General features: G+C 71.5%; 37 protein-coding genes and 1 riboswitch. Of the genes, 15 read left to right on the plus strand and 22 right to left on the minus strand.

The annotated features are described in order from the left end of the window. Positions 1–88 precede the first annotated feature (88 nt). Both ABIA32_RS32385 and ABIA32_RS32390 read right to left on the minus strand, forming a co-directional pair. A complete protein-coding gene (locus ABIA32_RS32385; protein ID WP_370103263.1) occupies positions 89–700 on the minus strand; it encodes a hypothetical protein in 612 nt (203 codons plus the stop codon). A gap of 350 nt (positions 701–1,050) precedes the next feature. After that, positions 1,051–3,507 (minus strand): polysaccharide lyase 8 family protein, encoded by a 2,457-nt coding sequence (locus ABIA32_RS32390; RefSeq protein ID WP_370103265.1) that lies wholly within the window; start codon positions 3,505–3,507, stop codon positions 1,051–1,053. A gap of 188 nt (positions 3,508–3,695) precedes the next feature. On the opposite strand from ABIA32_RS32390, the gene ABIA32_RS32395 reads away from it, so the two are divergent. Then, positions 3,696–4,475, plus strand: a complete 780-nt coding sequence (locus ABIA32_RS32395) for an IclR family transcriptional regulator (protein WP_370103267.1) — start codon at positions 3,696–3,698, stop codon at positions 4,473–4,475. Between the two features lie 154 nt (positions 4,476–4,629). On the opposite strand, the gene ABIA32_RS32400 is transcribed toward ABIA32_RS32395, so the two are convergent. Both ABIA32_RS32400 and ABIA32_RS32405 read right to left on the minus strand, forming a co-directional pair. Then, complete coding sequence (locus tag ABIA32_RS32400) at positions 4,630–5,790, minus strand: hypothetical protein (RefSeq protein WP_370103269.1); 1,161 nt, start codon at positions 5,788–5,790, stop codon at positions 4,630–4,632. Beyond that, a complete protein-coding gene (locus ABIA32_RS32405) occupies positions 5,787–6,743 on the minus strand; it encodes a 5-dehydro-4-deoxyglucarate dehydratase (protein ID WP_370103271.1) in 957 nt (318 codons plus the stop codon). Before ABIA32_RS32405 ends, ABIA32_RS32400 begins: the two co-directional genes overlap by 4 nt. A gap of 166 nt (positions 6,744–6,909) precedes the next feature. Between ABIA32_RS32405 and ABIA32_RS32410 the strand changes: the two genes are divergently transcribed. After that, positions 6,910–7,731: an NAD-dependent epimerase/dehydratase family protein gene (locus ABIA32_RS32410; RefSeq protein WP_370103273.1), complete on the plus strand. Its 822-nt coding sequence runs from the start codon at positions 6,910–6,912 to the stop codon at positions 7,729–7,731. Between the two features lie 46 nt (positions 7,732–7,777). Here the strand turns inward: ABIA32_RS32410 and ABIA32_RS32415 are convergent, their stop codons facing one another. Genes ABIA32_RS32415 through ABIA32_RS32425 form a run of 3 tightly spaced genes read right to left on the minus strand, consistent with a single transcriptional unit; the run spans position 7,778 to position 11,696 of the window. Beyond that, entirely contained in the window at positions 7,778–9,403 is a 1,626-nt protein-coding gene (locus ABIA32_RS32415; RefSeq protein WP_370103275.1) for an IlvD/Edd family dehydratase, read from the minus strand. After that, positions 9,400–10,320, minus strand: a complete 921-nt coding sequence (locus ABIA32_RS32420; RefSeq protein ID WP_370103277.1) for a dihydrodipicolinate synthase family protein — start codon at positions 10,318–10,320, stop codon at positions 9,400–9,402. Before ABIA32_RS32420 ends, ABIA32_RS32415 begins: the two co-directional genes overlap by 4 nt. Further along, a complete protein-coding gene (locus ABIA32_RS32425) occupies positions 10,317–11,696 on the minus strand; it encodes a sugar porter family MFS transporter (protein ID WP_370103279.1) in 1,380 nt (459 codons plus the stop codon). Before ABIA32_RS32425 ends, ABIA32_RS32420 begins: the two co-directional genes overlap by 4 nt. 352 nt (positions 11,697–12,048) lie before the next feature. On the opposite strand from ABIA32_RS32425, the gene ABIA32_RS32430 reads away from it, so the two are divergent. The 3 genes from ABIA32_RS32430 (at position 12,049) to ABIA32_RS32440 (ending at position 14,623) form a co-directional block, all read left to right on the plus strand. Next, entirely contained in the window at positions 12,049–13,455 is a 1,407-nt protein-coding gene (locus ABIA32_RS32430) for a discoidin domain-containing protein (protein ID WP_370103281.1), read from the plus strand. Positions 13,456–13,575: 120 nt separating this feature from the next. Next, complete coding sequence (locus tag ABIA32_RS32435; protein ID WP_370103283.1) at positions 13,576–14,088, plus strand: hypothetical protein; 513 nt, start codon at positions 13,576–13,578, stop codon at positions 14,086–14,088. 244 nt (positions 14,089–14,332) lie between these two features. Then, complete coding sequence (locus tag ABIA32_RS32440) at positions 14,333–14,623, plus strand: hypothetical protein (protein ID WP_370103285.1); 291 nt, start codon at positions 14,333–14,335, stop codon at positions 14,621–14,623. Positions 14,624–14,643: 20 nt separating this feature from the next. Here the strand turns inward: ABIA32_RS32440 and ABIA32_RS32445 are convergent, their stop codons facing one another. Continuing rightward, positions 14,644–15,075, minus strand: a complete 432-nt coding sequence (locus ABIA32_RS32445; RefSeq protein WP_370103287.1) for an SRPBCC domain-containing protein — start codon at positions 15,073–15,075, stop codon at positions 14,644–14,646. Then, positions 15,072–15,419, minus strand: coding sequence for an ArsR/SmtB family transcription factor (locus tag ABIA32_RS32450; protein WP_370103289.1), 348 nt, complete (start codon positions 15,417–15,419; stop codon positions 15,072–15,074). Before ABIA32_RS32450 ends, ABIA32_RS32445 begins: the two co-directional genes overlap by 4 nt. 65 nt (positions 15,420–15,484) lie before the next feature. Here ABIA32_RS32450 and ABIA32_RS32455 point away from each other — a divergent pair, with 65 nt between their 5' ends. Further along, on the plus strand, positions 15,485–16,237 hold the full coding sequence (locus ABIA32_RS32455) for an SDR family oxidoreductase (RefSeq protein ID WP_370103290.1): 753 nt from the start codon (positions 15,485–15,487) through the stop codon (positions 16,235–16,237). 38 nt (positions 16,238–16,275) lie between these two features. Here ABIA32_RS32455 and ABIA32_RS32460 read toward each other — a convergent pair whose 3' ends face one another. Continuing rightward, positions 16,276–16,887 carry an isoprenylcysteine carboxylmethyltransferase family protein gene (locus ABIA32_RS32460; RefSeq protein WP_370103292.1) on the minus strand — a complete coding sequence of 204 codons (612 nt, stop codon included), beginning with the start codon at positions 16,885–16,887 and terminating at the stop codon, positions 16,276–16,278. A gap of 250 nt (positions 16,888–17,137) precedes the next feature. After that, a riboswitch (cyclic di-AMP (ydaO/yuaA leader) is annotated at positions 17,138–17,287 on the plus strand. Between the two features lie 10 nt (positions 17,288–17,297). Between ABIA32_RS32460 and ABIA32_RS32465 the strand changes: the two genes are divergently transcribed. After that, positions 17,298–18,338, plus strand: coding sequence for an NlpC/P60 family protein (locus tag ABIA32_RS32465; protein ID WP_370103294.1), 1,041 nt, complete (start codon positions 17,298–17,300; stop codon positions 18,336–18,338). A gap of 201 nt (positions 18,339–18,539) precedes the next feature. Here ABIA32_RS32465 and ABIA32_RS32470 read toward each other — a convergent pair whose 3' ends face one another. After that, positions 18,540–19,289, minus strand: a complete 750-nt coding sequence (locus tag ABIA32_RS32470; RefSeq protein WP_370103296.1) for a protein phosphatase 2C domain-containing protein — start codon at positions 19,287–19,289, stop codon at positions 18,540–18,542. A 117-nt stretch (positions 19,290–19,406) separates the two neighbouring features. On the opposite strand from ABIA32_RS32470, the gene ABIA32_RS32475 reads away from it, so the two are divergent. Beyond that, complete coding sequence (locus ABIA32_RS32475) at positions 19,407–19,820, plus strand: hypothetical protein (protein ID WP_370103298.1); 414 nt, start codon at positions 19,407–19,409, stop codon at positions 19,818–19,820. Between the two features lie 55 nt (positions 19,821–19,875). On the opposite strand, the gene ABIA32_RS32480 is transcribed toward ABIA32_RS32475, so the two are convergent. The 3 genes from ABIA32_RS32480 to ABIA32_RS32490 form a co-directional block, all read right to left on the minus strand. Continuing rightward, positions 19,876–21,003 (minus strand): hypothetical protein, encoded by a 1,128-nt coding sequence (locus tag ABIA32_RS32480; RefSeq protein WP_370103300.1) that lies wholly within the window; start codon positions 21,001–21,003, stop codon positions 19,876–19,878. 170 nt (positions 21,004–21,173) lie between these two features. Beyond that, a complete protein-coding gene (locus tag ABIA32_RS32485; protein ID WP_370103302.1) occupies positions 21,174–25,010 on the minus strand; it encodes a polysaccharide lyase in 3,837 nt (1,278 codons plus the stop codon). Between the two features lie 390 nt (positions 25,011–25,400). After that, positions 25,401–26,069 (minus strand): DUF6215 domain-containing protein, encoded by a 669-nt coding sequence (locus ABIA32_RS32490; RefSeq protein ID WP_370103304.1) that lies wholly within the window; start codon positions 26,067–26,069, stop codon positions 25,401–25,403. A 350-nt stretch (positions 26,070–26,419) separates the two neighbouring features. Between ABIA32_RS32490 and ABIA32_RS32495 the strand changes: the two genes are divergently transcribed. The 4 genes from ABIA32_RS32495 (at position 26,420) to ABIA32_RS32510 (ending at position 32,772) form a co-directional block, all read left to right on the plus strand. Continuing rightward, positions 26,420–26,776, plus strand: coding sequence for a VOC family protein (locus ABIA32_RS32495; RefSeq protein WP_370103306.1), 357 nt, complete (start codon positions 26,420–26,422; stop codon positions 26,774–26,776). A 136-nt stretch (positions 26,777–26,912) separates the two neighbouring features. Then, positions 26,913–29,315 carry an ATP-binding cassette domain-containing protein gene (locus ABIA32_RS32500; RefSeq protein WP_370103308.1) on the plus strand — a complete coding sequence of 801 codons (2,403 nt, stop codon included), beginning with the start codon at positions 26,913–26,915 and terminating at the stop codon, positions 29,313–29,315. A 74-nt stretch (positions 29,316–29,389) separates the two neighbouring features. Continuing rightward, complete coding sequence (locus ABIA32_RS32505; RefSeq protein ID WP_370103310.1) at positions 29,390–31,195, plus strand: ROK family protein; 1,806 nt, start codon at positions 29,390–29,392, stop codon at positions 31,193–31,195. Between the two features lie 44 nt (positions 31,196–31,239). Further along, positions 31,240–32,772: a UDP-N-acetylglucosamine 1-carboxyvinyltransferase gene (locus ABIA32_RS32510; RefSeq protein WP_370103312.1), complete on the plus strand. Its 1,533-nt coding sequence runs from the start codon at positions 31,240–31,242 to the stop codon at positions 32,770–32,772. Positions 32,773–32,841: 69 nt separating this feature from the next. On the opposite strand, the gene ABIA32_RS32515 is transcribed toward ABIA32_RS32510, so the two are convergent. Further along, on the minus strand, positions 32,842–33,549 hold the full coding sequence (locus ABIA32_RS32515; protein ID WP_370103314.1) for an alpha/beta fold hydrolase: 708 nt from the start codon (positions 33,547–33,549) through the stop codon (positions 32,842–32,844). 153 nt (positions 33,550–33,702) lie between these two features. Between ABIA32_RS32515 and ABIA32_RS32520 the strand changes: the two genes are divergently transcribed. Then, entirely contained in the window at positions 33,703–34,569 is an 867-nt protein-coding gene (locus ABIA32_RS32520; RefSeq protein WP_370103315.1) for an MOSC domain-containing protein, read from the plus strand. Positions 34,570–34,594: 25 nt separating this feature from the next. On the opposite strand, the gene ABIA32_RS32525 is transcribed toward ABIA32_RS32520, so the two are convergent. Continuing rightward, complete coding sequence (locus ABIA32_RS32525) at positions 34,595–35,245, minus strand: LysE family translocator (protein ID WP_370103317.1); 651 nt, start codon at positions 35,243–35,245, stop codon at positions 34,595–34,597. A gap of 76 nt (positions 35,246–35,321) precedes the next feature. On the opposite strand from ABIA32_RS32525, the gene ABIA32_RS32530 reads away from it, so the two are divergent. Then, positions 35,322–36,674: a PLP-dependent aminotransferase family protein gene (locus ABIA32_RS32530; protein WP_370103319.1), complete on the plus strand. Its 1,353-nt coding sequence runs from the start codon at positions 35,322–35,324 to the stop codon at positions 36,672–36,674. Positions 36,675–36,801: 127 nt separating this feature from the next. Here ABIA32_RS32530 and ABIA32_RS32535 read toward each other — a convergent pair whose 3' ends face one another. From ABIA32_RS32535 to ABIA32_RS32545, 3 genes are all read right to left on the minus strand, one after another. Continuing rightward, positions 36,802–37,938 (minus strand): cation:proton antiporter, encoded by a 1,137-nt coding sequence (locus ABIA32_RS32535; RefSeq protein WP_370103321.1) that lies wholly within the window; start codon positions 37,936–37,938, stop codon positions 36,802–36,804. Positions 37,939–38,005: 67 nt separating this feature from the next. Then, positions 38,006–38,401, minus strand: a complete 396-nt coding sequence (locus tag ABIA32_RS32540) for a Zn-ribbon domain-containing OB-fold protein (protein WP_370103322.1) — start codon at positions 38,399–38,401, stop codon at positions 38,006–38,008. A gap of 127 nt (positions 38,402–38,528) precedes the next feature. Next, positions 38,529–39,251 (minus strand): TetR family transcriptional regulator, encoded by a 723-nt coding sequence (locus ABIA32_RS32545; RefSeq protein WP_370103324.1) that lies wholly within the window; start codon positions 39,249–39,251, stop codon positions 38,529–38,531. Between the two features lie 102 nt (positions 39,252–39,353). On the opposite strand from ABIA32_RS32545, the gene ABIA32_RS32550 reads away from it, so the two are divergent. Then, complete coding sequence (locus ABIA32_RS32550) at positions 39,354–40,505, plus strand: acyl-CoA dehydrogenase (RefSeq protein WP_370103326.1); 1,152 nt, start codon at positions 39,354–39,356, stop codon at positions 40,503–40,505. A 116-nt stretch (positions 40,506–40,621) separates the two neighbouring features. On the opposite strand, the gene ABIA32_RS32555 is transcribed toward ABIA32_RS32550, so the two are convergent. The 3 genes from ABIA32_RS32555 to ABIA32_RS32565 all read right to left on the minus strand — a co-directional run bounded on the left by ABIA32_RS32555 (position 40,622) and on the right by ABIA32_RS32565 (position 45,355). Next, the gene (locus tag ABIA32_RS32555) at positions 40,622–41,302 is read right to left on the minus strand and encodes a response regulator (protein ID WP_370103328.1); all 681 of its coding nucleotides are present in this window, start codon (positions 41,300–41,302) and stop codon (positions 40,622–40,624) included. Beyond that, entirely contained in the window at positions 41,299–42,525 is a 1,227-nt protein-coding gene (locus ABIA32_RS32560) for a sensor histidine kinase (RefSeq protein WP_370103330.1), read from the minus strand. The genes ABIA32_RS32555 and ABIA32_RS32560 overlap by 4 nt, the downstream gene beginning before the upstream one ends. Before the next feature lie 100 nt (positions 42,526–42,625). Beyond that, positions 42,626–45,355: an MMPL family transporter gene (locus ABIA32_RS32565; RefSeq protein ID WP_370103332.1), complete on the minus strand. Its 2,730-nt coding sequence runs from the start codon at positions 45,353–45,355 to the stop codon at positions 42,626–42,628. Positions 45,356–45,436: the final 81 nt, after the last annotated feature.

Raw genomic sequence — 45,436 nt, forward strand, 5'->3', positions numbered from 1 at the left:
AAGTCGACTGGCACTTCACCACCGACGACGCACGCGTGAAACTACGCCACCTCTACCCAGTACAGCGAACTTAAGCCGCGACAAACTACTAGTCACAGTTCTTGATCCAGTCGCGGTGGCCGTCGGTTGGCACGGGGGCAAGGGTCATCCGCAGGGTGGTCACCCCGTTCGGCCTCATGACCTCCGCATCCAGGGCCCCGGCGGCCAGCCAGGGAGCGACGTAGGAGTACAGGGCGAAGTGCGCGCCGCCGGGCGTGCTGACCTCGCCCACCTTCGTCAGCGCAATGCGGACACCGGCGCAGGTGAAGCTGCGTGGCTCCTCGCCGGCGGCGACGAGCACGGTGAGCCACTGGTCCACCGAGGCAGGACCGAACACCGTCCTCAGGGTCGGCTTCGATCCGGTCGGCAGTAGGCCTGGGGAGCACATCGAACCTAGGAGGTTCCCGAGCAAGTACTCCTCCTCGCAGATGTCCTGAGTGGTCGTCTGCCAGAGGAGAACAGCCTCGTGGCGGTGCCGGTAGACGAGGGTCAACCCGCCCACCGGGGTGTGTCCGTTGGTGACGGCGTCCTGGACGACCTCCCGCTCGATGTCAGCCAGCGGATCGGCCGATGCGGAAGCGCCCCGCTCCTGGCCGACGGCCGTGGCGACGGGTGCCGGATGGCGCGTACTCGTGCACGCCCCCAGGCACGCCACCGCCACCCCGGCTACCGCGAACAGGCCGAGTCTCTCCCCAAAAGATCGCCGTTTCAAAGCTCCCCCGTCGGCGTCAAGCGAGCGCGGGCCGCGGGCCTTGGCTCGGATCCGGAACGGATCGGACGTCGGCCGACCAGATGTACGGCTCCCCGCCCCCGCACTCTGGGCTTACCCAGATGCTTCAAAGTCCAACAATCCGAGGCGAAGAGTCAGGCCGGGGAGGATCGCGGGTTCTCATCAATGGCCCGAAGCAGTTCACGCCCCGCCTCCTCGGTGAGCGTGCCTTCCCGGTATACAACTCAGCTGCAGCACTCCCAACTCGCGGAGACGCTCGCGCTCTTCGGTGCCGCCAGGCGCTAGCCGCGCCGGAGGCGGATGGTGCGGGCGGTGCCGGGGAGGCCCTGGGTGAGGTCGAAGGTGATCTGCGGGGTGCCGGAGCTGAGGTCGATGGAGACGCCGGGGTCGTCGCTCAGGCCGTGGCGGTAGCCGGTCGCGCCGTCCAGGGTCAGGGTGAGGGAGGTCTGCGTGCAGGTCGGGTCGCTGGCGGCCAGGGTGAGCCGGTCGCCGTGGCGGCGCAGCAGGACGGAGGCGGGGCCGCTCGCGGTCACGCCCGGTCGGCCGGCGTCGCCAGGGGGCAGGCTGCCGGCGGCGAAGAGGTTGGCGGCCGTGAGGTCGGCTTCCGAGGAGTGGATCGCCTGGAGCGCAGGGGTGTTGGCGAGCACGGTCACGTCAGGGCTGGCCGCGCGGCGGGCGGTCTGGCGGGCGTCGGCGCCGGGCAGCAGGACGTAGGCGTAGGCGGCGTTCACGGGGTCGACGCCGTGGTCGAGCCAGAGCGTCAGGTAGGTGTTGGTGTAGGGGGTGGTCGTGCCGCCAGTGCTGGGGCCGCTGTCGATCGCGGCCCAGCTGCCGGTGCGTGACTCGCGCACGGCGCGCAGCGTGGTGCCGCTCGTGGATTCCAGGAGCAGGTAGCCGCCGACGCCTTCCAGCTGGGCCCAGCCGTCGGCGGGGAAGGCCGCGGTCCAGCCAGGAGTGGCCGGTTGAGCGGTGCCGTTGACGGTCAGTCCGTTCGTTCCGGTGGCGTGCAGATTGCGGTTCTCGATCGTGGTCTCGACGGTGTGGCCGGACCTTCCGGTGATGTCCGCGCCCAGCGCCACCACGCAGTCGTCCAGGCAGAACCAGGACTTCTTCGCCCGCAGCGGCGAGCCGAAGGGCACGAGGTCGAGGCCGACCGCGCCCCAGCGCCCCTCCAACCGCGCACCGCCGGACCAGGTGGCGGACGGCAGTGTGCCGGTGCCGGCGCTGAGGGCCAGCGGGAGGGTGTCGGCGGTGACGCCCGGAAGCCGGGTGCAGTCGACGGTGGGCCAGTAGGCGTCGGTGTAGTGGCCGTTGTCGTCGTTGTAGAGGTACGTCGCGCCGTCTCCGGTGTGCCAGCCGCGCTGGTTCTCGCCGTTGATCGCCTCCAGCCGCGCGATGCGGCTGCTGGACAGCCCCACCGTCCACGCCCAGCCCTCGCCCCGGTGCACGACGCGCTCGACGGAGGGTTGCTGAATGTGGCCCGGGCCCTGCGCGGCGGGCCGGACCAGCGGGTCCGACAGGACGGACTTCACCAGCGCCATCCGGGCCGGGGTGGCCGTGGCGGCGATCGGGGCGAAGGTCTCGCGGGTGATCCAGCCCTTGGCCAGCGCCTTCCAGCGCTTCTGCTGATCGCGCGAGCCGGCCGGGATCAGCCGCAGGATCGCCTCGGTGATGGCGTGCCCCGCGTCGTGGTCGGTCTCGCCCTGCCGGGACAGGAAGCGGCCGCGCACCACGTCCATCACCAGCCCGTCCTGCATGAACGGCGCGTAGGTCAGGTCGACCGCGTCGAGGATCACCGCGAAGCCCGGGTCGGTGATCGGCCACGGTGAGCCGATCAGCAGCAGCGAGAGCTGGCTGAGGTCGTTGAGCAGCACGTACGCGTAGTGGCCGTTGTAGGGGATGGTGGCGTGCTGGATGTAGCCGCCGTCGCGGTAGAAGCCGTCGGAGGTGGTGACGTAGGGGAAGATGTCGGAGAGCTTGTCGCGGCCGAGCGTCACCAGCGCCGGGTCCTTGGCCAGGATGCCGCGCAGGATGGTGATCTGACATTTGTCGGCGCGGTTCGCCCCGGTGGTGACGACGCTGCCCTGCTGCTGGAGGGTCGGGTCGGGGACGAAGTGGGCGACTGTGCCCACGTAAGCGGCGAGATCGGCCGCCGGCAACTGGCCGCCGAGGACGGCGCAGGCGTTGAGCATGGCCTGCGGCGAGGCGATCTCCCAGTGGTACCAGTTGCCGACCTGGGTGGCGGCCGGGTTGTAGTAGCGCGTGTGCAGCAGCGCCAGCGCCGCGACCAGCCGCGCGGCGACGGCGGCGTCCTGGTGGTGGGTCGAGCCGGGGGTGGCCCAGGCGATGGCGGTGTCGCGGATGCGGTAGTAGCTGAGGCTGGCGTTCTCGACGTGGGTGAGCGGCAGGTCGGTGTAGACGGAGGCGGGCGCGGCGGAGTTGTCGTAGAGCGCGATCGCGGCGTCCGCCGCGGTGTCGACGGTGGCGATGGCGGCGGCGTAGTCCGGGTCGGCGGGGTCGACGGCGCTTCCGCCGGTGAGGATGTCGGACCAGACGCCGCGCAGCTGGTCGAAGACGTCGGGTGCGGCGGCGGCGTTGGCTGCGGCGGTGGTCGCGGCGCGTGCGGTCCCCGCCGCGAGGCCGCCGCTGAGCAGTGCGGCTCCGGTCACGGCCGCGCCGGCCGCCAGCAGGTCCCGGCGGCGCAGGGAAGCGAGGGGGAGGGGCGGAGTGACGTCCATGGCTGCGTCCTTCACATGACGGCGGCGGGCGGGGAGCGGTGCACGCACACATGACACGACCGTCGACGGCTCGCAGTCAAGAGCTTGGACAAGGTTCATGGATGTAAACGCTTGAAGCCCGCCCTCTGGCCCCGGACAGCGGGCTATATTGAACGCAGTCCAAGCCTGTGAACTGGAAGGGTCGCCCGATGGCGCTGCCGAGCCCTGCCGCATCCGCCGGAGCGAACGTCAAGTCCGCCGTCCGCACGGTCGAACTACTGGAGTACTTCGCCGGCCGCCCCGGACTGCACAGCCTCGCCGAGGTGCAGGAGTCGCTCGGCTACCCCAAGAGCAGCCTCTACATGCTGCTGCGCACGCTGGTCGAACTCGGCTGGATCGAGACGGACGTGACGGGCACCCGCTACGGGATCGGCATGCGCGCACTGCTGGTCGGCACCTCGTACATCGACGGGGACGAGGTCGCCGCCACCACCCGCCCGATCCTGGACCGGCTGGCCGACGAGACCACCGAGACCATCCACCTGGCCCGCCTCGACGGCACCGACGTCGTCTACCTGGCCACCCGCGCCTCCCAGCACTACCTGAGGCCTTTCACCCGCGTCGGCCGCCGGCTGCCCGCGTACGCGACCTCGCTGGGCAAGGCGCTGCTCGCGACCTACTCCGACGCGGAGGTGGAGCGCCTTCTGCCGGAGCGGCTGGAGCCGCTGACCGAGCACACCCATCCCACCCGGGCGGCGCTGATCGAGGACCTGCACGCGATCCGCGAGCGCGGCTACGCGATGGACCGCGAGGAGAACACCCTCGGCCTGTGCTGCTTCGCGGTCGACATCCCCTACCGGACCCCGGCTCGGGACGCGGTCAGCTGCTCTGTGCCGGTGGCCCGGCTCACCCCTGGCCGGGAGCAGATGATCCGCGACGCGCTCTTCGCTGCGCGCGAGCGCATGGCGCTGGCGACGCGCCACCTGTAATGCCGTGGCCGGCAAGCCCACGGCCATCGGCCGGGAGGTGCCCCTTGCAAAGTGTCGCGCCGGGCGCCGCAACACGGTGAAGCTGCCCGGGTCATGGCACTGGCCGCCGGACGAGGGCGTGCGCGCCCTGACGGCAGGTGCGTGAATCAACCGTTCACATGGCCGCGACCGCGCCGCGGATCGCGGCCAGATCGGCCGCGGAGGCCAGACCGCCGTGGTAGAAACGGAGTTCGGTGGCTCCGGCGGCGACGAGGTCGGCGCACCAGGCTGTCAGGTCGGGCAGGTCCGCGCCCAGGCCCGCGACGGCGGGGACGCCGGCCACCACGCGGCGGCCCGCGTCCGCGTAGGCGCGGACGGCGTCGAGGGCGCCTGCCGACCGGGGGCGGAAGGGCAGGACCGGGCCGTCGGCTGTGCGGTACAGGTCGGTCGGGGTGACGCCGGGGTTGGGGCCGGTGGCGAGCGGGTCGGGCTGGGTGTGGAGCAGGACGGGGAGGTCCGGGCGTTCCGACCGCACGGCGGCCAGCACGTGCTCGCGGAGCCGTGCGGCCGTCGTGGTCCGCATCCGGGCGACCGCGGCGTGCGCCTCGGGGTTCAACTGTGCATCCTCGGCCGAGCCGGCGAACACCTCGTCGAGCGTCGTGCACACCACGGCTCGTAGCCGCGCCGGGTCGACGCCCGCAGCGCGGTAGGCGTCGGCGCAGTGGTGGCAGAAGCAGAGGGAGAAGAGCAGCTTCGCCTGCGGACTGAGGCGGACTCCCGCCGACTTGTCGTGGGCGTGCAGGTGGTCGAAGCCGTACCAGCCGCAGGACTCCAACTCGAGTCCGGCCGACCCCGGTTGGGAGGCGACCTCGGCGGCCAGCGCGGCGCAGTAGCGCTGCACGTCCGGATTGGCCACGCAGAGCGCCCAGGGGTAGGCGTCGCCGTACGCGTTGACGACGGCGACCTCCGGGTGCAGCGTGCCGAGGCGTTGGTTGTGGGCGAGGACGGCCCAGGCGTAGACCTCGAGACCGGCTTCGTTCAGTGCCGCAGCCGCTGGGCCGAAGGAGTCCGGTGCCCAGGGGGCCGGCGCCGGGCGGAGGACGCGGCCGGGCCCGGTCCAGCGGGCCGGGTCCGGGCGGTAGTGGACGGCCGAGTGTGCGGCGGTGACCACCTTGTGGCGGGGGTGATGCGGTGTCAGGGCTCGGACGGTGTGGTACGCGGCGGCCAGGGTGACCCGCTGCGCGCCGAGTGCGACCATGCGGGCCGCGCAGTCCGGGTCGCCGACGACGTCCCAGGGGTAGAGGTTGACGCCGACCGTGGCCTCTGGCCGGATCATCCGAGTGCTTCCCTGGCCCGCGCGACCAGGTCCAGCAGGGTGCGCAGGTGGGCCGGATCCGGCTCGGTCAGCGGGGCACGGACACCGCCGACGGGGTGGCCGACGGCCCGGGTCGCGGCCTTGACCAGCGAGACGGCGTAGCCGGGACGCAGCCGGCGCAGCTCCACGTAGGGGCGGAAGAAGACGTCGGTGAGGGTGGCGAGGGTGGCGCTGTCGCCCTTCTCGAGGGCGCGGTGGAAGGCGAGCGCCAGATCGGGCGCGAAGCAGAAGACAGCGGAGGAGTAGAGCGGCACGCCGATCGCCCGATAGGCCTGCTGGGTCGTCTCGGCGGTGGGCATGCCGTTGAAGAAGAGGAAGTCGTCGGCGTCCGCGCCGCGCACCGCACTGACGATGCGCAGCATCAGGTCGAGATCGCCCCGGCCGTCCTTGAAGCCGACGATGCGGGGGTGGGCGGCGAGCCGGGCGACCGTGTCGGGGGTGAAGACGACCTGGTCGCGCTGATACAGGATCACGTCCAGGCCGGTTGCCGAGGCAAGCTCGGTGTAGTGGCGCAGCAGGCCGTCCTGGCCGCCGTCCGTGCTGTACGGGGGGAGCGCCAACAGGCCGTCAGCGCCCGCTCGTTCGGCTGCCCGTGCGTACTCGGCAGCCAGGGCGGTGCCGTAGCCGGTGCCGCCGATGACCGGCACCCGTCCGGCGACGGCCGCGACGGCGACGCGCAGGCACTGCTCGTACTCGGCCGGGGCCAGCGCGGGGAACTCGCCGGTGCCGCACGCGGCGAAGACGGCGGCCGGGCCGTCCGCGAGGCGGGCCTCGAGGTGAGCCTGGTAGCCGGACGGATCGAAGGCGCCGCCGGCGTCGAAAGCGGTCACCGGGAAGAAGAGCAGGCCGTCGAGCCGGTCGGCGAGAGGCGGGGAGGCGGGAGGGGTCACGGGCGTTCCCTTCAGGGGACACATACGTAGACGAGGTGCACGAGCGTGAACGCGGGAAGCCTAGGCTCGCCCGGCGACGGTGGTCAAGGCTTCCTCGTTCGTGTATATGAACAGCAATCTGTCTTGTGAACGCCGCGATCTTCTGTGACCATGAGCGAAACCGCCCCGCGAGACGGACGAGGGAGACGCCGTGTCCCGCATACTGATCACCGGCGCGGCAGGCGCCGTCGGCACGCTGATCCGGCCCCGGCTGGCCCGCGCCGACCGTACGCTGCGCCTGCTCGACATCGCGCCGCTGGAACCGATGGAGCTTCAGCAGGAGATCGGCACAGTGGAGTTGATCCAGGCGTCGGTCACCGACCTGGCCGCGATGGAGCAGGCCTGCGCCGGCGTCGACGCGGTGATCCATCTCGGCGGGCACTCGCTGGAGGCACCCTGGCGGGACATCCTCGACGTCAACGTCCACGGCACCTACACCGTCTTCGAGGCCGCCCGCCGGGCCGGGGTGTCACGCGTCGTCTTCGCCTCCTCCAACCACGCCGTCGGCTTCCGCGCCCCCGACGAGTACCCGCTCACCGCCGCGACCCCGCCACTGCCGGACACCTACTACGGCGTCTCCAAGGTCGCGGGCGAAGCGCTCGGCGCGCTCTACCACCACCGCTACGGACTCGACGTGATCTGCATCCGGATCATGACCTGCTTCGCCGAGCCGCCCAACCCGCGCGCCCTGTCGACCTGGCTCTCGCCGGACGACTGCGCGCGCCTGCTGGAGGCTTGCCTCGCCGTACCGAGCCCCGGCTACCGGATCGTCTACGGCGTCTCGCCCAACACCCGGGGCGGCTGGGTCTCCCTCGACGAGGCCCGCGCGCTGGGGTACGAGCCCGTCGACGATGCGGAGAAGTACGCGGCCGCCGTCCTCGCCGCGCACGGCGAGCCGCCCGCCGACGATCCCGTCTTCGCCTACCTGGGCGGCCAGTTCACCTTTCCCGAGCTCGACGCCGACCGGCTCTGAGGCGGTCCCCTGGGGCCGGCGCGGCCACCTGGGTGAGCGGTGCAGCTCACTGCGGATCCGGGTCGGGGTCGCGGCCGGGGCGGGCAAGTTCGGCGTCGCCCACCTCCAGTCGCAGCGCCCGGCCCGGCACGTCGAGCGTGATCGGATCGCCGCTGCGGACGAGCGCCAACGGGCCGCCCGCATGCGCCTCCGGAGCGACGTGGAGCACGCAGGTGCCGTAACTCGTGCCGCTCATCCGCGCGTCCGAGATCCGGACCACGTCCCGGACCCCGCGCTCCAGCAGATACGCGGGGATCGGCAGCATGCCGTACTCGGGCATGCCGGGACCGCCGAGCGGACCCGCCCCGCGCAGCACCAGCACGCTGTCCTCGGTGACGGCCAGCGCCGGGTCGTCGATCCGCTGCTGCAGCTCCTGGTAGGAGTCGAAGACCACGGCGCGCCCGGTGTGGGTCAGCAGACGCGGATCGGCGGCCAGGTGCTTGATCACCGCGCCGTTCGGAGCCAGGTTGCCCCGCAGCACGGCCAGCCCGCCCTCGGCGGCAACCGGGTCGTCCGGGCTGCGGATCACCTTCGGGTCGTGCACCACCGCGCCCTCGTAGGAGGCGGAGAACGGCAGGCCGGTGACGGTGATCCGGTCCGGATGCAGCGCCCCCGGCACCCGAACCAACTGCGCGAGCAGCGCCGGGAGGCCGCCCGCGTAGTAGAAGTCCTCCATCAGGTGCTCGCCGACGGGCCGGACGTCCGCGAGGACCGGGACCCGCGCGCCGATCGCGTCGAAGTCCTCCAGCGTCAGCCGGACCCCTACGCGTCCGGCCATCGCGACCAGGTGGATCGCGGCGTTCGTCGAGCCGCCGAGCGCGAGCACGACGGCGACCGCGTCCTCGAAGGCCTCACGCGTCAGCACCCGCTGCGGCGTCAGCCCCTCGCGGACGAGGGCCACCGCCCGCGCACCGGAGGCTGAAGCCATCCTCCGGTGCGCGGAGTCGACGGCGGGGATCGCCGAGGCGCCGGGCAGTGTCATGCCCAACGCTTCGGCGGCCGAGGTCATGGTGGAGGCGGTGCCCATCGTCATGCAGTGGCCCGGGGAGCGGGCCAGTCCGCACTCCACCTCGGCCAACTCGCAAGCGCCGATCCGACCGGCCCGGTGCTCGTCCCAATACGCCCACAGATCCGTGCCGCTGCCGAGCGGCTGCCCCCGGTAGTTGCCGCGCAGCATCGGCCCGGACGGCACCACGATCGCCGGCAGGCCGGCGCTCGCCGCGCCCATCAGCAGCGCCGGGACCGTCTTGTCGCAGCCGCCCATCAGCACCGCGCCGTCCACCGGATAGGAGCGGAGCAGCTCCTCGGCCTCCATGGCGAGCAGGTTCCGGTAGAGCATCGGGGTCGGCTTCTGGAAGGTCTCCGACATCGTCGCGACCGGGAACTCCAGCGGGAAGCCCCCCGCCTGCCACACGCCGCGCTTGACCTCTTCGGCGCGCTCGCGCAGGTGCATGTGGCAGGGGTTGATGTCCGACCAGGGGTTGAGGATCGCGATGACCGGCTTGCCCAGGTGTTCCTCGGGCAGGTAGCCGAGCTGCCGCATCCGGGAGCGATGGCCGAACGCGCGCAGCTTGCCCCCGGTCGCGCCCTCCCCGAACCACCCGGCGCTGCGCAGCTGCGGCGTGTCGCTCAAAGGAGTCCCTCCTTGCGCCAGCGGTCCAGAATCTCGCCGATCCGCTCCCGCAACGCCGAGGGCAGGACGCGGGACGGCGGACGGACCGTCCGCTCGGCCAGGCCGAGTTGGGCCAGCGCCTCCTTGACGACGGCCACGTTGTCCGCCGACTCGTCCGCCGCGCGCAGGTCCTCGAACGGGCGCGCCAGCTCCCACAGCGTCATCGCGCGGGGATGGTCCCCGGCCCGCAGCGACGCCAGCAGAGCGAGCGAGAGCCTGGGGGCCACGTTGACCAGACCGGAGGTGAAGCCGCACGCGCCCATGGCCCAGAAGCCCGGCGCGGACAGCTCGGCAGGCCCGGCGAGCCAGGCGAAGCGGTCCAGCCCGGCGTCCCGCGCCACCCGGCCGAAGCCGACCGGATCCGCCACCGCGTACTTCACGCCGGTCACGTTCGGGCAGGCGTCCGCGAGTGCCGCGATGTCCGCGCCGCGGAGGCGCGGATCGCGGATGTAGAGGACGACGTCGAGCTCAGGCACCGCCTGCGCGATCTCGCGGTGGTAGGCGATCCATCCCTCAGCGGAGCGGTAGGGGTGCGGGGGCTGATGCACCATCACCGAGCCGGCCCCGGCCTCGCGCGCGTGCCGGGCGGCGGCGACGGCCGAGGCGAGGTCGAGGCCGACCCCGGCCATGACCTCCGCGCCGCCGGCTGCTGCCAACGCCGACTCGACGGCGTGGCGGGTCTCGGCGGGGGAGAGGGCGTAGAACTCGCTGGTGTTCCCGTTGGGCGTGACCACCTCGACGCCGTGCTCGACGAGGCGGCGGATCAGGCTCGCGTGGGTGTCCCAGTCGATGGACGCCGACCCGTCCCGGTCCTCCGCCCGAAAGGGCGTGACCGGGATGGCGACCAGGTTGCGGAGGCGCTCGGTGGGCCGCGTCATCGGCGCAGTCCGAGTTCGATCTGCTCCAGACTGCGGCCCTTGGTCTCCGGGACCAGACGGCGGGTCAGCAGGAACAGCACGGCGTTGACCGCCGCGAAGACGTACATCGATTTCCCGATGCCCAGATGGTTGTGGTCCGACATGATCGGGAAGATGGCGGTGATGATTCCGGTCGAGGCCCAGAGCACGACCGCCGCGACGCCCATGCCCGCGCCGCGCGCCTTGAGCGGGAAGACCTCCGCCATCATGACCCAGACCACCGCGCCCCAGCCCAGCTCGTAACCGGCGAGGTAGAGCACCAGCAGGATCACCGTCAGCGTGCCGAGGGTGCTCTTGTCGTGGACGTTGAGGACGACCCAGCCCGTCATCCCGAGCGTGAGGACCATGACCACGTTGCCGATGAGCAGCAGCGGCTTGCGTCCCCAGCGGTCCACGACGAAGACGACCCAGGCCGTGAAGGCGAGCTTGGTGACGCCCAGGATGATCGCGGACAGCAGCGCGGTATTGGCGGCGAAGCCGAGCGAGACCAGCATGGTCGGGAAGTAGGCGTTGATCGCGTTGACGCCGCTGAACTGCTGTCCGACGGCCAGCAGCAGCGCGACGAAGAGCATCGGGCGGACCCACTTCGCGAACAGGTCACGTACCCGGTACACCTGCTCGCTGTCGAGGCGGATGACCTCGCGGATGGAGCTGATCTCGGCGTCGATCTCCCCGGCGGGGTGAGTGCTCGCCAGTACCGAGCGGGCCTCGTCCTCGCGGCCGAGGTTGATCAGCCAGCGCGGCGTCTCGGGCAGCAGGGTGAGGCCGACGACCAGGACCGCCGCAGGGACGAGCGCGCCCGCGAACATCCAGCGCCACAGGTGGTGCGGCTGCAGCCAGTAGTCCACCAGGAAGGCGATGAGGATGCCGCTGACGATGAAGATCTGGTTCAGCGAGCCCATCGCCCCGCGGATCCGGGCGGGCGCCAGCTCGGAGAGGTAGGTCGGCACGGTCGCCGAGGAGAGGCCGACGCCGATCCCCAGCACGGTACGGAAGACGACCAGGGCGGTGAAGCCGGGCGCGAGCGAGCAGGCGATGGTGCCGACGATGACGACGCCACCGGCGACCATGATCGTGCGACGCCGCCCGATCCGGCCGGTGAGCCGGGCGGCGAGCCCGGCGCCGAGCATCGCGCCGACGGAGAGGCTGGCGGTGAGCTCACCCTTTTGGAAGCCGGACAGGTGCCAGGACTTCGCGATGACGACCAGGATGCCCGCGATGACGCCGAGGTCGTAGCCGAAGAGGATGCCGCCCAGCGCGCCGAAGAAGTACAACGTCGCGGGGTTGATTCTGCGCAGGGTGGAGGGGGAGGGCGGGGACGCGGTGGCCTGGGTCATGGGTGAACGCCTCGTCTCGTGAGCGGTGGTGGCCGTGGTGGTCGTGGCGCGCTTCGCTGGGACCGGGCCGGGCGCTGGAGCGAGGTGGGATGCTCCGGGATTGAAGCGCTGGACGGGGAGGTCGTCAAGGGTGCTCGTCCATATCCGCGATCAGAGGCAGGTCGTAAAGTCCTTGTCTGATCCGGTTCATGACGATTCACCAGTTCATAAACATGAATCAGAAACGAAATGGCGAACAACTTTGCCATTCCTTGACTGCCGGGCGATTGCTCCCATGCACCCGGACTCCCCACGATGAACCCACGCTTCGTCAGGACCGGACCGGGACCGCATCCCGTGACAGAGGAGTCAGATGCCCCCCACCTCCCACTCCCGCCGCCGGACGCCGGCCGTGATCACCGCCGTCGCGGCGGTGATCACGGCCGGAACCGTCGGACTGGCCTTAGCCGGCCCCAGCGCCACCGCGGCTGGAGGCGCCGCCATCGCCGGTGACCTCGCCTGCGGCGCGGTGACGACCGCCACCAGCAGCGCGGCTGCCACCACGCCCGCCGCCGCCACCGACTGCGACACCACCACCGCCTGGCAGAGCGCCGCGGCCACGCTGCAGGAGCTCAAGGTCGACCTCGGCGCGTCCCGGGCCGTCGACCATGTGACTGTCGTCTGGGGCATCGGCTACGGCACGTCGTTCAAGATCCGTACTTCCCCCGACGGCTCGAGCTGGCACACGCAGACCGCGGTGACCGGTGGTACCGGCGGCCTCCAGACCGTCGCCCTCCCGGCCGGGGTCACCACGCGCTGGATCGAGATCTACGGCGAGCATTACGCGGGCAGCGCCGGGTTCACCGTGGACGAGTTCGAGGTCTTCGGCACCGCATCGACCGGGACAGCGAGTGCGACGCCGACTCCGACGCCGACGCCGACGCCGAGCGCCTCCGCGTCCGCCAGCACGTCGCCCAGCGCGTCGCCGAGCCCCACCTCCACCGGTGGCGGCGGCGCGGCTGCATGGACGGGCCAGTTCAGCGGTTACGGATCCAGCGCCTGGAAGTCCGCCTGGGGCTATACCTCCACCGGCTCCTGGGGCGCGAGCGACCTTCAGGGGGTCACCGACTCCACTGCGCCGGGCGGCGGCAGCGCGCTCGAAGTCACCTACGGCGCGGGCTCCTCGGCCAACTCCTGTGCCAACTGCCCGAACCCGGGCGGCGGCCAGTTCTACACCCAGCTCAGCGCGCTCAGCGGCGGCTCGGCCCTGTCGAATTCGGCCACCCTGGACCTCAAGTACCACCTGAAGTTCCCGGCGGGCTACGACTGGGGCAAGGCGGGCAAGCTCCCCGGCCTCTACGGCGGCGTCATCGGGCAGGAGTCCGGCGGAAACCACGGCAACGGCTGGTCGACCCGCTACATGTGGCGCGGCGCGAACAGCGTCCCGAACAACGGGGAGGTCTACCTCTACACCCCGACCAACTCCGGGCCGACCGGCTATGGCGTCGACCTGGGCGTCGGCGACTGGAAGTGGCTCGCCGACGGGAACTGGCACACCGTCGAGCAACTGGTGAACCGGTCCACGGGCGACATCACCGTCTGGTTCGACGGCGCGCAGGCGGCGTCCTTCCCGGGCGCGGCGTCCGGCATCGGATCGATCCCGTTCAGCGGTGTCTTCTTCTCCACCTTCTACGGCGGCCACGACACGAGCTGGGGGCCGCTGACCACGACCCACTCCTTCTTCGCCGACTTCTCTCTGTCCACCACTGTTCAGCACTGAACCGTTGCGCTCGCTCCGCCCGCCGCCCCACCATGGCGGGCGGGGCGGCCGGGCCGCGACCGCTTCCCGTTCTGCTCACGCGTTTTCTGACTGGCTCTCTCACCAGGAGGCATGGAAGACATGGCAGGCTTAGGCGTTCCTCCCCTTCCCCGCACGATCCGACTCGCCGGTGCCGCCGCGCTGGCGCTGGCGCTGACCGCCGTCTGCGTACCGACGGCGAGCGCGACCGGGGTCGTCGACCCCGCGCCGATCGGCCCCGGACAGTTGTTCACCGGGCTCGTCAACGGCACCGATGTCCAGGCCCAGATCAACATGGCCTGCTACGGGCCGGTCCTTCCCGGCGTGACCGGCCACCCGCTGCCCGGCCAGACGGTCGAGGTACTGCCCGCGCCCGCGAGCGGCACGACCGACGTCGGCTACACCGGGACCGCCGCCGACCGGATCGACGCCGGCTTCGGCCCCTCCGCCACGACCGCGCCCGTGACGCTGACCTACTACGCGGTCAAGGTCGCCATCCCCACCTCGCTGGTGCTGCCCTGCTCCGGAACCGGGACGGTCCTGTTCTCCCCGGTGCCGACCAGCCCGAGCGCGCGCTCCGCGACGCTCACCGTCCGCTACGTCGGCCAGCCGTGACCTGACCGCGGTCGCACCAGCCCCGCCCCGCCCACTCTGTGAGACGGTCCGTCCCACAGAGGGGGCAGGGTGTCATCCTGGGTCCCATGAGCACTGTCCTCATTATTTGCTTCGGCGTGCCGCTGCCGGGCTGAGTCCCATCGGACCTGTCCCCGCCACCGGCACCCAGACCTCTCGCGTCCGCGAGGGGTCTTTCCTTTTGGCTCGCGAACCCGACGGGCCATCGGTCAGCTCTGGAGCACCCATGTCCGTTGACACCGCCGTCGCCGTTCCCGTGGCCGTTCCCCTCGCCGTTCCGGTCGCCGTCGCCCAGCAGCAGCTGATCGTCGCCACCGTCATGCCCACGCGCGGCCTACTGGGCCGCGTCGCCGCAGTTCTCAGCCCCCACTGCGTCACCTCCCTCTCCTATCGCACCCCGCCGAGCGGCCCGGCCACGGTCGAGGTCATCGTCCCCACGTCCGAGGCCGCCCGCGTCCGGGCGAAGCTCCTGCGCATGGTCGACGTCCTCGACGCCCGGTGTGTGGCTGACCTCTGAGAACGGGTGCCCACTTCGGCCTACGGAGCGAGCAGGGCGGCGAGCTTGTCCGCGATCGAGCCCCAGATCACCGTGGCGCGGTCGCGGAAGTCGCCGCCGGGGAGCTGTTCGTGGGTGATCGTCATCTCGGTGGTGGCGCCTGCGCCCTCCGGGCGCAGCGTGACCGTCACCTGGGTGGTACGGCCGTGGGTGCTGTCGGCGGCCCAGGTGAAGACCAGGCGGTGGGGGCGGTCCACGACGAGGTACTCGCCGGTGACGGTGTCGGCGCCGGACTCGAAGATCTTGACGATGCGGTACCGGCCGCCGACCACGGGGTCGCAGGCGGCCTCGGCGACGATGCCAGGGTCGGGGCAGAGCCACTGCTGGAGCCGGTCGGCATTGGTCCAGGCGTCGAAGACGTCCTCCGCCTCGGCCTTCAGGCTGCGGGTGACCCGCACGACGGCCTCGGTCACGGCGTGCTCCTTTCGGCGGCGTGCTCCTCCAGGTGCGCCGCCAGGGCGTCGGCGCGGCGTTCCCAGAAGCGGGTGTACTCGCTGATCCACTGCTCCGCCTCGGCGAGCGGCTGCGGGTTCGCGCTCAGATAGTGCTCGCGTCCGCGTATCTCGCGTCGGACCAGGCCCGCGCGTTCCAGCACGATGATGTGCTTCGAGACCGCGGCGAGGGACATCGGCAGCGGCTCGGCGATCTCGGTGACCCGGGCCTCGGTGTGGCGCAGGCGCTGCAGGATGGCCCGCCGGGTGGGATCGGCCAGGGCCATGTAGGTGAGATCCAGGGGTGCGGAAGAACGCTCAACCATATTGCTGAATGTTAGCGCGGGAGGTACATTCAACCAAGAGGTTGAATGTATGAGAAGGAGTGGCCATGACCGTCCCTGATCTCAACGGCACCACCGCGATCGTCACCGGCGCGAGCCGCGGCCTCGGCGGCGAGGCCGCGGCCGTCCTGTGCGCGGCCGGCGCGCGTGTCGTCGGCGTGGCCCGTGACAAGGCCGAACTGGAGCAGTTGCGTGAGCGGCTCGGGGCGAACTTCGTCCCCGTGGCCGAGGATGCGACGGACCCCGCCGTCGCCGAGAGGCTGCTCGCCGAGTATCGGCCGCGCGTCCTCGTGCTGAACGCGGGGGCAGTGCCGCTGGGCCGCCCGGTCCAGGAGTACGACTGGGAGAGCTTCAGTCGGCACTGGCAGGTCGATGTCCAGCACGCCTTCCACTGGACGCGGCAGGCGCTGACGCTCCCGCTCGACCCCGGCAGCATCGTGGCGAGTGTCTCCAGCGGCGCCGCGCTGCGCGGCTCGCCGGTGAGCGGGGGCTATGCGGGCGCGAAGGCCACCATCAGGTTCCTCACCGCCTACGCGGCCGAGGAGTCCGCGCGCGGCGGGCTCGGCATCAGCTTCCGCAGCATCCTGCCGCCGCTCACCCCGGGTAGCGGCGTGGGGAATTCCGGCGTCCACGCCTACGCGGAGCGGTCGGGCGTCGACGAGGAGGAGTTCGTCCGCCGACTCGGCCCGGTCCTCTCGCCGGCTGCGATCGGCGCCGCCATCGCGACCCTGGCCACCGACCCCGCCCTTGAGGCCGGCGCCTACCAGCCCACGGCGGAGGGGCTGAAGAAGCTGGACTGACGGGGCGTCCGTCCGTCCGTTCCCGGGGCGGCCGGGCGCTACCGCCGCCGCGAGGTGAACGGCAGCAGCGCCGGAACCCGGCGGCGGTAGGCGGCGTACTGCTCGCCGAACTCCGCCGCCATCAGCCGGTCCTCGACGCGCACCCGGTGCAGCAGCCACGGCACGCTGACGGCGGCGATCAGCACCCAGACGCCGAAGCCGTCGGCGAGCATGCCGCCGAGCACGACGCCGAGGAAGCCCGTGTAGATGGGATGCCGGACATAGCCATAGGGGCCGTTGGTCCGCAGTTCGTGCCGCTCCTGCACCAGCGGCACGCTCGCCCACATGGTGCCGAGCACCCACCTCGCCCAGACCAGCAGAGCCGTCGACGCCACGACGACCACGACGCCGACCACGGCGAGCAGCGGCTGCCAGTACTCCAGATGCCGCCAGAACGGCCCCCGCCCGCCGCCGCTCAGCGCGAGGACCACGCCCACCCCCGCGATCAGGCCCAGCCGCGCGGGCAGCGACCCGCGCACGCCCGCCAGCCAACGGCGCAGCCCGCCCGACTTTCGCGCCCCGAAGTACAGCGCGCCCACGAGCCACGTCACCGCGAACACCGCCAGGCAACCCGCCACCACGTCACGCACCGCTGTCTCCATCGCGCTCATGCCCCCAGGCTCGCTGAGCGCGCTTCCTCGGTCCACCACCCTGGGGTGGACGGCGCGGTGGACGGCTGGGTGGAGAGGGTGTCCGATTGGCGTGGTCCGGTAGGAATTCGGTCAGGATCTGACCCATCAGATATTGCTATGGTCACGATCGGACAACTAGGGTCGGGGCCGAACCGTTGCGACGTCGATCGCCCGAAGGCCGGGCGACCGCGACGGAACCGCCGAGTCTGACGAGGCGGCAGGGCCGACCCCGGCCGGGCCGCTGAATCGGAGCCGGGGAACCATTTTCCTCGGGGTGAATCGGCATCAGGTCGGTCGAAGTGGGGCCGTGAGATGTCGTAGGGCCAACTTCCGGCCCGAACCCGTCAGCTCACCCGGTAGGCGGACGTAGGAAGAAGGAGTCCGCCCGAGTGGCGTCCCACCGCCGTCCCGCCGCGCCGAGCCGCAACCGCGCCCGGATATCCATGATCACCGCTGTCGCCGCGACCGGGGTCGCCCTCACCACGCAGTCCTCCAGCGCCGCGCCCACCCCGACGACGGGGCAGTTGAAGGCCCAGCTGGACCAGCTCAACAACCAGGCCGACAAGGCGGTCCAGGCCTACGACCAGGTGCAGGAGCGGGCGCAGGGGCTGGAGCAGAAGGCCGCGCTGCTGCAGGACCAGATTTCCCGGCACCAGGCGAAGGTGAACGAGCTCATCGCGTCGGTCAGCTCGATCGCGCAGTCGCAGTACGAGAACGGCTCCGTCGACCCGACGGTGCAGCTGATGCTCACCGCCGACCCCGGCCAGTACCTGGACAAGGCGTCCGCGATGGACCAGGTGACGGGCAGCCAGCTCGCGCAGCTCGACGCCCTGCGGTCCGAGGAGCAGACACTCTCCAAGGAGAAGGCCCAGGCGGAGGCGGCCCTCCAGGCACTGGACGCCACCACCCGCGAGGCCGCCGCCGCGAAGGCCGCCGCGGACGAGAAGGTCAAGAAGACCCAACAACTGCTCAACTCGCTGACCGCGCGGCAGCTCTCCGCGGTGACGGGCGGCGGTGGCGGGATCAGCGGCGGCCACGGCTACGGGTCGACGGCGAACCTCGGCAACGCCCAGCCGGGCGACTCGATCGAGGCAGCCGCGTTCCGTGCCGCGCAGTCCCGGATCGGCGACCCGTACCTGAGGGGCGCGACCGGCCCGCACGAGTTCGACTGCTCCGGCCTGATGATGTGGTCCTACGCCCAGGCCGGCTACCAGCTCGGCCGCACCACCTGGGACCAGGTCAACTACGGCACGCCGGTGACCTCCACGGCGAACCTCCAGGTGGGCGACCTGGTCTTCTTCAACGGCGGCGAGCACGTCGGCATGTACGCGGGCAACGGCATCATCCTGCACGCCCCGCACACCGGCGCGTACGTGCGCTACGAGCCGATGGCGCAGATCGGTTCGATCTACGCGATGCGGCACATCTAGCGGTGCACGCGCTGTAGTTGCACGTCCAGGGGCGCGAGGCTCTGCTCGATTGACTGCGTGCGCGAGAAACCACCGTGTGCGGATGGCCCTGCTCGTTCGGCCTGCCACGTTGGTGGGTGGGTGGGTGGCTTGTCGCGCAGGCAGTTCATCGAGCAGAGCCTCGCGCCCCTGGAGTTGCCTCCACCTGAGGCCCGCACGGGTTCAGCGCCGGGCGAGGAGGACCGTCGCGTCGTCGTGGCGTTTGCCGCGGAACGAGCCGTCCGGCATCGCGAGTTCGGCCTTGCGGACGGCGGCGAGCGCGTGGGCGGGTCCGTCGGTGGTGAGGGCGTCGAGGAGTTCGGTCCAGGTCCAGCCGTAGCGTTCGACCAGACGGCTGACGCCGTCCGTCATCGCCGCCACCTCCCGGACGGTGGCCAGCGGGAAGGAGGCGGTCACGGCCTGCTCCGCCGCCTCCGGGCGGGTGGAGGCGACCCAGAACCCGCCGGGGGCGTTGCGAAGCGCGCTCACCGACTCGCGGTCGTAGGCGGGCAGGCGGTCGATCCTGTTGTCCTCGATCAGTTCCACCCGGCCGTCGGCGCTGCGCACGACGATGGGGGAGTCCGCCAGGACCAGGCAGTCCAGCCGGTCCGCGACGGCGTCCGCGCGGAACAGGGCGACCGTCGCGGACGGGCTGTCGCGGTTCTCCAGGTCGCATTCGGGGTGCAGATCCCGCGTGCGCAGGATGGCCTGCCGCAGGATCTCCGGGAGCGGCTCGCCCGGATGCGTCAGCAGGAACTGCGCGAGTTGCGCGCCGAGACGGGCGACGAACCACGGCACGTCGTGGACGCAGCCGGTCGGCAGGCCGCTGGGCGTCGCGCCGTCGAGGACGGCGGCGAATCCCGGCCCGGCCAGCACGAAGTCCTCGTTGGCGGCGGCGTCCGGGCTCGGCTCGCAGACGTAGCTGATCTCCACGGTGGGTCCTCGGGCCTTCCTTGTCGGGGTGGCGGGCGGCGAACCCGCATATGCGATCTTCTCCGATCATGCCGCGAGTGGCCCCGGGGACACGGGAGGCTTCTCTACGCTCGTGCCATGGATGGCGAGTACCGGGACGAGTCGACCGGGTCGGCGACGGGCCCGACGATGGGGCCGAGGAGGCTGGCTCCACCGGCCGCGGCCGCGCTGCTGCGGCTGGCGGCGCGCGTGGAGCGCGATCTGCTGACGGCGGGGCTGAACGCCAAGCCCTACGAGGTCACGCCCTCGGCCCTGGCCGGTGTCGAGGTGGAGGTCGACGCCTTCGACGACGCGGTGGGCGGCGTCTGGCTGCACTGGCGCACCCACCCGGAGGTCGGTGCGGACTCCCCGGCGGGCACCTCGGTCCGGCTGGTGATGGCGGAGGCACTGGTCCGCACGCTCGCCGCGCTCGGCTACGGCAGCGAGCACAGCCAGGACAGCCTCCGCCCCTACGCAGTCCGCGTCCTCACCGCCCCCGCAGCGGCCACGTGATCAGGCGGGGCCGTCCGCCGGAGACTTCACGGCGGCGGCCCCGCCTGTCGTGTCGTCAGTTCTGGCGCAGCGCCGGCATCGGAATCGGAATGCCGTAGGTCGTCGCGCCCACGCCGACTCCGCCCTGGCAGGTGTTCGGCGGGTCGGTGGTGACACCGCGGGTGGAGGGCATCTCGGCCGCCCAGAACATGTAGCCGAGCAGGCCGGGCGTCGTACCGGCACCGGCCGGGGCCGCGCTCTGGAGCCAGCTGCCGGTGGAGTTCTGCAGCGATGTGGAGAAGTTGGTGCACTCCGGCCGGACCGAGGAGCCCTCGGCGATGTAGAGGCTGCCGGTGAACTTGGCCGGTGCCAGCGGGGGGATCGGCGGGCTGTAGGTGGACTTGCCGGTCAGGTGCTCCTGCCAGTTGGACTCGGCGGTGGTCGTCGACGGCTGCTTGCTGGGCACCATCGCGTTGGCGTAGTCCAGCACGGGGTTGCTGGTGGTGAGCCAATGCGCCGTCGCGTACTGGTCCAGGCCGACGAGCCAGCGGTCGCCCGCGGCGACGTCGATGGTCAGCCGGGCCGTCGGATCGGCGCCGGTGGCATCGTAGGGGTGGGCGGCCCGGTAGGCGGTGATGAAGGACTGAAGTCCCGTCAGGTTCGGGCTGGAGCTGTTCTCGTAGTCGATCTCCATGCCGACGCCCAGCTGCGTGGCGACCGCGGCCGCCTTCTGGCCGAGCAGCGTGGGGTTCTGGGCCAGCGCGGTGTCCCAGTCGCCGGCGTAGGTGATGCCGCCGATGGAGAGCATGACGCGGATGCCGTGGCTGGTGAAGTAGTTGACCACCGCCTGGTTCATCCCGTTCGGCACGCCGTTGGTGTCGCCGCTGTCGGTGGTGCCGTTGAGCAGCCGCAACGGGTTGACGAAGCTGAGGATGACCAGGTTGACGGAGGGACGGCCGTCACCGCGGTCGATGAGCCAGTGGTTCTTCTGGTCGAAGTCCGTCATGTCCCGGACGGTCGCCCAGGTACAGGCGTCGTTGCTGCAGTGCCAGGCCCCGTAGACCTGGATCGGGTTTGTCGCGGCGGCCGCGACGGCCCGAGTGGCAGCGGCTCTCGGCGCGGCCTGACCGGCGTCGGCGCCGCCCAGCGCGGCCGCGACGAGGGCCAGCATTCCGGCGGTGAACAGGGTGGAGGTTCTGCCCATGTGCATGCGCATCCATCGCCTCCCGGCGAAGAGGGCTCAATAGGTCGCCCCAAGATTCGCGAGCTGTTCAGGGCCTGTCAATGGTCCGTACCAATTCCGAGGCCGGGGAGGCCGGGCAGGAGGGCCGGATCATCGGCCCTCCTGCCCTGATCAGTGCTCCGTCGAACGGGTCAGCTCTGCGGCCCGCCGACGTTGGCGTAGGCGTCCCAGTCGTAGAGGAAGCCCTTGGCGTTCGGGCCGTCGGCCGACGGGTTGCCGTGGTCGTCGACCAGGATCGACGGCTGGTTGAGGGCCACGGAGATGTAGCCGTGGTCCAGCTTGTACTTCAGATCGAGGGTGGCGATGTGGAACTGGCTCTCCGTACTGGCGCTGGACAGAGTGAAGTTGCCCAGTGCCATCATGGCGACCCGGCTGCCGGTGACGTTCATCCAGCCCTCGAAGGTGTACAGGGCGGAGCTGCGCAGCCCGCTCGAATCGGTCGAGTTGAACTCGTGACCCATGCAGCACTGTCCGTCGTACGGGCTGGTGGTGCCGTCGGCGATGTGTGCGGTCTGGACGGTGCTCTGCGCCGTCTTGTCGAAGGTGTTGCCGGCGAGCACGCTCCACAGGCCCATCAGGTCGCTGGAGTGGTGCCCCTGGTAGACGAACGGGACGGCGATCGCGGAGTTCGCCGCCGACCCGGCGGTGGCGAAGCAGCCGCCCGCGTTGGTCAGGCCTGCCGCGTTCAGCTGGGAGGCGACGGTGGCGTCGTTGAAGCCGGCCAGCATTGAGTCCCAGGTGGTCGCGCCGAAGTACTGGATCACCGCGATCTCGGTGTCCACGCCTCCGTCCCGGTAGTTGGGGTTGTTGGTCTTGGAGAAGTTGCCGAAGCCGCAGATGCCGGAGGGGAAGGTGTTGGCGTCGTTGTAGGTGTAGTTGCTGCCGTAGCCCATGGCCGCCTCCAGCAGGCTGACCTTGTTCTGCTCGGCCGAGGAGAGCTCACTCCACGCGGAGCTGTTCTTCAGTAGCAGCAGCGCCTGCGCGATCGGGGCCTGACCCCACATCTCCAGGCCGCCGTCCGCGTCCGGCTCGTGGCCGCCCGCGATCATGCTGCGGACCTGGGCCAGCAGGGCACTGTCCACGGTGACGCCGTTGCTCGCCTTGCTGCCGGGGGCCTCCTTGTCCACCAGGGCGAGGTAGTAGACCACCTTGGACTCGTTGATGTCGGCCGGGTTGGTGCCCGGACGCGGTACCGCGGAGGTCGGCGCGGCCCAGGCGAAGAGCGGGGCCGCCACGGCGCTGTCGATCAGCGACTGCGTGAAGGCCGGGCCGCCGCCGGAGGAGCTCGTCGTGCCGGTCACCGAGGCGCTGTGCGCGGACTCGACGCCGACGCCGTCCACGGCGGTGACGGTATAGGTGTGCGCGCTGCCGGCGGTGAGGCCGGTGATGGTCGCCGCCGTGGTGGTGGGACTGGCCACGACGGTGCTGCCCTCGTAGACCCGGTAGGAGGCGGCGAGGTCGCTGTTGTTTGTCTCGGTCCAGCTCAGGCTGATGCAGGAGCTGGTCGTGCCGGTGATGGTCAGTCCGGTGGGGGTGGCCGGGGCGGTGGTGCAGCCCGTGGTCGTGCCGGTGGCCGAGGTGCTCTTCGCGGACTGCAGACCCGCGGCGTCGACCGCGGTGACGGTGTAGCTATGGGTGGCGCAGGCGGCGAGACCGCTGACGGTGGCCGTGGTGCCGGTCGCGGTGGTGACCAGTGTGCTGCCTTCGTAGATGTCGTAGGAGACGGCCGGGTCGCTGTTGTTCGTCTCGGTCCAGCCGAGGCTGATGCCCGAGCTCGTGGCGCCGGTGACGGTCACGGCGGTGGGCGCCGCGGGCGAGCCGGGACCGCCGCCGCTGCCCTGGCCGTTGACGGTGACGTTGGTGGGCGCGAGGTAGCCGGCGCTGCCGTAGTCGCCGCTGAACTGGAAGGTCTGGCTGCCACCGGCCGGGATCGTCGCGTCCGTGCTGGTGTCGGTCAGCGTGTAGTAGCCGCCGCTGGAGGTGGAGGTCGCCCCGGACGAGCTCTCGATGTTCTCGCTCGGGTCCAGGCTGAACTGCACGAACCAGCCGCTCACGGCACTGGCGGAGGAGTTGGAGACGGTCGCGGTGTCGGTGAACCCGGTGCCCCAGTCCTTGGTCTTGGCGATGCTGACGGTCAGTCCGCCGGATCCGCTGCCCGAGGTGATGCCGGTGGCCGAGCTGCTCTGCCCGGACTGCACGCCCGCCGCGTCCACGGCGGTGACGGTGTAGGTGTGAGTACTGCTCGCGGCGAGGCCGGAGACGGTCGCCGAGGTGGTGGCGACGGTCGCCACGACCGTGCTGCCCTCGTTGACCCGGTAGGAGATGGCCGGGTCGCTGTTGTTCGTCTCGGTCCAGCTCAGGCTGAGGCTGGAGCTGGTCGAGCCGCTGACCGTGAGGCCGGCCGGCGTCGCGGGGGCGGGTGTGCCGCCGGTCGTGGTGCCGGAGGCGGTCGCGCTCTGCGCCGACTCGACCCCGGACGCGTCTACGGCGGTGACCGTGTAGCTGTGGGTGCTGCCCGCGGCCAGGCCGGAGACGGTGGCGCTGGTCGTGGTCGGGCTCGCCACCAGCGTGCTGCCCTCGAACACCCGGTAGGAGACGGCGGGGTCGCTGTTGTTCGTCTCGGTCCAGCTCAGGTTGAGGCTGGTGCTGCTCGCCGCGGAGACGCTCAGGCCCGTCGGAGTGGCCGGTCCGGTGCTGCCTCCGGTCGTCGTGCCGGTCGCCGCGACACTGTGAGCGGACTCGTTGCCCCCCGCGTCCACAGCGGTGACGGTGTAGGTGTGGGTGCTGCCCGCGGCGAGGCCGGAGACGGTCGCCGAGGTGGACGTGGAGGTGGCGACGACCGTGCCGCCCTCGTAGACCTTGTAGGAGGCAGCCGGGTCGCCGTTGCTCGTCTCGGACCAGGACAGGTTGAGGCTCGCATTGGTGGCGCCGGAGACCGTCAGGCCGCTCGGGGTGGCCGGAGCGGTGCCCGCCGGGGTCTGCGGGCCGTTGGTGGCGAGGGTGAAGTCGGAGAACTCACTGGTCGTGGTCTTCGACGGGCTCCAGGTCAGGTCGTGTCCGCCGTGGAAGGTGGAGAAGAAGACGCCGGAGACCGGGGTGGCGAAGCTCTGCGTGGTCTGGCAGACGTTCTTGCCGTCGCTCCAGACGGTGATGGCGCCGGTGGCGATGTTCACCAGCTGCTCGATCGAGTGCCAGGTGCCGTCAGCGGGGAAGGTCCAGTTGCCCAGGCACAGGTCGGCGCCGAAGCCCGATCCGCTGCCGCCGTAGAAGTAGAGCTCGCCGCTGGGCGCGGAGGAGCTGCCGCCACGCCACATGTACCGGGTGGACCAGCCGCCGCTGCAGTGCTGGCCACCGCTCTCGCATCCGGGCGGGCCGCCGTACAGGCCGGGCATCTTCCCTGCGGTCTTGGCGCCGAAGTCGAAGCCGACCGGGAACTTGTAGGAGTACTTGAGGTCGATGGTGGAGCTGGTCGCCAGCGCGGTCTGCCGGTTGCCGGTCAGGTCCTGGTAGAACTGTGCGCCGCCCAGGACGCAGCCGCTGACGGCCTGCGCGCAGCTGGGGGGACCGCTGTTCGCGGGGTAGGTGACCTGGAGCGCCTGTCCGGCGGGGCTGGCCGCGTCGGTGACCGGCTTCAGGTTCTGGTACCCCCAGTTGCAGGGGGACGTGCCGACCGCGATCGCGCACTGCTGGGTGTCGGAGGTGAGCCCCCAGCTGGAGTTCCACGCCGGGGTGTGGAAGGCGTCGAAGGTTCCGGTCCAGGACGGGGCGGTCGACGAGGCGGTCACGAGGGGCGCGCGGGTCGCACGGGCTTTCGGGGTGGAGTGGGTTGTCGGGGGCGCGGTCCTGCTCGTGCCCGAGGCGATCGCGCGGGGGTTGGCCTGTGACGTCGCGATGGCTCCGAAGAGCGTCAGCGCCGTCGCGCAGAGAGCGATGAGCGTGGTTCGGCACCACGCTCGGAAGTGGTTCATTTTCCGGGACTCCTTAGACAGTTCGCAGCGAACCATCCGGCGGAATAGCGGGAGTTCCACCGAAGCGCGTCACCCGGGCGGGGCCGCGACCAGGACGTGGTGCCGGTCGGGAACGGGCGGGGGGCGGAGCGCGCCCGCGGGGGAGCGGGGCAGTGGGGGCGGTGACCCGAATCGGCGCCGGCCCGCTACCGGCGCCGACCGGGAGTACGAATGCGCGCATGCTGCAGCGCTCCTTCGAGGCAGGTCCGGTGCGGCTGATCCTGAACAAATTCATGTACATGAATACTGTTCATAACCTGAAACCCGTCGAAGACGTTAATGGGATGGATGGGGCATGTCAACCATCGTGGCAACGCTGGTAATTGAGGGTTACTCAGGGACGGGGGCGGATCAGGACCAGCCGGCGAGGGTCGGCAGAACCTTGTCGGCGATCAGGAACAGTGCCTGGTCGTCCGGGGTCGATCCGTCCTGGCGCCACACGGTGATCTCGAAGGAGCCGCCGCCGGCCTTCGGTCCCTTCGCGACGACGAGGTGCCGGGCGATGCCTCCCGGGCCCGTGCTGGGCTGCTCGCTGTTGAGGGAGAACGCGATCGTCCGGTCCGAGTAGGTCAGACACGGGTGGCCGAGGACGGTCGTCGCGCTGACCGACGAGCCCGCGAGCGCGGTCGTGTCCCGCACCGAGAGGTGTCGGTTGTCGGTGACGCGCACGTTGAACGTGCCGACCTGGACCTCTGCCGACGCGTCGTACTCCTTCGTCCCGTCCGCGAGGGTGATCGCGCCGCCTCCGGACTGCGCCACCGAGACATAGTCTTCCGGCCTGCCGAGCAGCGTCGGCAGGTCAGGGCGGTTGAGCGCGGCGCAGAGCGCCGGGTACTCGGGCGAGTCGCCGGCCTTGGGCGCCGCGCACGCGGCGGGCCTGCCCGGCCCCGGCGTGTGGTGGTCGAAGACCCCCAGCCCCCACATCGCCCCGAGCGCGCCCGCGACCAGGGCCACCGCGGCCCCCGTCTGGACCGCCGCGCTCCTGCCACTGATGTCGGACTTCACGAACTCGTCGACCATCTGCCCGCCCCCCGTTCCCCTGCTGATGCCCCCTGAGCTGCGTGATCCTAACTCACGCCCGAACTCACGGCGGCAAAGTCAGGATTGGAGAAGCGTCCGCCGTCGACCGAAGTTAGTGTGGCCGCCATGGACATCAGAAGTCACCCGAGCTTCCTCCTGCCTCACGACCCGGACGCATCCCCGGCCTTCTGAGCCGCGACACGCTCGGCTTCCGGGATCCGCCGCGCCATCGCCGCGAGGATGGGCAGGGGCGACGGGCAGGGGTGATCTCCAGGCTTCCCTTTCGTCCTCGAGCGTCTTCACGCCAGACCATTCCACCGGGTCTGTGACCCGTGACTTGAGGAGTGACCATGACCGACTCCGCCACCAAGGGCATCAAGACCGTGCTGCATCCCGTCTCCGACCTGGGGAAGGCCAAGGCGGTGTACGCCGCCCTGCTCGGCACGACGCCGGTGGCCGACGAGGTGTACTACGTCGGCTTCGAGGCCGGGGGGCAGCACATCGGGCTGGTGCCGGGCGGTGCGCAACAGGGGATGACCGCGCCCGTGACCTACTGGGAGGTGGCGGACATCGAGGCGAAGCTGGCCGAGCTGACCGCCGCGGGCGCCGTCGTCAAGGAGCCCGCGCACGATGTCGGCGGCGGTCGCCTCGTCGCGACCGTCATGGACCCCGACGGTAACGTCCTCGGGGTGCTGCAGGACCAGTGAGTGCCGCGCCCCACTTCTGCGCTGCCGCGGGAGCGGGGTGACGGATGCGTCGCGCACGCCGGCTTCGGCCGAGGTGCGCGACGTCCGCGTTGACGGGGACCGCGATCGCGGGCGCCACCCAAGAGATGGAGACAGGATGAGCAGGGCCAGCAGGACCGACGCGCAGTCGCCCACGCAGAGCGGTGCCGGCAGCAGCAGCCACAGCCTCGACGTGATCCGCGTGCACGGCGCGCGCGAGAACAATCTCAAGGACGTGAGCGTCGAGATCCCGAAGCGCAAGCTGACGGTGTTCACCGGCGTCTCCGGCTCGGGCAAGAGCTCACTGGTGTTCGACACGATCGCCGCGGAGTCGCAGCGGCTGATCAACGAGACCTACAGCGCCTTCGTGCAGGGCTTCATGCCGACGCTGTCCCGGCCCGAGGTCGACGTGCTCGAGGGCCTGACGACCGCGATCACGGTCGACCAGCAGCGGATGGGCGGCGACCCCCGCTCCACGGTCGGGACCGCCACCGACGCCAACGCGATGCTGCGCATCCTGTTCAGCCGGCTCGGCAAGCCGCACATCGGCTCGCCCAAGGCGTACTCCTTCAACGTCCCCTCCATCAGCGGAGCGGGTGCCGTCACGGTCGAGCGCGGCGGGCAGACCGTCAAGGAGCGCCGCAGCTTCAGCATCACCGGCGGCATGTGTCCGCGCTGCGAAGGCCGGGGCACGGTCTCCGACATCGACCTCACCCAGCTCTTCGACGACTCCAAGTCGCTCGCCGAGGGCGCGCTCACCATCCCCGGCTACACCCCCGGCGGCTGGAACTACCGCCTCTACGCCGCTTCGGGCTTCTACGACCCGGAGAAGCCGATCGCCAAGTTCACCAAGAAGGAGCTGCACGCCTTCCTGCACCACGAGCCGGTGCGGATGAAGATTTCGGGCATCAACATGACCTACGAGGGGCTGATCCCGCGGATCCAGAAGTCGTACCTGGCCAAGGACAAGGAGGGGATGCAGCCGCACATCCGGGCCTTCGTGGACCGGGCGGTCACCTTCACCGTCTGCCCTGACTGCGACGGCACCCGGCTCGCGGAGGCGACCAGGTCGTCGAAGATCGGCAAAGTCAACATCGCCGACGCGTGCGCGATGCAGATCAGCGACCTGGCCGAGTGGGTGCGCGGCCTCGACGAGCCTTCCGTGGCGCCGCTGCTGGCCACGCTGCTGCAGACCCTCGACTCCTTCGTGGAGATCGGTCTCGGCTATCTCTCGCTCGACCGGTCCTCGGGCACGCTGTCGGGCGGCGAGGCGCAGCGCGTCAAGATGATCCGTCACCTCGGTTCGGCGCTCACCGACGTCACGTACGTCTTCGACGAGCCGACGACGGGTCTGCACCCCCATGACATCCACCGGATGAACGACCTGCTGCTGCGGCTGCGGGACAAGGGCAACACGGTGCTCGTCGTCGAGCACAAGCCGTTGACGATCGCGATCGCCGACCACGTCGTCGACCTCGGCCCCGGCGCGGGCACGGCGGGCGGCAGCGTCTGCTTCGAGGGCACCGTCGAGGGGCTGCGGGCCAGCGACACCATCACCGGTCGCCATCTCGACGACCGGGCCGCGCTCAAGGCGACGGTGCGCAAGCCCACCGGCGCGCTGGAGATCCGCGGCGCGAAGGCGCACAACCTGCGCGACGTCGACGTGGACATCCCGCTCGGGATGCTCGTCGTGGTGACCGGCGTCGCCGGCTCCGGCAAGAGTTCCCTCGTGCACGGGTCGATCCACACCGACGTCGGTGTGGTCTCGGTCGACCAGGGCGCGATCCGCGGCTCGCGACGCAGCAACCCGGCGACCTACACCGGCCTGCTCGACCCGATCCGCAAGGCGTTCGCGAAGGCCAACGGCGTGAAGCCCGCGCTGTTCAGCGCCAACTCCGAGGGCGCCTGCCCCACCTGCAACGGTGCCGGCGTCATCTACACCGACCTGGCGATGATGGCCGGTGTCGCCACCGTCTGCGAGGAGTGCGAGGGGAAGCGGTTCCAGGCGTCGGTGCTGGAGTACCACCTCGGCGGCAAGGACATCAGCGAGGTGCTCGCGATGTCGGTGGCCGAGGCCGAGGAGTTCTTCGGCGAGGGCGAGGCGCGCACGCCCGCCGCGCACGCCGTCCTCGTCCGGCTGGCCGACGTCGGGCTCGGCTACCTCACCCTCGGCCAGCCGCTCACCACGCTCTCGGGCGGCGAGCGGCAGCGCCTCAAGCTGGCCACCCACCTGGCCGACAAGGGCGGCGTCTACGTCCTCGACGAGCCGACGACCGGCCTGCACCTCGCGGACGTCGAGCAACTCCTGGGTCTGCTCGACCGGCTGGTCGAGTCCGGCAAGTCGGTCATCGTCATCGAGCACCACCAGGCGGTCATGGCCCACGCCGACTGGATCATCGACCTCGGCCCCGGCGCGGGGCACGACGGCGGCCGGGTCGTCTTCGAGGGCACGCCGGCGGACCTGGTCGCCGCCCGCTCCACGCTCACCGGCGAGCACCTCGCGACGTATGTCGGGAGCTGAGCGCGGGGCCGTCGCGCGGTTAATCTGATCAACAACGGGTCGCCGGGACGGTAGCCGGATGGAGGGGGAGAAGCGTGAGGGAGCGGTCAGGTCGCCGCGCCGAAGACGGCGCGGGAGGCGGCGGGCGCGGCGCGGGGGAGCCGGCCTCGCAGCGCGGGATGCGCCGTCAGAACCTGGCCCTGGTCCTGGGCACGATCGCCGCGCAGGGCCCCGACGCCTCCCTCTCCCGCGCCGACGTCGCCGGGCGGACGGGGCTGACCCGGGCGGCGGTCTCCAGCCTCGTCGACGAACTCATCGCCGGCGGACTGCTGGTAGAGGTCGACAGCGCGCCGAGCGGCCGGGTCGGCCGCCCCGGCCGGGCGCTCGCGGTCAGCGACCGGGGACCCTGCGGGCTCGGCCTCGAGGTCGGCGTCACCCACCTGGGCGCCTGCGTGGTCGACCTGCGCGGGCAGGCCCGCGTCTGGCGTCGCGTCGAACGGAACAACGCGGGCCGCCCGGCCCGCGAGGTCCTCGCCGAACTGGCCGCGCTCGGCAACGAGGTGGAGTTCGAGGCGGCAGCGCTGGGCCTCTCGGTCTCCGGCCGCGTCCTCGCCGTCCCCGGCGTGGTCAGCCAGGCGACCACGGCAGCGGCTGAGCTCGTCGGGCCGGTGCCTGCGGCGGGGGAGCCCCGCGCGCTGATGCGGCCGACGGGCGAGACCGGCGGGTCTGCATCCTCGGTGGTCGAGCCCGGCGGGCCCGTGCGTCGGGCGGGCGAGACCGGCGGGGTGACGCGGTCGGCGGGGGAGTCCGGCGAGCCTTCACCGTCGGCGGGTGAGCCCCGGGGGTCGGTTCCCTTGGTGGACGCGCCCGGCGGGCCGACGCCCTCGGCGGCCGAGTCCGGGGTTGGTGACGGAGTGGTGGCAGGCTCCGCGACGTCGTCGGGCAGCGGTGTCGCGCGCTCCGGTGCTGTCGGCGCGGACGCTGAGGCCGGAGGGGTGCGCGCGGCAGGCGTGGCGAGTCACGGCATGAGCTCCGCCGAGCCCGAGTCCGCGGGCGTTCGCGCGGCGGGTGAGGGCTCGGGTCGGGGCGCGCGGCTCGGCGCGGGGGCCGCGCCGCACGCCGCGGTGGAGCGGGCGGCGAACCTCGGGTGGGGGGCGATGGATCCCGTCGATCACTGGCCCTGGCCGGACGCCGTACCCGAGGTGGAGAACGAGGCCAACCTCGGTGCCCTCGCCGAGCTCTGGGCGGGAGGCCCCGCCGGCACGGTCGGGGAGACCTTCGTGCACGTGTCCGGGGCCGCCGGCATCGGTGGCGCGCTCGTCATCGACGGCCGGCTGTTCCGCGGCGCGCGGGGCTTCGCCGGGGAGCTCGGTCACGTGCCGGTTCACCCGGAAGGCCCTCCCTGTGCCTGCGGCGCGCGCGGCTGCCTGGAGCTGTACGCAGGCGAAGCAGCCGTGCTGCGCGAGGCGGGACTCGATCCCCACGGCGAGGACCCCGTCACCGCTTTGGCGCAACGCGCCCGCGCCGCCGATCCGCGCACGATCGACGCCCTGGCCCGCGCCGGTAGCGCGATCGGCCTCGCTCTCGTCGCCGCCGTCAACCTTGTCGATCCCTCGGCGCTGATCCTCGGCGGCGCCTACGCCGAGCTGGCCGAATGGCTGCTGCCGCCCATGCGGGCGGAGCTCGCGGCCAGGGTGACCGTCCGCCCCTGGTCCGCTGACGCACTGCAGGCCTCGACCCTCGGCCGGCGCGGTCCGCTGCTGGGTGCGGGGCTGCTGACTGTGCGCCGGATCCTCGCCGACCCCGGTGCCGACCCCGGTGCCGACCCGGGCGCGGACCCCGACGCCGACCCCGACACCGGCCCTGAGGGGGAGCCGGGCGCTGAACCGAGTGGCCGCTGAGCCACGCGTGGTTGACATCTCAGATCTGAGATAGTGTGACGCGCGTGACAGATGACTACCTCGCGCGCATCGGCAAGCTCATTCGCACCGCCCGCCAGCACAAGGGCCTGACCCAGGCCGAGCTCGCCGAGGCGTTGACGACAAGTCAGAGCGCGGTGAACCGCATGGAGCGCGGTCAGCAGAATCTCAGCCTTGAGATGATCGCGCGGATCGGTGAGGCCCTCGACAGCGAGATCGTCTCCCTCGGCTACGCCGGTCCCATGCACCTGCGCGTCACCGGCGGCCGTCGCCTGACCGGCTCGATCGACGTCCGCAGCAGCAAGAACGCCGGCGTGGCCCTGCTCTGCGCCTCGCTGCTCACCACCGGGCGCACGACGCTGCGCCAGGTCGCCCGCATCGAGGAGATCTACCGCATCCTCGAGGTACTGACCAGCATCGGCGTCAAAGCCCGTTGGATCAACAACGGCAGCGACCTCGAACTCACCCCGCCGGCCCAGCTCGACCTCGAGGCGATGGACGCCGACGCCGCGCGCCGCACCCGCAGCGCGCTGCTGCTGCTCGGCCCGCTGATGCACCTCGCCCCGCACTTCAGGCTGCCCTATGCCGGCGGCTGCGACCTCGGCACCCGCACGGTCGGCCCGCACTTGGCCGCGCTGCGCCAGTTCGGCCTGAGGGTCAACGCCACCGAGGGCCAGTACCACGCCGATGTCGAGCCCTGCGTCTCGCCCGCCCGCCCGATCGTGCTGACCGAGCGCGGGGACACAGTCACCGAGAACGCGCTGCTCGCCGCCGCCCGCCACCCCGGCGTCACGGTGATCCGCAACGCCAGCCCCAACTACATGGTCCAGGACCTCTGCTTCTACCTGGAGCGGCTCGGTGTCAAGGTCGAGGGCATCGGCACCACCACGCTCACCGTCCACGGTGTCGAGCAGATCGACCGCGACGTCGACTACGCCCCCGCCGAGGACCCGGTCGAGGCGATGAGCCTGCTCGCGGCCGCCGTGGTGACCTCCTCCGAGCTGACGATCCGCCGGGTGCCGATCGAGTTCCTGGAGATCGAGCTCGCGGTGCTGGAGGAGATGGGCCTGGACTACGACCGCAGCGAGGAGTACCTCGCCCGCAACGGCCGCACCCGGCTGACGGACCTCACGGTCCGCCCGTCCAAGCTCACCGCGCCGGCCGACAAGATCCACCCGATGCCCTTCCCCGGCATCAACATCGACAACGTCCCCTTCTTCGCGGCGATCGCGGCCGCCGCACACGGCGACACGCTGATCCACGACTGGGTCTACGACAACCGCGCGATCTACCTCACCGAGCTCAACCGCCTCGGCGCGAACGTCAAGCTGCTGGACCCGCACCGGGTGCTGGTCCAGGGGCCGACGCTGCGTTGGCGCGCCGCCGAGATGATGTGCCCGCCCGCGCTGCGCCCCGCCGTCGTCACGCTGCTGGCGATGCTGGCGGCGGAGGGCACGTCGGTGCTGCGCAACGTCTACGTGATCAACCGCGGCTACGAGGACCTGGCCGACCGGCTCAACTCGATCGGCGCGCGGATCGAGACCTTCCGCGACATCTGACGCCCGGCGGGGTCACCCCCCGGCCGGCTCACCCGGCCGGGTTTCGCCACCTCGGTGACGTCCCTGTCGTCAGCGCCACAGCGGTAGCGTCAGGTCGAGGCCCTCGGGGTCGTCGCCGGAGCGGGCGAGCGCCTTGGCGACCGGGTCCGGCAGTGGCCAGTTGCCCAGCAGGCCGCCGACCAGCAGGGTGCTGAGGCGGTGCCAGGTCTGGGCGCGGCGGAGCATGGCGTGGTCGCTGCCGGGGATCACGCAGCGTGCGACCTGCGCGTCGGCCGCGCGGGCCCGCTGGGCGAAATCCAGGGACTCCGCGGGTGGGGTGGTCCGGTCGTGGTCGGAGTGGACGATCACCAGCCGACGGTCGGCCAGCTGCGCGACAGGCTCGCCCGGCGGACACCAGGGTGCCAGCGCGACGATGCCCGCGACAGAGGAGTGCCCGCCGATGCGCAGGGCGGCCCGGCCGCCCATCGAGTGGCCGAGCAGGACGACCGGCACCGCCGGCCCGACCTGCCGCACCAGCTCGGCGAGAGCGGCCTCCGCGTCGACCGCCGCGTCCGCGCGCTCGCCGTTCCAGCCACGGTGCAGGTAGTGCACCTCGGCCACGCCGACCGTCTCGCCCAGCGGCGCCCGCCGCACCGCGCGTTCGAACGGACGCAGGCGCAGCAGCGGGGAGTTGAGCCGCGACGGGCGCTTCAGCCCCTCCTCGTCACCGCCGTGCAGCACGAGCAGCACGGCGCTGCCGCCGGACAGCGTGGAGCGGTGTCGCCAGACGAGAGGCATGTCGTCGCTCCTCAGGGTCCATGGTGGCGGTGGTGCCGTGCCGGTACAGGTCGTCGACGAGCCTATCCCGGCCGATCCCGTAATCGGGATGATCACAGGCGCTGCCTCCGTCAGACTGACGCGCGACGACGGGTGCGAGAGAGCGGGGGAACGATGACGCTGGGGACGGTGGCGGTGCTGCGGCGCTATCCGGTCAAGTCGATGCTGGGGGAGGAGGTGGCCTTGAGCGCGGTGAGCAGGAGCGGTCTGGCGGGGGACCGGGGCCTCGCGCTGATCGACCGGGCCACCGGCAAGGTCGTCAGTGCGAAGAACCCGCGCGTGTGGCGAGACATGCTGTCTCTCGCGGCCGAACTTCCGTCCGTCGACGACGTCGACCCGACCTCGGCCGTCCCGGCAGCGGTCCGGATCACCCTCCCGGACGGCAAGCTGGTCTGGAGCACGGACCCCGACGTCGACGCGGTGCTCTCCGAACTCCTCGGCCGCGCGGTGACGCTGACGGACACTCCGCCCGCCGACCCCACGCTGGACCGGGCCCGCCCGGACGAGGTGCTGCGGGACGGCATTGACACCGAGGTCGCAATGGACGTGAGTCACATCGCCAGCGCCTCACCCGAGGGCACCTTCTTCGACTTCGCCCCGATCCATCTGCTGACCACCGCGACGCTCGACCGGATCGCCGAGCTGAGCCGGAACGGCGCCCCCGGCTGGGCGCGTTACCGCCCCAACCTCGTGATCCGGACCGCGGACGCGGCCGGCTTCGTCGAGAACGGCTGGATGGGACGCGAACTGCGCGTCGGCACCGAGCTCACCCTCCGCGTCGTCGCCCGGTCGCCGCGCTGCGCCGTGCCGACGCTTGCCCACGGGGACCTGCCGCGGGACACCGACGCCCTGCGCGTTCTCGGTGACCACAACCGGGTCAAGCCGCTCGACAGCATGGACCCGCTCCCGTGCGCCGGGGTCTACGCCCAGGTCGTCCACCCCGGCACGGTCCGGCTGGGCGACACCGTGCGCGACGCTTGAGCCTCTCGCCTCAGGCGACGACCGCTCAGGCTGCGACGGCCTTGGCCCGGTCCGCGGCGATGTGCAGGGCGAGGCTGCCGAGAACGGTGCCCATCGCGTAGCGCTGCACGCGCAGCCAGGCCGGGCGGCGGGAGAAGAAGGAGGCGATCGTCCCCGCGCTCATCGCGATGAGGCCGTTGACGGTGACGGCGATGACGATCTGGGTCAGGCCGAGCAGCAGGCTCTGTTCGGCGACGTGGCCGCGCGAGGGGTCCACGAACTGGGGGAGCAGGGAGATGTAGAGGATCGCCAGCTTCGGGTTGAGCAGGCAGGTGAGGAAGCCCATCGCGTAGAGGCGGCGCGGCGAGTCCTCCGGCAGCGCCTGCGGCGCGAAGACGGCCGCGCCACCGGGCTTGATCGCCTTCCAGGCCAGCCAGAGCAGATACGCCGCGCCCGCCAGCTTGATCGCGGTGTAGAGCGCGGGGACGACGGCGAACAGTGTCGCGATCCCGGCTGTCACGGCGGCGAGGTAGACGAAGAACCCGGTGCCGACCCCGGCGAGGGAGATCAGGCCCGCCCGGCGGCCCTGGACGATCGACCGCGAGACGAGATAGATCATGTTCGGGCCCGGGGTGAGCACCATGCCCAGGGCGACGGCGGAGATCCCGAGAACGGCGTGCGCGGTGATGGCGTCCATGCTCTGAGGCTAGGGTGGGCCATAGGATCGGTGCAATACTTATCTTGCACTCGGTGCAATAGAGAGGAATGACTCGATGGAGGTCCGCCGAGATGACTACCGACTGATCGCGGACGAGATCAGCACCGAGATCACCGCCGGGCGGCTGCGCGCGGGCGACCGGCTGCCGACGCAGCGCGCCTTCGCGCGCCGCCGCGGGATCGCGGCCTCGACCGCCGGCCGCGTCTACGCCGAGCTGGTCCGGCGCGGCCTGGCCGTCGGCGAGGTCGGACGCGGCACCTTCGTCCGCGCGACGACCGGCCCGCCCGGCGCGGACCTCCCGCTCGCGGAACCGTCCCGCGCCCGGGTGGACCTCGAGCTCAACTACCCCGTCGTTCCCGAGCAGTCGGCACTCCTGGCCGCCGGACTGACCCCGCTGCTGCGCCCCGACGCCCTCGAAGCGGCCCTGCGGCAAGCCCGCGCCGAGGGCACGCCCGCCGCGCGGGAGGCCTTCGCGGGGCTGCAGGGCAACGGCGGTTGGCACGTCTCGCCCGACGCGCTGCTCTTCGCGGGCAGCGGGCGACAGGCCGTCGCCGCAGCCCTCGCCGCGCTGGTGGCGCCGGGTCAGCGGCTGGGCGTCGAGGCGCTGACCTACCCCGTGGTCAAGGCGATCGCGCAGCGGCTCGGCATCACGCTCGTGCCGCTCGCCGTGGACGAGCAGGGCGTCGTGCCCGACGCGCTGGCCGCCGCACACCGGGCGACGCCGCTGCGTGCCGTCTACCTCCAGCCACGCGTGCACAACCCGCTCGGCATCACCCTGCCACCGGCGCGGCGGGAAGCACTGGCCGAGCAGCTGCACCGACTCGATCTGCCCGCCGTCGAGGACGCGATCTGGTCCTTCCTGCGCCCCGGCGCGGCGCCGCTGGCCGCGCTCGCGCCGGAACGGGTGGTGCTGGTCGACAGCCTCTCCAAGCGCGTCGCCCCCGGTTTGGGCACGGGGTTCCTCGTCGTGCCGCCGACGCTGCGCGAGGCCGTGGCCGCGTCGCTGCGCTCGGGCGCATGGCTGCCGAGCGGCTTCGCCCTGGAGGCCGCCACGCGTTGGATCGGCGACGGTACGGTCGCCACGATCGTCGCCGCGAAGCGCTTGGACGCGACGGACCGTCAGCGGCTCGCCCATGAACGCCTCGCCGGCCAGACCCTCCGCGCGGACCCGTGCTCCTACTACTGCTGGTGGGAGCTCCCCAGCCCCTGGCGCGCCGACAACTTCGTCGCCGCGGCCGCCCGCGCGGGCATCGGCGTCACACCGGCGGCGGCCTACGCCGTCTCCCCCCGCTCCGCCCCGAACGCCATCCGCCTCGGCCTGGCCTCCCCGCCCCTACCGGTTCTGACCCAGTCCCTGGACACCCTGGCGCGCATCGCCCGCAGCGCGCCCGAGGAGCACCTGGAGTGACATCCTCGCCGCCCTGAATGACGGCGATTCCCCCCGCGCTGCGCACGGATGGCGCGAGATCACTCCCGCACCCTCCCGTCGACTCATCGTCAACTCAGCGGCACCCGGAAGGGGCTGCGGCGCGCCGTCAGGTCGCGGCGGTGCTGTGGGAGGCGGCCAGCGCGCCCGCGGCCGTCGCCGCGCCGATGGTGACGAGGGCGCCCAGGAGCAGGGCCGCGGACTCGCCGGGGCGCAGGAGGTGCAACTGCGTGCCGAGGGTCGCGGCCGCGACCGGGACGCCGAGCTGGGCCGTGGCGAGGATGCCGTAGGTGAGCGGCTGGCCGGTCAGGCGCATGGACGCGTGGGTGAGCAGCGTCGCCAGACCCAGCAGCAGACCGAGCACGATCGCGGACGGGTGGCCGGCCAGCTGCCGCAGGTCCAGCGAGGCGCCGAGCCAGACGAAGAACAGTGGGCCGAGGAAGCCCTCCGTCACTGCGAAGAGCTGCTTCGCCAGCCGTCGCGGCTCGCCGATCGCGGCCACCACGAGGCCGAAGGAGAAACCCGCCAGCATGATCGACACATGCGTCCGCACCGCGACCGCCGCGAGGCCGAAGAGGATGGCCAGGCTGATCCGCAGCTCCAGCGCGAACTTCCGGCGCTCTGAGATCCGGTGGATCCGCCGCCGCAGGCCGCGCCGTTCGGCCTGACGCAGCAGCAGGAAGAGCACGACCGCGCTCCCCAGTACCGCTGCCGCGCCCAGCGCGGACCGCGCGGCATGCGCCGGGTCGACGGCGAGCGGCAGCGCGACGATGCAGGCCGTGTCCGCGACGGCGACCTGCGGCAGCAGTTCGAGCAGCGCGGGGCCGCTCAGCCCCAGCGAGTCCGTGATCGGCAGGATCAGCGCCGCCGAGGAGGACGCGAAGAGCACCGCGTACAGCGCGGTGTGCCCGGTATGGAAGCCGCGCGAGAGCGCGAACGCGGGGACGACCCCGAGCGCGCCGACCGCGACGGCGCGCAGGGTTCCCTTCGCAAGCCCGGCCCGCAGGCCCGTGTCACGTACCGGGACGTGCGCGCCGGCGACGAACATGATCAGCGCGAAGCCCATGTCGGCGAGGAAGGCGAAGGTCCGGTCGTCGGAGTGGAGATAGCCGACGAAGGTCGGTCCCAGCAGCACACCCGCGATCAGCTCACCCAGCACCAACGGAATCCGCCACCGTGTCGGCAACGCCAGCAGCGGGCCGAGCAGCCCGGCCACCGCGATGACCGCCAGGGTCGTGAAACTCACGCGTCCTCATCCTCCGCCCACACCGCTCGACGTGGGGGATCCTAGCCGCGTGACCGCCGTGGCAGCGTCAGGCGCAGGCGCGGAAGACCGGCAGGTGGCCGGAGTCGGCCGGACCGGCGAGGCGGACCCGGGTGCCCTCGGGGACGGTGCCGGGCAGGATGTCGTTGAGGGAGGCCTGGATGGTGAACCCCTCGTCGAGGATGACCAGGCACTGCGTCTCGATCTCGCCGAACTGGCCGTGACGCGACGTCATCAGGCGGTGCACGATGCCGGTGCCGCTGCTGGTGCGCTCGATCAGCTCGGGGGAGCCGCAGATGGGGCAGAGCAGCGCGGCGCGTCCGGTCGCGGAGCCGCACCACGGGCAGCGGTGGTAGCGCAGTTCCGGCGCGGGCCCGTCGTCGTGGGCGGGCCGGGACTGCAGGGGGAAGGCGAGGGGGGTGAGAGTGGCGAGCGTCGAGGGCATGAGGGCTCCAGTGAACGTGAGTGGTCGGTCGTTCAGCGGCGGAGTGCCGGATCGACTGTATGGCACTCAGTGCCCTTCGTAAAGGCACTCAGTGCCCTAGTGTGCTCTCGTGCGCTCGCGCCCTGCTCTAGCGCTCGCCGAGCGCGCCCTCCACGTCCCGTACGACCCGCCACAGCGGCGTGCCCCGGCGCGCCAGCAGCACCACGACCTCCTCGTCGGCGTCGACCACCCCGTCCGTGCCCGCGTCGTGCTGCCGGGGCGCGAACGACCGGGCGACGTAGCCGAGTGCCTCGTCCACGGCGGCCTGGACGTCACCCTCGCCGCCCGCCCGCAACCAGGTGCGCAGCGCGTGGTTGTGGGCGGCGACGACGGCCGCCGCGACGACGTCGGCGCGCAGGGCGCCGTCCGCGCGGCCCGCGCCACGCTCGCGCAGGTGACCGGCCAGGGCGCGCTCGTAGCGCCAGACGACCGAGAGCTCGTGCGCGCGCAGGCCGGGGACCTCGCGGGTGAGGCGGTAGCGCTGCACGGAGAAGAGCGGGTCGGCCGCGTACATCCGCAGCACCAGCCGGGCCGCGTCGCAGACCTGCGCGACCGGATCGCCGTCGGCGGGCGAGTCGCGCAGGAACGCGGTCATCTCGGCGAGGCAGCCGTCGTGGTCCGGGAAGACCACGTCCTCCTTGGAGGGGAAGTAGCGGAAGAACGAGCGGCGTCCGACACCTGCCAGGGAGACGATGTCGTCGATGGTCGTCTGCTCGAATCCTCGGTCGAGGAAGAGCCGGAAGGCCGCCCGGACCAGCGAGTCCCGCATCGTCGGCTTGCTCTCGTCACCCGTACCGGTACCTGCACCCATGTGCAGAACGTAACACCAGAACCCGGCCGTGAGCTCCCCCGACGTGGCACTGAGTGTGCATAATCAAGGGTACTGAGTGCCATCACCTTCTCGGGAGCGACCGTGAGCACAGATTTCGACCTGTTCCAGATCTCCGAAGAGCACCAGATGCTTCGGGAGACGGTCCGGGGCCTGGCTGAGGCGAAGATCGCCCCCTTCGCCGCCGAGGTCGACGAGCAGGGTCGCTTCCCGCAGGAGGCGCTGGACGCGCTGATCGCCGCCGAGCTGCACGCGGTGCACGTCCCCGAGGAGTACGGCGGCGCGGGCGCGGACGCGCTGGCGACCGTCATCGTGATCGAGGAGGTGGCGCGCGTCTGTGCGTCGTCCTCGCTGATCCCGGCGGTCAACAAGCTCGGCTCGCTGCCGGTGATCCTCTCCGGCTCGGAGGAGCTCAAGCGGAAGTACCTGACCCCGCTGGCGGCCGGCGACGGCATGTTCTCCTACTGTCTCTCCGAGCCCGACGCGGGCTCCGACGCGGCCGGCATGAAGACGCGCGCGGTACGCGACGGCGACTTCTGGGTGCTCAACGGCGTCAAGCGCTGGATCACCAACGCCGGTGTGTCCGAGTACTACACGGTCATGGCCGTGACCGACCCCGAGAAGCGCTCCAAGGGCATCTCCGCCTTCGTGGTGGAGAAGGGCGACGAGGGCGTCTCCTTCGGCGCGCCGGAGAAGAAGCTCGGCATCAAGGGCTCCCCCACCCGCGAGGTCTACTTCGACAACGTCCGCATCCCCGCCGACCGCATGATCGGCGCCGAGGGCACCGGCTTCGCCACGGCGATGAAGACCCTCGACCACACCCGCATCACCATCGCCGCCCAGGCCCTCGGCATCGCCCAGGGCGCGCTGGACTACGCCAAGGGCTACGTCCACGAGCGCAAGCAGTTCGGCAAGGCGATCGCCGAGTTCCAGGGCATCCAGTTCATGCTCGCCGACATGGCCATGAAGCTGGAGGCCGCCCGCCAGCTGACCTACGCGGCCGCGGCGAAGTCCCAGCGCGTCGACGCCGACCTGACCTTCTTCGGCGCGGCGGCCAAGTGCTTCGCGTCCGACGTGGCCATGGAGGTCACCACCGACGCGGTCCAGCTCCTCGGCGGTTACGGCTACACCCGGGACTACCCGCTGGAGCGCATGATGCGCGACGCGAAGATCACCCAGATCTACGAGGGCACCAACCAGGTGCAGCGCATCGTCATGGCCCGCAACCTGCCGTAAGGCGTTTTTGCAGGTCAGGGCAGTCGAGGGGCACCCATCGTGGGTGCCCTTTGACGTTTTCGTTGTTTGCAGTCAGAGACCCTTGTCGCCGGAAGTGCTGTCGTGGAACAGCCGGTTCAGTGGGGTGGGCGCGCCGGTTCGGCCAGGCCGGTCTGGTAGGCGATGACGACGAGCTGGGCCCGGTCGCGGGCGTCGAGTTTGCCCATGGCACGGTGGATGTGGGTGCGCACGGTCAGGTGGCTGATGAAGAGCTTCTCGGCGATCTCGTTGTTGGCGTATCCCTCGGCGGCGAGCGCCATTACCTCGCGTTCGCGGGCGGTGAGCTGGTCGAGGCGTTCCATGGATGCGGGCTTGCCGCCGGGGTCGGGGGTGGTCAGGAATCGGGTGATCAGGGCGCGGGTGGCTGCGGGGGAGAGCAGGGCGTCCCCGGAGGCGATGGTGCGGATGCCGGTGAGGAGTTCGTCGGCGCCGACGTCCTTGCCGAGGAATCCGCTGGCTCCGGCGCGCAGCGCCTGGGCGACGTACTCGTCGATCTCGAAGGTGGTCAGGATGAGCACGCGGGTCGCGGACAGGTCGGGGTCGGAGCAGATCGCCGCAGTGGCGGCCAGGCCGTCCATGCCGGGCATGCGGATGTCCATGACGACGACGTCCGGGTGGTGAGCGCGGGTGAGTTCGACCGCCTGCTTCCCGTCGGCCGCCTCACCGACCACCTCCAGGTCCTCGCAGGAGTCGATCAGGATTCGGAAGGTGGCGCGCAGCAGGGCCTGGTCGTCGGCGAGCAGGACGCGGATGGTCATGGGAGCTGGTCCTCTTCCGGGGCGTGGGGGTGGAGCGGCAGTTCGGTGGCGACCTCGAAGCCGCCTTCGGGGCGGCGGCCCGCGCGGAGACGGCCGCCGATGGAGGTCGCGCGTTCGCGCATGCCGAGGAGGCCGTAGCCGCCGTCGCGGGTCCGGGTCGCAGGGGGTGTGTCGGTTCCGTCGTCGTCGTTGGTGACCGTGATGCTCAGCCGGTCGCGTGAGTAGGTGAGCCGGACCAGGGCCGCCCGGGTGGTGGCGTGCTTGGTGACGTTGGTCAGCGCCTCCTGCACGATCCGGTAGGCCGTCAGGTCGACGCCGGGGGAGAGCGGCTGCGGCTTCCCGTCGGTGGCGATCGTGACAGTGAGTCCGGCAGTGCCGAACGATGCGGCCAGGTCCACGAGTTGGGCGAGTCCGGGGGCCGGATCCAGGGGCGCGTCCGGGTCGTTCGCCTGGCGCATCAGGCCGACGGTGGCCTTCAGTTCGCGTAGCGCCGCGGAGGTGGTGCCGGCGAGTTCGGTGACGATCTTCTCGGCCTGGTCGGGGTTGGTCCGCATCAGGTGCGCGGCCGTACCCGCCTGGGCGTTGGCCAGCGCGAGGTGGTGCGCGACGACGTCGTGGAGCTCGCGGGCGATGCGGATGCGTTCCTCGGCGACCCGGTGCCGCGCCTCCTCCTCCCGGGTGCGCTCGGCGTGCTCGGCGCGGGCCTCCACCGCGCCCACGTAGGCCACCCGCAGCCGGGTCCCGCGGCCCAGGGCAGCGGGGAGAAGCAGCCAGGCCTCGGGGCCGACGATCTTCAGCACGCCGGGCTCGGCCGCCGGGCCGGTGAAGACCGCGGCGAGCACCACCAGTGCCACGCTGCCGAGGGAGAAGGCGAGCGTGGTTCGTCCGTCGGTGCGGGCGGCGAGCGAGTACAGCGCCAACATCAGCGGGGCCAGCAGCAGGGGGCTGAGCAGGAGGCCGAGCCCGGCCGCGCCCATCATGCATCCGCTGGTCACGGCGACCACGGCGCGGGGGTGGTTGCGGTGCCAGAGCACTGATGCCGAGGCGACGCCCGCGAGAAGCATGCCCCACCACCATGACGCCGGATGATCGACACCCGGGACCGGAATCAGCACCCCGAGTGCGGATACGCCGAAGATCAGCACAGCCACCGCCGTGTCGACGGCGCGAAGGTGGTCGCGGAGGTAGCGCTGCCAGTCGGCCAGCTGGTGGGTGAACAGCATGCGTGGGTTTCCTGTCGGGGGCTGTGACCATCGTGGATGACGAGGAGAGGGGACGCCACAAGGGCCGCCCGCGTGTTGGGCGGCCCTCATGGCGTGGGCGCTACCGGACGGAAGCGGGCTCGGCCTCAGCCTCGGCCGTTGCTTCGCGGTGCTCGGGCCGGTGCTCGGGCCGGTGCTCGGGCCGGTGGTCGAGGGCTTCGCCCTCCACGTCGACCTTCGGCAGGATCCGGTCCAGCCAGCGGGGCAGCCACCAGGCCCGGTTGCCGAGCAGGGCGAGCGCGGCGGGCACGATCGCCATCCGGACGACGAACGCGTCGAAGAGGACCGCGATGGCCATGCCGAAGCCGATCATCTTGATCATCGAGTCGCCGGCGCCCATGAAGCCGGAGAAGACCGCCATCATGATCAGCGCAGCGGCGACCACCACGCGGGCGCTGGTGCCCATACCCGAGACGATGGCCTTCCTGGTGTCCCCGCCGTGGACGTAGGCCTCGCGCATCCGGGCGACCAGGAAGACCTCGTAGTCCATGGCGAGTCCGAAGACGATGCCCACCATGAAGATCGGCATCAGGCTCATGATCGGCCCGGTCGTCGTGACTCCGAGCAGACCTGCGAGCCAGCCCCACTGGAAGACCGCGACGACTGCCCCGAGGGCGGCCAGGACCGAGAGCAGGAAGCCGACCGCGGCCTTGAGCGGGATCAGGACGGAGCGGAAGACGACCATCAGCAGCACGAAGGCCAGGCCGACGACGACTGCCAGGTAGGGGATCAGTGCGTTCTGGACCTTGGCGGCGCTGTCGATGTTGATCGCGGTGGAGCCACTGACCATGTAGGTGGCGCCGGTGCCGGAGGTGACCGTGGGTCGTTCGGAGCGCAGGGAGTTGACCAGGTCCGCGGTCCTGGTGTCGGTGGGGCTGGTGGCCGGGACGGCGGAGAAGACCGCGGTGGTGCCGGCCGGGCTGAACCGGGCTTTCGAGACGGAGACGATGCCCGGGGTGGCGCTGATCTTCTGCTCGATGGCGGTGACTGCGGTCATCGGGTCCGATGCGCTCTTGGCGTCGACGACGATGGTCAGTGGGCCGTTGGAGCCGGGACCGAAGGCCTTGGCGAGGTCGTCGTAGGCGCGACGTTCGGTGGTGGAGGTGGGCTTCGATTCGTCCCCGGTCGTGCCCAGGTGCAGTTGGGTCACCGGGACGGCGATGACGCCGAGGCCGACGATGGCGAGCAGCAGCACGGGCAGGGGGCGGCGCAGCACGAACCGCGCCCAGCGGGTGCCTCCGTTCGGTTTCCCGCTGTGCGTGGCGTCGGTTGGGGTCGCAGTCTCGGCTGAGTCCTCGACGGACCGTGCGGCCCGTCCCGCCCGGCGCAGGGCGCGCGGCAGGACGGCGCGGGGGAAGATGCCGAGCAGGGCGGGGACGAGAGTCAGTGCGACCAGCACGGCGACGGCGACGGTCGCGGCGGCGGCGAGGCCCATCTTCGTCAGCATCGGGATGCCGACCACCGAGAGCCCGGCCAGACCGATGATGACGGTCAGTCCGGCGAAGACCACCGAGGACCCAGCGGTACCGACCGCGCGCGCCGCGGCCTCCTGGGCGGTGTGCCCTCTGCCGCGTTCCTCGCGGTAGCGGGAGATGATGAACACCGCGTAGTCGATGCCGACCGCGAGGCCCAGCATGGTGGCGAGCGTGGTCGTCGTCGCCGACAGGCCAAGCGCACTGCCCAGTGCGAGGATTCCGGCTGCGCCGATGCCCACGCTGAACAGCGCAGTCAGCAGGGGCACGCCGGCGGCGGCCATCGAGCCGAAGGTGATCAGCAGGACGACCGCGGCGATGACGATGCCGATGCCCTCGCCGGCGCCACCCGCGGAGGGCGTGGTGGCCAGCGCGGTGCCGCCGACCTCGACGGTCAGGCCCGCGTCGTGCGCGTGCTGGACGGCCTGCTCCAGAGACTGCTTGCTGGAGTCGGTCAGGTCCTTGGCCGCCACCTTGTAGGAGACGGTCGTGAAGGCGGTGCTGGCGTCCTTGCTCACGGTGTGCGCCTGGAACGGGCTCACCGCGCCGGCGACCTGCGGTCCACCGGCGATGTCGGCGACCGCCTTGTCGATGGCTGCCTCGTTCTGGCTCGCGGTGACCTTCTGGCCGTCAGGGGCGACAAAGACGACCCGGGCGACCGCGCCTCCGGCGGCGGTGCTGGGGAAGTTCTGCTGCAGCTGGTCCAGGGCCTGCTGGGACTCGGTTCCCGGCATGGAGAACCCAGTGTCGGGGGCGGCGGGGGCGAGCGCGGCTCCGGCGCCGACGCCTGCGAGCACCACCACCCACATCAGGACGGCGTACCAGCGCCGTCGAAAGGCCAGCCGGCCCAGCCGGTGGAGGAAGGAAGCCATCGCGGGTCTCCGGTTCTGTCTCGGGTACCCCACCAGGCTGTCCGAGCAGCCCCCTCCCGTCGTCGTGCCTCTGCCGACAAACCGGGTACTGAGAATGCAGTACAGAGGGAGACGTGTGTCGTGCTTGTGCAGGCAACGCCCTCCTGGATAGGGGTCTGCCGAGCGGCTCGGATGCGTCCTGGCCAGGCCCTTCGCGCCGGTCGGCGGGACGATGTGGGCGGCGTCGCCGGCCAGCGACAGGCGGCCGTGACGCATCGGCTCGGTGACCGAACTGCGCATCGGCAGCACGGACTTGGTCGTGACCGGACCGCGCACCATGGGTCGGCCGAGGCGGTGGTCGAGTTCGTCCCATATCCGCTCGTCCGGCCAGTCGGCCGGGTCGGTGCCGTTGGGGACCTGCAGGTAGAGGCGGCTGACGGTGGGTGAGCGCATGCTGGCTAGGTGTATTGACCACGAGCGTTGTTGACGGTCCTGGGGGCTTGATCATGACGAAGACCTCCGGTGTGGTGGAGGTGTCTAGGCTTCACC

Source organism: Streptacidiphilus sp. MAP12-20, assembly GCF_041262525.1.
GTDB lineage: Bacteria > Actinomycetota > Actinomycetes > Streptomycetales > Streptomycetaceae > Streptacidiphilus.

Excerpts from the sequence above, each read along its gene's own strand:
- ABIA32_RS32435 (WP_370103283.1), top strand. The coding sequence starts at position 13,576 with ATGGCAGGCTTAGGCGTTCCTCCCCTTCCCCGCACGATCCGACTCGCC.
- ABIA32_RS32425 (WP_370103279.1), bottom strand. The coding sequence starts at position 11,696 with ATGACCCAGGCCACCGCGTCCCCGCCCTCCCCCTCCACCCTGCGCAGA.
- ABIA32_RS32450 (WP_370103289.1), bottom strand. The coding sequence starts at position 15,419 with ATGGTTGAGCGTTCTTCCGCACCCCTGGATCTCACCTACATGGCCCTG.
- ABIA32_RS32485 (WP_370103302.1), bottom strand. The coding sequence starts at position 25,010 with ATGAACCACTTCCGAGCGTGGTGCCGAACCACGCTCATCGCTCTCTGC.
- ABIA32_RS32530 (WP_370103319.1), top strand. The coding sequence starts at position 35,322 with ATGGAGGTCCGCCGAGATGACTACCGACTGATCGCGGACGAGATCAGC.
- ABIA32_RS32430 (WP_370103281.1), top strand. The coding sequence starts at position 12,049 with ATGCCCCCCACCTCCCACTCCCGCCGCCGGACGCCGGCCGTGATCACC.
- ABIA32_RS32395 (WP_370103267.1), top strand. The coding sequence starts at position 3,696 with ATGGCGCTGCCGAGCCCTGCCGCATCCGCCGGAGCGAACGTCAAGTCC.
- ABIA32_RS32490 (WP_370103304.1), bottom strand. The coding sequence starts at position 26,069 with ATGGTCGACGAGTTCGTGAAGTCCGACATCAGTGGCAGGAGCGCGGCG.
- ABIA32_RS32545 (WP_370103324.1), bottom strand. The coding sequence starts at position 39,251 with ATGGGTGCAGGTACCGGTACGGGTGACGAGAGCAAGCCGACGATGCGG.
- ABIA32_RS32405 (WP_370103271.1), bottom strand. The coding sequence starts at position 6,743 with ATGTGTCCCCTGAAGGGAACGCCCGTGACCCCTCCCGCCTCCCCGCCT.
- ABIA32_RS32390 (WP_370103265.1), bottom strand. The coding sequence starts at position 3,507 with ATGGACGTCACTCCGCCCCTCCCCCTCGCTTCCCTGCGCCGCCGGGAC.
- ABIA32_RS32460 (WP_370103292.1), bottom strand. The coding sequence starts at position 16,887 with ATGAGCGCGATGGAGACAGCGGTGCGTGACGTGGTGGCGGGTTGCCTG.
- ABIA32_RS32480 (WP_370103300.1), bottom strand. The coding sequence starts at position 21,003 with ATGGGCAGAACCTCCACCCTGTTCACCGCCGGAATGCTGGCCCTCGTC.
- ABIA32_RS32540 (WP_370103322.1), bottom strand. The coding sequence starts at position 38,401 with ATGCCCTCGACGCTCGCCACTCTCACCCCCCTCGCCTTCCCCCTGCAG.
- ABIA32_RS32515 (WP_370103314.1), bottom strand. The coding sequence starts at position 33,549 with ATGCCTCTCGTCTGGCGACACCGCTCCACGCTGTCCGGCGGCAGCGCC.
- ABIA32_RS32555 (WP_370103328.1), bottom strand. The coding sequence starts at position 41,302 with ATGACCATCCGCGTCCTGCTCGCCGACGACCAGGCCCTGCTGCGCGCC.
- ABIA32_RS32400 (WP_370103269.1), bottom strand. The coding sequence starts at position 5,790 with ATGATCCGGCCAGAGGCCACGGTCGGCGTCAACCTCTACCCCTGGGAC.
- ABIA32_RS32520 (WP_370103315.1), top strand. The coding sequence starts at position 33,703 with ATGACGCTGGGGACGGTGGCGGTGCTGCGGCGCTATCCGGTCAAGTCG.
- ABIA32_RS32440 (WP_370103285.1), top strand. The coding sequence starts at position 14,333 with ATGTCCGTTGACACCGCCGTCGCCGTTCCCGTGGCCGTTCCCCTCGCC.
- ABIA32_RS32560 (WP_370103330.1), bottom strand. The coding sequence starts at position 42,525 with ATGCTGTTCACCCACCAGCTGGCCGACTGGCAGCGCTACCTCCGCGAC.
- ABIA32_RS32495 (WP_370103306.1), top strand. The coding sequence starts at position 26,420 with ATGACCGACTCCGCCACCAAGGGCATCAAGACCGTGCTGCATCCCGTC.
- ABIA32_RS32475 (WP_370103298.1), top strand. The coding sequence starts at position 19,407 with ATGGATGGCGAGTACCGGGACGAGTCGACCGGGTCGGCGACGGGCCCG.
- ABIA32_RS32455 (WP_370103290.1), top strand. The coding sequence starts at position 15,485 with ATGACCGTCCCTGATCTCAACGGCACCACCGCGATCGTCACCGGCGCG.
- ABIA32_RS32420 (WP_370103277.1), bottom strand. The coding sequence starts at position 10,320 with ATGACGCGGCCCACCGAGCGCCTCCGCAACCTGGTCGCCATCCCGGTC.
- ABIA32_RS32500 (WP_370103308.1), top strand. The coding sequence starts at position 26,913 with ATGAGCAGGGCCAGCAGGACCGACGCGCAGTCGCCCACGCAGAGCGGT.
- ABIA32_RS32525 (WP_370103317.1), bottom strand. The coding sequence starts at position 35,245 with ATGGACGCCATCACCGCGCACGCCGTTCTCGGGATCTCCGCCGTCGCC.